Here is a 42,531-nt window from a genome sequence, read left to right as displayed (position 1 = left end):
CCGGAGACGGTGGCGGACAAGCTCATCGAGTGGTGGGAGGCGCGTGCGTGCGACGGTTTCAACATCGCCGTCGACCACCCCGCCAACTTCCGCCGGATCGTCGACGAGGTCGTGCCGATCCTGCAGGAGCGCGGTGTATTCCGCACCGAGTACACCGCGCAGACCCTGCGCGGCCACCTCGGCCTGCCGATCCCGCCGAACCGGTACAGCGCGGCCTGACCGGCCCGGACACCTGCCGCCAGCAAGAACCAGCCCGACCATGTCTCTCAGCGTTCAGCGGAGCAACCGCTCCGCCCCCACGATCGTCAGCCGCCGCGCCCTGTTGCGCCTCGGCCTCGGCGCCGGCGCCCTCTTCGCACTCGCGGCCTGCAGCGACGCCGGTGCCGGGTCCGTCGGCGGCGGTGGGCCGGGCACCGTCTCCTGGGCCTGGCAGCTGCCGACCACCTGGGATCCGGTGACCTCCTCGGCCGGTTCCGACGTTACGATGCTCGCCCTCGCCTACGACGCCCTGACCGCGCTGGACGGCGACGGCAACGCGGTCGGCTGGCTCGCCGAGAAGTGGGCCTACAACCACGACGGCACCCAGGTCACCTTCACGCTGCGCCCCGGGCTGAAATTCTCCGACGGGTCGCCGCTGGACGCCGCGGCGGTGGCCAAGTCCATCGAACGCGGGCGGTCTGCGCCCGGTTCGCTGATCGCTCCGCAGCTCGTCGATCTGAAAAAGGTTGCGGCGCAAGGTGACCGGGACGTGGTCATCGACCTGGCCGGGACCAACTACCAGTATCCGCTATTGCTGGCCGGCAAGACGGGCATGGTGGTCAACCCCGCGGTATTCGAGAAGGACGCACACGCGCTGGCGACCCGGCCCGCCGGATCCGGGCCGTTCACCCTGACCTCCTACGTCGCCAACGACCACGCGGAACTGCGCAAGAACGAGTTCTTCCACCTCGCGGACCAGATCGCGATCACCCGGTTCCTGCTCTACCCGGCCGCCGATCCGGCGACCGTCGTCGCGTCGGTGGCATCCGGGCAGTACGACGTGGCCAGGGTTCCGGCCTCGGGTATCAAGGCGGCCCAGGCGAGCGGCCTCGAGGTGCAGGTGCTCGATTCGATGTATGTCGCTGTGCTGGACGTCAATACGTCGAAGCCGCCGTTCGACAACCCCGCGGTGGTGGAGGCGATGAAGTACGGCATCGACCGTGAGTCGATCAAGAAGATCGCCAACTTCGGCATCGGCGATGTCGGCTACCAGCCCTTTCCCAAGGGGTACGTCGGCTACAACGCGCAGCTGGCGCAGGCGTTTCGCTACGACCCCGCCAAGGCGCGCAAGATCCTCGCCGATGCCGGGTTGTCCGGGAAGGTGCGCTCCACATTGTCCGCAGCGGCGCCGGTTCCGGCCGCGGTGGAGCAGATTCAGGCCCAGCTCGCCGACATCGGTATCGAACTCGAGATCGACCTCGTACCGCCGTCGCAGTGGACCCAGATCGTGTATCTCAACCGCGGCAAACCGCTCGGCTACGACGGATTCGCGGGCCGCGAGTCGCCGCTGCAGGCGTTCCAGGTTCTGTTCAGCTCCACGGGGCTGATGAACCCGTCGCGCTCCGGCGATCCGGAACTGGCCGCGCAGCTGGCGAAGGTCGCAGCTATTCCGACCGACGCACCGGAGTATCCGGCGGCATTGCAGGAGGCGACCCGCATCGCTGTCACCCGGTTCCCCAACACATTTCTGTACGAGGTGCCGAGCATCCTGGTCCGGCGTCCGTCGCTCGCACCGCTGAAACAACACCCGAGTCTGCTCCGCTGGGAAGGCGTGACGGCATGACGGAAGCCATTGCGGCGCCGCTGGTTTCGGGCGCGCCTAAGCAAGCCTCGCTCGGTCTGCCGGTGTTTCGCGCCGGCGCGCGGCTGCTGCTCACCTCGGTCACGGTGCTCTTTCTCGCCTCGCTGATCACCTTCACGCTGGGAGCTCTGAGCAAGAACAATCCGGCCGCCGTGGTGCTCGGGGACACCGCGACGCCGGAGGACATCGCGCGGCTCAACCACGAGTTCGGCCTCGACCGGCCACTCGTGGTGCGCTACCTCGCCTGGGTCTGGGACGCGCTGCACGGTGATCTCGGGCGCTCATGGTTCACCACGGTCCCCGTATCCCGGTCGATCCAGCTCGCATTTCCGGTGGACCTGTCGATCGCGCTGTACGCACTGTTGCTGGCGCTGGTCATCGGCTTCGGCGCCGGGATCCTCGCCGCCGCACGGCCGGGCGGAGTGATCGACCGGATCATCACCGTGTTCTGCTCGGTGCTGGCGACGCTGCCGCCGTTCGTCATCGGCATCGCGTTGATCGTGCTGCTGGCGGTGAAGGCCCGCCTATTCCCGGCCGGAGGCTACTCGCCGTATGCGATCGATCCGGTGCACTGGCTGCGCTATGCCACGCTGCCCGCGCTGGCCTTGGCCCTCGAGGTGGCGGCGAATATCGCGCGGCAACTGCGCACCACCCTGGTGAGCGCGCAGGCCGAGAACTACGCGATCGGCGCCCGCATGCGCGGATATGGCCGGGGCCGAGTGCTTTTCGGTCATGTCCTGCGCAATGCGGTCGCGCCGACGCTCGCCGTCGTGACCAACGCGCTCCCGCTGATCATCGGTGGCGCCGTGATGACGGAGAAGCTGTTCAACCTGCCCGGCGTCGCCCAACTGGCACTGCAATCCGCCCAGCGCGGTGACGTGCCGGTCGTCCTCGGCACGCTGCTGGTGACCTCCGCGGTCGTCCTGCTCGGCACTCTCGCGCTCGGTGCGCTGCAGATCCTGCTCGATCCCGCCGCACGCCGCGGCACCATTCCAGGAGGGCGGCGATGACTACGCTGCGCGCACTTCTCGCCAATCCCAGCGCCCGCGTCTGCCTGCTGATCCTCGCCGCGGTGGCGTTCCTCGCCGTCTTCGGCAGCGCGCTGGCACCGTATGACGCGCTGCGGCAATCCCCGCAGATCCTGCAGGGCCCCAGCGCCGATCATCTGCTCGGCACCGACTATGTCGGTCGCGACGTACTGAGCCGGCTGATGGCCGGCACGCGGCTGTCGGTGGTCGGCGCGATCGAGGCGGTCCTGGTCGGGCTGTGCCTGGGCGTGCCTTCCGGTCTGGCGTCGGTGTGGGCGGGGCGGGCCGGTGAGTGGATCGGGTTGCGGATATCCGAGACGCTGACCGTACTTCCCTTCACCGTCTTCACCATCGCGGTGGCCGCGACCCTCGGAAACGGTATGAACCAGGCCATGGTCGCGGTCGGGATCCTGTCCGCGCCAATCTTTTTCCGCATCAGCCGGGCGGTCGCACTCGGACTGCGCAGCACCCAGTACGTCGAGTCCGCCGAGCTGATGGGCGCGTCCACCTGGTGGATCTTGCGCACCCACATGTGGAGCAAGGTGGCGCCGAATGTCGCGGTGGCCGCCGCACAGGCCACCGGTGCCGCCTTGCTGGTGATCGCCTCCCTCGCCTTCCTCGGCGTCGGTATCACACCGCCGGCTCCGACCTGGGGCGGCATGCTGGCCTCCGATCTCGGCTATCTGGAACTGCAGCCGTGGGCGCCGCTGCTGCCGGGCATACCGATGTTGCTCACTGTCGGCGCCCTCAACATCCTGGCCGACTGCCTGCGCGAGGCGAGCTCGGATGCCCCCCGTGCCCGGCGCGGACTGTTCGCGCGGCTGCTCGGCCGCGGTCTGTCGTTCCCGGCCACCGTGACGAAACCCGCGTTCCCCACCGAGGAGTTCGACCGTGTCACTGTCCGATGATCCGACCGGCACCCCGGTGCTACGTGTCGAGGGCCTGAATGTCGACGTCGCCGGTGGCCGTCGGGCGCTGCGCGATGTCTCCTTCGAAATCCGGCGGGGTGAGACCGTCGCCCTGGTCGGTGAATCGGGGTCCGGTAAGACACTGACCTGCCGCGCCGTCCTCGGACTGCTCCCGCCGGCGGTCGAAATCACCAGCGGCACGGTTACTTTGGGGTCAGGCGAGTCTGCCGTAGATCTCACCGCCGCCCGGCCCGCCACCTGGCGGCGGCTGCGCGGCATCCGGCTGTCCGCGGTGTTCCAGGATCCCGGTTCCTACCTCAACCCCTCACTCACCATCGGCTACCAGGTCGCCGAACAACTGCGGGTGCGCGGCAGTCTCGGCCGCCGGGCCGCGCGCGATCGCGGCCGAGAACTCCTGCGCGAGGTGGGGATTCACGATGCGGAACGAGTCGAACGGCTGTATCCGTTCCAGCTGTCGGGCGGGATGCTGCAGCGGGTACTCATCGCCGTCGCGATCTCGCTCGATCCGGAACTGCTGATCGCCGACGAAGCCACGACCGCACTCGACACCGTGGTGCAGGCCGAGATCTTGGAACTGCTCGAACGGTTACAGCACCACCACCGGCTCAGTCTGCTGCTGGTGACGCACGATCTGGCGGTGGTCGCCCGGACCAGCCATCGCGTGATGGTCATGTACGCGGGTGAACTCGTCGAGTCCGGGCCGACCGAGGAGGTACTGCGCAACGCACGCCACCCCTACACCCAGGCCCTGCTCCGTGTCGCGTCGCTCGGTGACTGGTCGCGGCGCACCCTGGAGACGATCGACGGGCAACCACCCGCCGCGGGAGAAGAGATCAGCGGCTGCCGCTTCGCGGCGCGCTGCCCGCACGCCGGGCCCGGCTGCGCGGACGGTGCGATCCCGCTTCGTGAGGTCGGCTCGGACCATCTCGCCCGCTGCGTCCGGGACCGGGTGGCCGCATGAGTACCGCACCGCTGCTGCGGATCACCGATCTGTCGGTCACCTACACGGTGCCGCGCCGCGGCGTCGGGCTGGGCACCGGCGCGGCCCTACGGGGCGCGAGTCTGGAGGTGTATCCGGGCGAGATCGTCGGAATCATCGGCGAAACCGGTTCCGGCAAAACGACATTGGCTCGCACCACGGTCGGGCTCACGGCTCCCGCAGGCGGCACCATCGAGTTCGACGGGCGGGAGCTCACCGGGCTGCGCGGTCGTGAACTACGAAAATTCCGGCGACAGGGCCGGATTCAGCTGGTGTTCCAGGATCCGCTGCGATCCCTCGACCCCGATCTCACCGTCGCCCGTCTCGTCGGCGAACCGCTGGAGGTGGCGGGCGGCATCGACAGTGCCACCCGCCGGGAACGGACCGACCGCGCGCTGCGCGAGGTCGGCCTGGATCCCGACACGGTACGCGAGCGCCGCCCGCGCGAGCTGTCGGGAGGCCAGCGGCAGCGGGTGTCGCTCGCGCGCGCCATCGTGACCGAACCACAGCTGCTCATCTGCGACGAACCGGTCAGCGCGCTCGACGTCTCCAACCGCAATCTGGTGCTGAATCTGCTCGACCGGCTGCGGCGCGACCTCGGAGTCGCGGTCGTGATCATCGCGCACGATCTGTCCTCACTGGCAGGCATCGGCGATCGGGTGGCGGTGTTCTACCGCAGCCGTCTGGTCGAACAGGGTCCGCTGCGTGACGTGCTGACCCGCCCGGCCCATCCGTACACGGCCCTGCTGGTGGCGTCCGCGCCGAGCCTCGGCACTCAGTCGGCCATCCGGCCCGACGACATCAGGGGCGAACGCGAGCCCGCCCCCACCGGCGGCTGCGTATTCGCCGACCGCTGCCGGTTCGCATACACCGAATGTGCCACGCAGCCAGAACTTTTCGAGGTGGAGCAGCGCTGGTCGGCCGCCTGCCACCTGGCCGGCCGGTGGTCCGGCACGGCATCGGAAAACAGTCACACCACACTCACGAAGGGCGAGCGATGAGCTATGACGACGTCGAGATCCTGGGCATGATCGGCACTGCCGACGCCTCCGAGACACGGCCCGGGAACGGAGCGGTGATCGACCCGGACTATACGATCCGCTTCGCCCGCGCGCACGAGGACGGCGGATTCGACCGGGTGCTGATCGGTTACGGCTCCGGCTGGCCCGAGGGCTCCCAAGTGGCGGCGGCCGTCGCCGCGCACACCGAACGACTCGGCCTGCTCGTGGCACACCGGCCCGGTGTCGTCCATCCCACGCTGGCCTCGCGCACCTTCACGACGCTGGATCAGTTCTCCGGCGGGCGGGTGGCGCTCAACATCGTCACCGGCAGTACCGACGTCGAGCAGCGCCGCGAGGGCGACTACCTTCCGCACGACGAGCGGTACGCACGCACCGACGAATATCTCCGAATCCTGCGCGCCGCATGGGATACCACCGGACCTCGCGACTTCGACGGCGACTACTACCGGTTCGAGGGTTTCCACCCGCACGTCCCGCCGCACGGCAACCGCCACCTCGAACTCTTCTTCGGCGGCAGTTCCCCCGCGGCCTACACGGTCGGTGCCCGGCACGCCGACACCTACATGCTGTGGGGCGAGCCGCTGCGCGAGACCGCCGAGCAGATCGCCACCGTCACCGAACGCGCGGCGGCCGCGGGCCGGGACCGCAGGCCCCGGATCTCGGTGTCGTTCCGGCCTATCCTCGGCGCCACCGACGAGGCCGCATGGGAACGGGCGCATCGCATCCTGGACACCATCACCGGCGGCGCGGACAACCTGCGCGCCAACCAACTTCACCCGCGCGGCGCCGAACCGCAGAACGCGGGTTCGCGGCGACTGCTGGCCGTCGCCGAGCGGGGCGAGCTGCACGATCGGTGCTTGTGGACCCCGACCGCGAAGGCGGTGGGCGGCGGCGGCAACTCCACCGCGCTGGTGGGTTCGCCGGAGACGGTGGCGGCCGCGCTGCTCGACTACATCGAGATCGGTGTGAATACGGTGCTGATCCGCGGTTACGACCCCCTGCAGGACGCGATCGACTACGGCCGCGATCTGCTGCCGCTGGTGCGCCAGGAATTGGCCCACCGCCGGGCGACCCGTTCCGACCGGGCCGTGGTCTAGCGGATGCGGCCGTTACACGGTGTGCGTGTCGTGGAGTTCGCCCACGTCGCGGCCGGTCCGTTCACCGGGATGCTACTGGCGGATCTCGGCGCCGACGTGGTCAAGGTCGAGCCGCCGACGGGCGATCAGATGCGCGCGTGGCCGCCCTTCGCCGACGACGGTGACGAGCGGTTCAGCCACAACTTCGCCTCGGTCAACCGCAACAAGCGTTCGGTGGTCGCCGATCTGCGCGATCCCGGAGATCTGGCCCGGGTCCGCGATCTGGTGGCGGCCGCCGATGTGCTGGTGGAGAACTACCGGCCGGGGGTCCTGGACCGGCTCGGCGTCGGCTACGAGCAGGTGCGCCATCCCGGATTCGTGTACTGCTCGATATCCGGTTACGGCCTGACGAGTCCGTACGTCGACCACGGCGCGTACGACGTTGTCATCCAAGGGATGTCGGGACTGATGAGTGTCACCGGCGAGCCCGGCGGCGGGCCGGTGAAAGCGGGCGTTCCGGTCGGCGATTTCACCGCCGGGTTGTATGCCGCCTACAGCATCGCCGCCGTGCTGCCCCAGGTCCGCGCCGAGAGCCGGTCCGTGCGGCTGGATTGTCCGATGCTCGACTGCCTCATCGGCGTATCGGCGCTGCAGACCAGTGAATTCTGGGGCTCCGGTGTGGAACCGGCCCGGCTCGGCACCGCCCACCCACGCAACGCGCCGTATCAGGGATTCGCCGCCGCCGACGGCGATTTCACCGTCGCCGCGGGTAACGATCGGCTCTGGGCGGCGGTCGCCGATGTGGTCGGGGCACCCGAACTGGCCGACGATCCGCGATTCCTGACCCAGCTGGACCGAGTCGCGCACCACGCCGAACTGGCGGCAATCCTGCAGGAGCGCTTCGCCAGCGCGAAACGCGACCATTGGATCGCCGAACTGCGTGCGCGGGGCGTGCCGTGCGGCCCGGTCAACTCGTTCGGCGACATCCTCTCCGATGAGCACGTGCCCGCGACCGGATTGGTCGGTTCCCTCGACGTCCCCGTCGCCGGGCCCACCCCGACGGTCGTCTTCCCGGTACGCATCGAGGGCCAGGACCCCCGCCTGGACCGAGCCGCACCGCGGCTGGGCGGTGACGACGAGATCTTCGACGAGTGGTGTGGCACATGACCCTCGCCATTCATCGCGGCCGAGTCTGGCGGGTTCGTCTCGACCGTCCGCAAGCCGCCAACGCACTGTCGTCCGAACTCGTCGAGGCCCTGCACGATGCACTCGAGGAAGCGGCTGCCGTTCGACCGGAAGCGCTTGTACTGGAAGGTAATTCACGGCACTTCGCGGCCGGGTTCGATCTGACCGGGCTGTCCCGCGAATCGGACGCCTCCCTCGCCCATCGATTCCTGTCGATCGGGTCATTGCTCGAACGGCTGGCCACCGCGCCCTACCTCACGGTGGCCGTCGTCGAGGGCGCCGCGATCGGTGCCGGAGCGGATCTGGTCGCCGCGTGCGATCACCGGCTCGCCGGACCGGACGCCCGATTCGCTTTTCCCGGAGCACGTTTCGGCGTCGTCCTCGGCACCGCTCGCCTGCGCGCGATCACAGATCCCGCGATCTTCCTGGGCGGCGACCCGGTCACCGCCGCGGCCGCCGGGCGACTGGTGACCGGCACACCCGGTGACCTCTCCGGGATCCTCGACGCCTGGGCCCGCATCGACCCCGCAACTCGGCCCGCACTGCTGGCCGAGACCCGGCCCGTGCACGACCCCGACGCCGCACTCGCCGCACTGACCCGATCCGTGATCGCACCAGGCCTGCACGACCGCCTGACCACCTATCGCCGGCGCGTCCTGTCCGCTCGAATCCCCCAGTGAGGAGCTGGAATGACCCGACCCCCGATCGTCCCGATCCAGACCGACATACCGGAGTTGGCGACGTTCGCCGACACCGTCGCGCGCCTGATCGACGACATCCCCGACGAGCGCTCGCTGACCGCCGCCATCCGCGACGAACTCACCGCCGTCCTGACCGGCGGACTCGAACTGCCGCCGGGCAAGACGCGACTCGATCCCGACCACTACGTCATGTATCCGCTGCACGTCGACCCCGACGGCGCCTTCTCCATCGCCGCCGCGGTGTGGAACGTCGGCCAGGGAACACCGGTTCACGGCCACGAGACCTGGGGTGTGGTGGGAATTCACAGCGGCATCGAGGTCGAGACCCGCTACCGCAAGCCGTCGACCGAGGACGTGCCGCTCGTCGAGGAGGGCACTGCGGAGTGGTCCGCCGGTCAGGTGACGGTGTGCTGCACCACCGACGACGACGTCCACCAGGTGCGCTGCGGCGGCGACGAGCCGGTGATCGGAATCCATGTGTACGGCGCGGATATCGGCACTCTGCCGCGCCGGTCCTACAACCCGGAAACCGGTGCGGTGCGCTGGTTCACATCCGCCTGGGCGGAAGGAGCGACCGAATGACAACGACGCAGGCACATCCGGCAACCGGCGTGTGGGACGAACCCGCGGGCGCCACACCGCGCGGCACCGTCATACTGCTACCCGGGCGCGGGGAGACCGCCGGATCGTACGGTCGTCTAGGCCGGCGGCTCTCGGCCGACGGGTATCGGGTGCGGTACGTGCCGGTGGCACTCGACGATTTCGCAGGAACCCGAGCGGCCGTCGAAAAGGTACTGGCCGACGAATCACTGCCGGCGCCGCGGATCCTGCTCGGTTCGGACAGCGGGGCTACGCTGGCGGCGCGGCTCGTCTCGGACCTACCGGTGGAAGGTGCTGTGCTGGCGGCAATCGCGCTTCCCTCCCCCGCGCCACGAAGCCCCACGACCGATGCGGTGGGCACCGAATGGGCGGACGAGGTCGATGCCCGCACCGCGTGCCCGGTGCACCGCGCCACGATATCAGCGGACGGCGAATTCACCCGCGGCGCAATAGCATTGCCGGTGCCGTGGCAGACGGTCGCGATCGGAGCGCACGACCGCCCGACACTAGCGCTGCACGGCACCGACGACCGCATCACCCCTGTGGCCGCGGCGATCGACGCGTACACGCGGGCACCGCGCACCGACCTCCGCCTCGTACAGGGCGGCCGACACGACGTGCTCAACGATGTCGCGCACCGCTCCGTGGCCGCGACAATCGTGCTGTTCCTCGAGTCGCTGCGGCTGGGCGCTGAGGTCCCGCCGATCGTGACTCCGAAACTCTGACCTGCACCCGCAGCCGTTACGTTCGGATCGGCTGTGCCCGCCGAATGCTGCACCGACAGCCCATCCAATGCGGGGGCTGTTGCACGATGAGTATTGCGCGTCATCTTCGTAACATCGGCCGGATCGGACCAACCACAAGGGAGACGCAAGAACCGACAGTGGTAACTCCCATCCGCATAGAGTGGCTACATGAAATGCTTGCGTCGCATATCCGCATTCCGGATATGGCGCAAAAATGGTTGAGTATTTCACTCCATGACGATCAAGGGCCAGACGGGCAGGCTCGCAATAGGCAGTGATCGGATACTTCGATCGTCGCCAGCGGCGCAAAGCTCCGGCAAGCGGAGAAAATGAACCAGCGCCCCGTTGCCACGCCGGCGCACGCGGACCCGAAGGAGTACCTCGATGACCATTCCCGCCACCGGGCCGAAATCGATCACGGGGACGGTGCTCATCGGCTCCGCGATCCCCGAGCACGTGAAGTCGGATCGATCGGCTCATCGAGCCGAGGGGCAACCCGAGGTGCTGGTGTGCGCGGCGACCGTGGACGACGTGCGGCGGGCAGTGGAATTCGCGGCGGAGGCCGGGCTGACGGTGGTCGTGCGAGGGGCCGGCAGCGGGCTGGCGGGTGGCGCGAGTGCCGGTGCGGGTTCGCTGATCCTCGATGTCAGTGGGCTCGACCGAATTCTACGGATCGCCGAGGCCGACGAGTACGCGGTGGTGGAACCCGGTGTCAGCGGCGCGGTGCTCGACGCCGCGGCCGCCCGGGCCGGCCTGCGGTATGCGCCGGATCCGGCCAGTGTCGCGATCTCGACGATCGGGGGCAATATCGCCACCAACGCGGGTGGGCTGCGATGTGTGAAGTACGGGGTGACCGGCGATTCGGTGTTGGGCCTGAGCGTGGTCCTCGCCGATGGCAGGCTGCTGCATACCGGACGACGCACCGTGAAAGGCGTCGCGGGACTGGATCTGACGAGCTTGTTCACCGGCTCGGAGGGCACTCTCGGCGTGATCGTGTCGGCGACGGTGCGGTTGCAACCGATTCCGGTGCGCACGGTGACGGTCGCCGCCTATTTCGATGACGTCGAGCAGGCGGCCGCGGCCACAGCGGCCGTACTAGCCGCGCGGGTACGGCCCGCGATGCTGGAATTGCTCGACGGGGCATCGCTTCGGGAGGCCCAGGAGTGGTCGGGGGTGCGCGGTGCGGCGGCGGGCGCGTTCGTCGTCGCCCAGACCGATGGTTTCGGTGCCGACGCAGAGGCCGCGATCGTCGAATCGACGTTCGCGCGCTTCGCGTCCCGCGTGTCCGTCGGCACGGATTCCGCCGCCGCGGACGAATTGCTCACGGTGCGCCGCGCAGCTCTCCCCGCACTGGAGCGGCACGGCCGGGTACTCATCGAGGACATCGCGGTGCCGCGATCACGGATCGGCGAGGCCGTGCGCCGGATCACCGAGATCGCCGGCCGGCACGACAGCAGGATCTACACCTTCGGCCATGCCGGAGACGGAAATCTGCATCCCATCATCGTCGTTCCCGAGCACGACCCCGCAGCCCTCGGGCGTGCCGAGAACGCGGCGGACGAGATATTCGCCACCGCATTGCAACTGGGCGGCACCATCACCGGTGAGCACGGCGTGGGGCTGCTCAAGCGGCGCTGGCTGGAGCGCGAACTGGGACCCGACGCGCTGCGGGTTCAGCGCGCGGTCCGGCGTGCGCTGGACCCCTCCGGGCTGTTCAATCCGGGAAAGATGTTCTGATCGGGTCAGTCCGGCGGCGCCGCCACGGCGACCGGACGCCCGGCCTCCGCGCTCCACTGCGACCACGACCCCGGAAACAACGCCGCGTCGATGCCGGTGATCCGCAAGGCCGCGATGACCACGGCGGCGGTGACCCCGGAACCGCAGTAGGCGCCCACGGCCCTCCCGTCACCCACCTGCGCGGACGCGAAGATCGCGTCGAGTTCCGTTGCGGGACGGAAGAATCCGTGCTCGTCGAGCAGGCCGGCGTACGGGACGTTGACGGCGCCGGGAATATGCCCGGCCACCGGATCGACCGGCTCACTGTCCCCACGGAACCGCTCGGGTGCCCGTGCGTCGATCAGGACTCCCGCGGTGGTGAGCCCGGCCGCCTCGTCCGCGGTCACCGTGTTCGCCGCGCCCGCGTACAGGTTGTCGTGCGCAACCGTGAGATCGCCGAGCGTCGGCTGTTCGTTGCCCTGTGCCAGGTCGCGACCGATCCCGGTCCAGGCAGCGAGCCCGCCGTCGAGGATGCGTACATCGGTGACGCCGGCGGCGCGCAGTACCCACCACGCGCGCGCCGAGCCCGCACGATTCCAGTTGTCGTACACCACGATCGGCACTCCGGTCCGCGCGCCCCAGCGCCGCGCTGCCGCTTGCAGCCGGGCGCCCGCCGGTAGCGGATGGCGCCCGCGCCCGGTGATCGAATGGTCGGACAGTTCGGATTCGAGGTCCACATAGGCGGCACCCGGAATGTGGCCGGCGCCGTAGGCTTTCCGGCCGTCGGGCTGGTCCAGTTGCCAGCGCACGTCGAGAACCGTCACGGGCACCCCGGCGTCGAGCCGCTCGGCCAGTTCCTCGGCGGTGATCACACTGTCTGTCCGCGAAGTCATTACGCGACTCCCCTCAGCCGGCGGCCGGTGATCGAGCGATAGTGCGCGGTGATCGCGTCGACGGCGGTGTTCTCGATATCGTGACCGAGTCCGCGCCGGGCTACCAATCGCACATCGATCGAGCCCATCGCGGGCAGCTCCCGGATCTCGGCGAGGCCACCGGGCGGAGCCGTGAGAAACGGCAGCAGCGCGATCCCGAGACCGGCCTTCGCGGCCGCCACCACGCCGTCCAAATTGCCGGATTCCGCGGTCACGGCCACCTGATAGCCCAGCTCGCCGAGCTTCTGCACGGCCCGCCGCCGCAATCCACAGGGCTCCTCGAACGCCACCAGCGAGATGGGCCCCGGTGCGGGCGGCAGCTGCCAGGTGGTTCCCGCGACCCAGCGCAGATCGAGCAGGCCCACCTCGGCGCCGACCGGCTCGGTGGTGTTGCCGCCCAGCACCACCGCGAGATCCACCACGCCCTTACTCACCGATTCCGTGAGCGCGGTGGAGCGATCGATCCGGAAATGCAGATGAGCGTCCGGATAGGCGGTACGCAGGACAGCGAGCAATTCGGTCAGCAGCCCGTCGCCCGCATGCTCGGTCGAGCCGATGGTGATCTGCACCGGCGCCGATCCGGCGAAGCGAGCGAGCACTTCGTCCTGGGCGTCGAGCAGTTTGCGTGCCTCGGCCACCAGGCGTTCGCCGTCCGGGGTGAAATACGAACCGCGGCCGTGCCTTTCGACGAGCGACAGCTTCAGGCGCCGTTCCAGCATGCGGATGTGCTGGCTGACCGTGGGCTGGCTCAGATGCAACGCGTCCGCCGCACGCCGGAACCCGCCGGTCTCGGCGATGGTCACCAGCGTGCGCAGGTGCGTCAAATCCAGGGGATCCGCCATAAACTTCAGCCACCTTCTGAACGGCACAGTAAGTTCGACCAGCTAACGCTGTCCCGAAGGACTTGCATACCTTTGAAATCGGCCCGATCAGAATTCCACGGATATTTCTTTCACCCTATCGGTCGTTATCGGGTAATCGAATCGAATTTCACGATTCGAACTCTGGTTTTCGCGCTCAGCGGCTCATTAGCATGACGTTCCGTGTCCGGCCGTGATTCGGTGCGCGCACATCCGAGACCATTGCCGGAAGGACTGTCATGACCGTGGAAACCAGTGCCGAACCGGTGCCGGCCACCGCCGCACCGACTGTGGAATTCATCAGCCTGACGCATACGAATCCCTCGACCGAACTCGAGCCGATTCCCACCCGCGGCATCGATCTGCCCTTCGTGAAGCGCTACGTCCGCACCCTCGAGGACGCCGGATTCGACGCGACGCTACTGCCGTACGGATCGTCCAGTGCCGATTCGTTCGTGCTCGCCTCGGCGGTCGGTCAGCTCAGCGACACCTTGAAGCCGATCGTCGCGGTACGCCCCAACACGGTATTCCCGACGGTCGCCGCCCAGCAGCTGGCCACCCTGGACCAGCTCACCGAGGGCCGGGCGGTACTGCATCTGATTTCCGGCGGAAACGATGCCGAACAGGCACGACAGGGCGACTATCTGCCCAAGGACCAGCGTTATGCGCGCACCGGCGAATTCATCGATGTGCTGCGCCGTGCGTGGACCGAGAAAGAGTCGTTCTCGTATGCCGGCGAGCACTATCGCTTCGATGATTTCGGCCCCGGATTCCCGCCCTACGGCGACTCGATTCCGATCTCGTTCGGCGGGCAGTCCGATGCCGCGTTCGCGATCGGCGCGGCCAAGGCGGACATCTTCGCTTTCTGGGGCGAACCGCTGGCCGACGTCAAGGGCCAGATCGAACGCGTGCACAGCATCGCCGCGGCGGCCGGGCGCACCGACCGCCCGCGCATCTGGGTGACCTTCCGCCCGATCATCGACCGCACCGACGACCTGGCCTGGGCCAAGGCGCGTGACTACGTCGAACGGATCGCACGCAATCTCGACAACAGTCCGCCGCGCAAGCGATTCACCGGCTCACCGCAGAATGTCGGCTCGCAACGAGCGCTGGAATTCGCTCAGCGCCAGGAGATCTACGATCGCGCGCTGTGGACGCGTACCACCGCGGTGACCAATGCCGCCGGTGCGTCGAGCGCGCTGGTGGGCAGCCCGGAGACGGTCGCGGCGGCGATTCTGGACTACATCGATCTGGGTGCGAGCCTGGTATCGATTCGCGGCTACGACACCCTCAACGACGTCATCGACTACGGACGCTACGTGCTGCCGCTGGTTCGCCAGGAGTTGGCGCATCGGAAGGCGACCGGCCGGCGCGGCACCCTGCAGTCCGAACACCTCGGCGCGCTCGCAGCGGCGGCCCGCCCGTGACCACCGCACCGAGCGGATATCCGGTGTTGACAGTTCCGGATACCTCGCCCGCCGCCCTGGCGGCGCTGACGACCGAAATCGCCGCAACCGCAGCCGAATACGACCGATCCGGCGATGTTCCGCTCGCCGGCTTGCGCGCCGCGCATCGCGGCGGGTACCTCACCGCCACGATCGCCGCCCGCTACGGCGGACCCGAACTCGATCATCACCGGGTGGCGCGAATTCTGGTGGCTCTCGGCGAGGGCGACCCGTCGGTCGCGCTCATCGCGGCGAACAATCTCGGTGTGCACCGGACTCAGGCCGACACCGGCGGCTGGCCCGATACGGTCTACGCCGAACTGGTGCGGCGCTCACTCGACGGCCCGGCGCTGGTCAACGCCGTCCGTGCCGAACCGGAGCTGGGCGCGCCGGCCCGCGGCGGACTGCCCGCCACGATCGCCCGCCGCACCGAATCCGGCTGGATCCTCGACGGGCGCAAGTCTTTCGCCACCGGCGGACGGGCGTTGACCTACCACGTGGTGTGGGCGGCCACCGACGAATCCCCGCAGCGGGTCGGACATTTCCTGGTTCCCGCCGACGCGGCGGGCATCACCTGGCACGACACCTGGGACCATCTCGGATTGCGGGCCTCCAACACCCACGACGTGACCTACACGGGGGTCGCGGTGCCCGCGGAGAATTTCCGCGAGATCCCGTTCGTCGACGGGGTGTATCGCGATCCGGCGGCGACATCGGGCCCCGCCTCGTTCGGGCATTCGGCCCTCTACGTCGGCGTGGCACGCGCCGCCCGCACCGCATTCACCGCGTACGCCCGCGCGCGCGTGCCCTCCGCGCTGGGTAAGCCGATCGCCGAGACCGAGCGCATCCAGGCGGTGGCCGGCGAGATCGAGAGCCAGATCGTGCAGGCCGAAACCCTGCTGTACGGCACCCTGCACCGGCTCGCCGCCGGGGAACCCGGTGTGCCGCAACAGCTCTCAGCGGTCAAGGTGCTGATCGCACGCTCCGCCATCGCGGCGGTCGAGACGGCCGTCGCGGCGCTCGGCAACGCGGCGCTGACTCGGCACAACCCGCTCGAACGGCATCTGCGCGACGTGCTGTGCGTGCGGGTCCATCCGCCGCAGGAAGACGCCGCACTGCTGGCCGCCGGCCGCGCGATCCTCCGGCCGGGCGCGTAGTCCCGGTTTCCCTGTCCATCCATACTTTTCGTTTCGTCGCGAGGACCATCCCGATGCCGACCTTCCTGAAGCCCACCCCGCACCGCCGCAAGCGCCGATGGCGCACGGGGGCATTCGCGCTCGCCGCTGCCACCGCGCTGCTCGCGAGTGCCTGCGGCGGTGGGGGCAACGACAGCGGACCCTCCGGAGAGGAACGCGACCCGGTACGCGGCGGCACCTTGCGGCTGGCGTTCTGGCCCGACAACGCGGCCTTCCCGTGCATCGATCCATTCCAGGTGTATTGGATCGAGAGTCGTTCACTGATCCGCAATTTCGCCGATTCCCTGACCGATCAGAACCCCGACACCGGGGCGATCGTGCCCTGGCTGGCCACCGGATGGCAGATCAGTCCCGACGGCCGCGACTACACCTTCACCCTGCGCGATGGAGTGACCTTCGCCGACGGCGCTCCCTTGGACGCCGCGGCGGTCAAAACCAACTTCGACGCCTTCCTCGATGAGACCCGTCGGACCAACGGCACGGTCTTCGGCGCGAGCTACATCGTCGGCCTGGAATCGACCGAAGTGGTCGACGCAAAGACGGTGAAGTTCCACTTCTCCCAGCCGAATTCGTCGTTCCTGCAGGCGACCTCGACCACGAACCTCGCCCTGCTGTCCCCGGCGTCGTTCCGCAAGACTCCGCAGCAGCGCTGCCAGGGCGACATCGCCGGATCGGGATTGTTCGTCCTCGACAAATACGTCCCGGGTGAGAGCGTCTCGCTGAGCCGGCGCACCGGCTACCACTGGGGTTCGGCGCTGAGCAAGAACACCGGCGAGGCGTATCTGGACGGAGTGAAGGTCAGCTACGTCGCGGAGGACAGCGTCCGCACCGGCAACCTGGTCTCCGGCCAGATCGACATCGCCTGGCCACGCAATCCGTTCACCGTCGAAGACCGGCAGCTGATTGCGCGCTCCGGCGCCTATGTGCGGTCGCGGCCGCTGCCCGGCGTCTCGTACACGCTGTATCCGAACGTGTCGGACGGGCATCCGCTGGCCGATGACCAGGTCCGCGCCGCGCTGTACAAGGCGATCGACGTGAAGACTTATGCCACAACGGTTTTCGGATCCGACTATCCGGCCGTAGGTGGACCTTTCGACAGCACCACACCCTACTTCGTCTCGCAGGCCGCCAAACTGAACTACGACCCACAGGAGGCCGGGCGGCTCCTCGACGCCGACGGATGGCGCCTCGCACCAGGCGACCAGTACCGGTCGAAGGACGGCAAGCGGCTCACTCTCACCCAGTTGATCACCGCGTCCAGCCCCGGTGCCGAGCTGTTCCAGGACCAGCTGCGCAAGGTCGGCATCGACCTGCAGTTGAAGGTGGTCACCAACGCGGAACGCCCCGGCGCCATCGCGGGCGGTCAGTACGATCTCATCGAGAACTATTTCACCCGTGCCGATCCCGGTGCCCTGCAGTACATTCTCGTCGAGCAACTGGCGAATTCGAAGGCTCTGGCCCGGAATGCCCAGCATCCCGCGACCGCGGCCCGGGTGCGTGATCTGTTCACGCAGGCGGTACAGGCGACCGACGAGGCGCAGCGGCAGCGGGTCTACACCGAGCTGCAGAACGTCCTGATCGACAACGGTGTCACCTTCCCGCTCTTCGAGCGACTGCAGTACGCGGGAATCAGGAACCAGGTCAACGGATTCCGGTTCACCTCGGAGAGCTTCTTGTCTCTCGCCGACACCTGGATTCAACCCTAGCGCCGTCCCCGCGAGAGAAGGAAGATACCGTGACCAGCTACGCTGCCCGCCGCATCGCACAGGCCGTCGTGGTGCTGTGGGCGGCGTTCACACTCACCTTCGTCGTGCTGTATCTGCTGCCCAGTGACCCGGTCTCGATCCAGCTCGGCGCGGCCGGCATCGAGACCGATTCGCTGACACCGCAACAGCTCACCGCCGCCAAGGCGGAGTACGGACTCGACCGCCCGATACTCGATCAGTACATCTCCGCACTGACCGGCGCATTGCACGGCAACTTCGGCACCTCGATCGCCAAACATATGCCGGTCACCCAGCTGATCGGCGACCGGCTCGGCGGGACACTGCTGCTGAGTATCCTCGCCGGAACTCTTGCGGTGGTGGTCGGCACCGTCGTCGCCTACCTCGCCGCGTTCGTCCGATTCCGGCCGCTGCGCACGGTGCTCGACCGGATACCCGCGCTCGGTGTCGCGATCCCCTCGTTCCTGGTGGCGCTGTTACTTATTCAGGTCTTCGCCTTCGACCTGGGCTGGGTGCCGTCGTCGGGTAGCGCCGGATGGCGATCGCAGGTGCTGCCGGTCGTCACCATGGCGCTACCGTCGTCGGCCCAGCTGGCCCAGGTACTCACCCACAGTTTCGACGAGACATTGGGTGAGCAGTACATCGTCACCGCCAGGGCCAAGGGGCTGTCGCGGTCCGCGGTGCAACTGCGGCACGCGTTTCGCAATGCGCTGCTCCCGGCGCTGACCATCCTCGGACTTCTGGTGGGCACGACGGTAACCAGCGCGATCGTCGTCGAAACGGTGTTCAGCCGCAACGGGATCGGCCGGCTCGCACAGGAAGCCGTACTGGCCAAGGACATTCCGGTGGTGCTGGGCATCGTCGTCATCGCCGCGACCGGATTCGTCCTGGTCAATCTGGTCGTCGACCTGCTGTACCCACTCCTGGATCCTCGCATCACACATGCCACGAAAGCGGAGGTGAGCTGACATGGTCCAGGTCCTGGCCGAGGCTCCGGAGGACATCGTCACCGCAGCGGAGCCCGCGATACCGCGACGCCGCGCACTGCTGCACCGGAATGCGGTGCGGCTGGCCCGCCGGCCCGGATTCGTCGCAGCGCTGGCGATCGTCGCGGGTGTGATCGCCTCGGCCTTCGTGCCGTCGGTGTTCACCTCCCACGACCCGTACGCCACCGCACCGGCCCAGCGACTGCGACCACCCAGTGCGACTCACCTTTTCGGTACCGACGATGTCGGGCGGGACCTGTGGGCGCGCACGCTCTACGGTTCGGGCCTGACGGTGCAGGCAGCCCTCATCGCCGTCGGCATCGCCCTGATCGCCGGGCTGGCCCTCGGACTGGTATCCGGCTTCTTCGGCGGGGCCACCGATTCGGTCGTCATGCGCGGAGTCGATGTCCTGCTCGCGATTCCGGGGCTGCTGTCCGCCTTGGCGATCGTGACCGCGCTGGGATTCGGAACCATCCCGGTGGCCATCGCCGTCGGGGTCGGAATCCTGCCCGGCTTCGCGCGAACCACGCGGTCGGAGGTATTGCGCGTCAAGACACTCCCGTACGTCGAGGCCGCCCGCGCCGGCGGCGCCTCGTGGCCGAGAGTGTTGCTGCGCCATGTACTGCCCAACTCGTGGGGGCCGGTGCTGGCGTTGTCGGTGCTGGACTTCGGGACCGCGATCATCGCCGTCGCGGCACTGAGCTTCCTAGGCTTCGGCGCGGCGCCACCGCAAGCCGAATGGGGGTCGCTGGTCGCCGGTGGCCGCAACTTTCTGGTGACCGCGCCGTGGGTGTCGCTGTTGCCCGGCGCGGTGATCGTGTTCACCGTGCTGTCGCTCAATCACATCGCCAAGACGCTGCAGGAGTGGAAGCGATGACGAACGCCGCCGCAATCGCGGAAACCGTGGCCACGCAGGACTCGGCGATCGTCGAGATCGAGGGGCTCGAAGTGGGCTACCGGCGCGAGGGCATCGTCGAACCGGCTGTGCGCGATGTCGGACTGCGCGTTCGCCGCGGCGAAATCGTCGCGCTGGTCGGCGAATCCGGGTCCGGCAAGACCACCACCGCACTCGCCGTCATCGGCCTGCTGCCCGATCGGGCACAGATCACCGGCGGCTCGGTTCGCGTCGCCGGAACCGAGCTCGTGGGAGCCGGTGAGAAGGCCCTGCGAGCGCTGCGCGGCGCGACGGTGGGGTTGATTCCGCAGGACCCGATGGTCGGGCTGAATCCGACCCAGCGGATCGGCAAGCAGGTGGCCGAGGCGGTGAAGCTGCGCGGCCTTCGCGGCCCCGAACTGCATGCGGAGGTGCTCGACACCTTGCGCCGAGCGGGGCTTGACGAACCCGAACGCCATCTGCACCGGTACCCGCACGAATTGTCGGGCGGCCAGCGCCAGCGCGTGCTGATCGCCATCGCTCTGGCGGGTAAGCCCGACCTCATCATCGCCGACGAGCCCACCAGTGCGCTCGACGTGACCGTCCAGGCGCGCATCCTCGACCATCTCGAGTCGTTGGTGCGTGGCAGTGGTACCGCACTGCTGATCATCACCCACGACCTCGCCGTGGCCGCCGACCGTGCCGACCGGGTGGTGGTGATGCGGCGCGGGCGGATCGTCGAGGAGGGCACGCCCGCGGCGATCCTGATCGACCCCGAGCACCCCTACACGCGCGGCCTCATCGCCGCCGCGCCGGCTCTCGCCCACGGCGGAGTGGTCGAACCCCGGTTCACGCTGCGGCCCGACGAGGTGGAGGTGGCCGAACCGATCCTCGAACTCGTCGCGGTGTCCAAGGAATTCCGTTCCGCGCGTGGCACTCCCGGGCGGCCCACCACTCTCGCCCTCGACGACGTCTCGATTCGCGTGGCAGCCGGGCGCACCCATGCGCTGGTCGGCGAATCGGGGTCCGGGAAGACCACGACCCTGCGCATCGCCATGGCGCTGACCAAACCCACGACCGGCACCGTCCGTTTCGACGGCACGGATCTCACCGGGCTCAGCTGGCGGCGGCTGCGACCGTTGCGGCGCCGCTTCCAGCTGGTGCACCAGAATCCGTTCGCGTCCTTGGATCCCCGATTCACCGTCGGCGACAGCATCGTCGAGCCACTGGTGTCCTTCGGCATCGGCGACCGGCGTAGCCGCCGGGCACGAGCCCTGGAACTGCTCGACCAGGTAGCGCTACCACGCACCTTCCTCGATCGACGCCCCGCCGAACTGTCCGGCGGGCAACGTCAGCGGGTCGCGATCGGCCGCGCGCTGGCGCTGGAGCCGGAGGTGGTGCTGCTCGACGAACCCGTTTCGGCCCTGGACGTTTCGGTGCAGCAGCAGATTCTCACGCTGCTCGCGGACCTGCAGCAACGGCTGGGCCTGACCTATGTGTTCGTCTCTCACGACCTCGCCGTGGTCGGGCAGCTGGCGCACACCGTTTCGGTATTCGAACGCGGAAGGGTGATCGAATCCGGCCCGGCCGCAGAGGTGTTCCGCAACCCTGCGCACGAGTACACCCAGCGACTGCTCGCGGCGATACCCGGCCGGCGAGCCACGGCCCCGTCCTGAGCGCGTATTGCTCTGCCCCGCAACCACATTCAATCCAAAACATTGGAAAGGCATAACCGTGACCGCATCCACGACACCGGACATCGACCTGTGGTCGGCCGACTGGCACGCATGGCGGGCCGAACGTATCGCCCTCGCCACCGCCGCGCACGGACTGGCCGCGGCGATCGGAACCCACTGGCTCGGCGACGAGCCGATCCATATCGACGGCCTACCCGGTGCCTGGGTTGCGGTCGACGGCCGCGCCGTCGGCGCGGACGCGGACGGGTTCCGGGTGGAACTCGAGCCCGGCCGTGGGCATGTACTCGGCGCCCTTCTGCTGCAGCCGTTGATTCGGGCCGGCGAACTCGCGCTGCGGGTGTTCGACCCGCAGGCCGCGACCCGGACCGGACTGGCGGGTATCGACGCATTCGCCCCCGACCGCGCATGGGTGATCGAGGGCGTCGCCGAAAAGATCTCGGCCACACTGCGACTCGACCACATCGACGGATTCGTCAGTGAGAACGCGGCATCGCGCATCCATCTCACCGTCGGCGGCCGTGACATCGCCTTCGAGGGCGTGCGCACACCCGAGGGAGACACGCAGATCACCTTCGCCGACGCCACCAACGGCACCGAAACCCAGCGGTTCCGCTTCCTGACTGTGCCACCGCCGGACCACAGCGGCCGGGTCACCGTCGATTTCAACCGCGCCTATCTGCCCCCCTGCACCTTCTCCGACCACTACCTGTGCCCCCTCCCACCGGCCCCGAACCGGCTCGACATCCCGATCCGGGCGGGCGAAACCCGCCTGCGCTACAGCGATTCGGCACCGCGGTGACTCGCTATGTGATCGTCGGTGCCGGAGCGGTCGGGACGACGCTGGCCGTGGAACTGGCCGACAGCGGACAGGACGTCCTACTGATTGCCCGCGGCGACGCGCTACGGTACTTCCGGCAGCACCCCGTGAAGTATCACACCCCGACGGGCATCCGGAACGTGCGCCTGCCCGTCGCGGCGACAACCGACGACTTGGCGTTGCACACCGGCGATATCCTTGTACTCACCGCCAAAACCCAGGATGTGGGTGCCGCCGCCGAGGACATGGCCTGGCGCGACGTTCGAAATCCCGACGGCGCCGTGACAGGCCTGTCCGCCGACCACATCCCGGTGGTGACCGTGCAGAACGGGTTGGCCGCCGAAGGCATGGTGGCTCGCTGGTTCGCCTCCGTGATCGGCGCCGTCCTGCTGGTTTCCGCCCGCTACGAGCGCCTCGGGGAAATTCACGTCGGCGCGAGCCCGACTGTCGGCGCGATGATCGCCGGACTCGCCACCGGTGACTCCGCCCGCGGCGGAAGTGCCGTGGCAACCCTGGTCGACGACCTCGGGAAAGCGAACTTCCATGCCGAGGCCGTACCGGATATCCGCGCCCACAAAGCCGCGAAAATCCTGCACAGTGTGAAGAACGGTCTCGAGGTTCTCAGCGGCGACCCATCCGCCAAGGCCGCGGTCGGTGCCGCATTGGTCACCGAAGCCCGGCTGGTTCTCGCCGCAGCCGGAATCACGTTTCACGAGCCGGTCGCGCTCGCCTCCGTCTTCAGTCGACAACGCGCCACCCGAAACACCGCACCCCCCGGGCGCCAATCCACCTGGCAGAGCTTCGCACGCGGCGCGGCCGGCAACGAAATCGATTACCTCAACGGCGAAATCGCACTGCTCGCCCGCCTGCACGGCGTCGCCGCGCCGCTCAACACCACGCTGCAACAACTGCTGGGCCGAGCCACCCGCGACGGCGGCGGACTGGACCTCCCCGGACTGAAGACCTTGACGAATCTTCTGCCGGTGAGCGACAGCGCCCCCCGCGCAGGCGAACTGCTCCGCCCCTGACAAACACTGCTGTCAACAACTCGTGAAGGCTGGATCTGCGGAGTGGCTGATCGAGCAACTGAACTTCGAGCCGCTGGGCGAACAACTGAGGCGTGGATTCCCCACCCGATCAGGCATCCGAAACCGGCTGCTGCGACTGCGGGGACGAAAGGACGTCGTTGATCGACAGTCCCTGGCGATGCGCACGTTCCCCGAACGGCCGGCCCTGCTGCCGGGGATGAGGCCCCTGGAACGCTGTATCTTCGAGGTCCGGCAGGCAGCTGACCAGCGGCTGTGGACGCAGCTGGTCTCCCAGCTCAGTGGCCCGGGAGGCCTGTTGGGCCGCCTGCTGACATCTCCGGACAGCGCTGCCGGAGACGATCAGTTCTTGACAGCCGCCACGCAGCGCTCGACCGGCGAGACCGGTCCGATGCGACCCACCGGTTCGAGGTAGCGCTCGCGGTATTCGTCCCGGCCGACCTGCTCGTGTTCGTGCCAGCCGAAGCAGGAGAGCAATTCCGCAACCTCGGCAGGGCGCAGGCCGAACCGCCAGACACCCGTGTCGACGAAGCGGCGACGTAGGCCGGGCGCGTCGTAGAGTTCGGTGCCGTCCAGAAACTCCTGACGGACATAGGTGAAGGCGAGCCGGGTGCCGGATGCCGCACTGTCGAAGGCATGCAGGGTGTCGTGCACGGCATCGGCCGTCAGGTACTGGGTGACGCCCTCCCAGACGATGATCGCCGGGTGGGCCGGATCGTAGCCGTGGTCCGTCAGAACGGTGGCCAGGTCGTCGTGCTCGAAGTCGATGGGCGCCAGGACGACCCGACTGTCGCCGAGCCGGCGACGCTTACGCGCGACGGTACGGGGCAGGTCCACTTCCACCGCGGTGACCTCGGATGCGGCGGTGAAACGTGCGGCGCGGGTGTCGAATCCGGCACCCAGCACCACGATCTGGGCGATGCCATCGGCGATCGCCTGCGCGACGGCATCGTCGAGATACCGCTTGCGGCAGGCGATGCTGTTCCAGATCCCGGGCGCGTCGCGGTCCATCAGCACAGCCAACCGGGTGCGGACCACGCGAAGCCCGAGCAGGGCGCGCAGCGGCGCGGGCAGCATCGTGGCGGCCAGTCCGTCGGTGAGAAGGCGCTGCTGCGGCGACTCACGCTGTTCGCAGGCCGCGATCACCATCGGCATGAACGACGTGTCCGCCTTATCGGTGGCCATAGGCAGGTATCCTTCACTGCGCCGGAGAAGAATTTCAAAGCAGAGTATCTGAATTGCCGCACGGCGCGGGTTGGGCCGGCACACCGCCGACGGGAGACCGATCTCGGTGCTGCTGAACACCCCCGGAATGGACGACACGACCGGATGGAGCACCGCCCGAGCGGAAGACCTCGCCAGCCACTGCTGCATCGTGGTCGCGATCAGCACACCCACGAAGCGTTCGCGGTGCAGTTCCCGAGGACACACCGAATGCAGTCGGGTGCCATAGGATTCGCCACAACACATCCTTCCTGGCCTGCTGCCGACAAGGCAGTTCGTCGTCAGCGGCGGTGTGCGCCTGACGGATTCGCTGGATGCGCGGACGGATCTCGAATTCGAGAGTTCGCGCCCGTTGGCCGGTGGCGGCGTAGAGATCGTCTATCGGGTGGTGCCGACCTCATAGCTATCGGGCGGTCGCCCCCTCTGCCTGCTGCCGGTCGAGGGCGCGTTGCAGGGTCAGGGTGTCCTCCAGGACCAGATCGTCCACCAGCTTGCCCCAGCGCAGGGTGAGCCACTGCATCGCGGTGTTGCGGTAACCGCTGCCGTCGGCCAGGGTTCCACTCACCCGCAGCTGGACCGCGACCTTCGTTCTCCAGGGCGGGCCGCTGGAGACCACATCCACCAATTCCAGGCGCAGTCCCGGCAGCAGTTGATCGAAGCGCGCGAACCAATCGCGAAACGCCTCCGGTCCGCGCAGATCGGCACCGAGCGGGGTATCGCCGAGGAAGCGGAATCGCAGGTCCGGCGCCGCCATCGCCACGGCGGCGTCGTGATCACCCGAGCCGGTCCGGCGCCACGTTCTCCGGACCAGGAACCGTACGATGGTGTGATACATAAAACGACTGTAAGCAGCTAGCTTGCTTAAAGCAAGGGACTGGAAGATGGGGCGAACGAACTTTAACGAGATCGCGTGCTCGATCGCGCGTTCGGCGTCGATCGTCGGAGACTCGTGGACCCTGCTGATCCTTCGCGATGCGGCGCTGGGCCTGCGGCGGTTCGAGGAGTTGCAGCGCGACCTCGGTATCGCCACCAACGTGCTGAGCCAGCGATTGCAGCGGCTGTTGGACCAGGGCGTACTGCGCCGTCACCGATACGACCAGCGGCCCGACCGATACGAATACCACCTGACCGACAAGGGTCAGGAGTTGATTCCGGTGCTGTTCGCCCTCATGGCGTGGGGTGACAAATGGGAATCCGGGGCCGAGGGGCCACCGCTGGTTCTGCACCATCGCCCGTGCGGTCATCGAGTCGAGGCGAAGGTGACATGCGATGGCTGCGGCGGCGAGCTGACGCCGGAATCGGTTGTCTATCAGCCGGGTCCGGGCGGCCGCACCGGCGAAGGTACCGCGCTGATCGCGACCGTGCTGAATTCCGTGGGCGACCGCACAACACCGTGAGCGAGATCGGGTCGCCGGCGGTTCGTCTGGCACACAAGGGTCCCAGCTGGCGCCCCGCTACGAACCGGGGTCAACGGCCCGTGCTTGCTTCGCCGCCTAGAGTGAGCGCCGCGGTCCGGAGCTTGTTCGCACCAGCCGGCCGCGCACCGGATACCGGCCGTTGTCCAGCGGTGCCGGCGCCAGAGCCGAACGTCACCACAAACGTCAATTCCCGCCCGCGCTGGTCCTTGTCACCTTGGCAAGGTCGTCCCCACGAGCCAACCAACCGGATTTCGGCGCGACAAGATCACGACGCGACGGTCCGAAGCTCACCGGCGATGTCCCGGCCACCCGCACGTATAGGTGCGCGTGGCCGACGGCAGTCGGCTCGGGCTCGTCGAGATGGTCCCGTGGACCGGAAGTGGGCGCGGCCGCCCGCCGGTCACCCAGTGGTGCCGAGTCAATTCTCCGAAAGCGTGTCCGGGGACTCTCGACAGGCGTCCGTCCGTGTTGCCGGACGCACGTTCACAGCGTGGTCAGCCAGTGGGTCAGGCGACGGGCCGTGATTGTGAGGATGGTGGGGTCGCGGAGCGTGTTGGACAGCAGGGCGCTGCCTTGATAGGCGGCCATGAGCTCGAGGGCTAGGTCGTGGGCGTCGGCCCGGCCGAGGGCGCGGAACTGGGTTTCGGCCCAGGCGATGGGGAGATGTATCAGGTCGGCGACGGGGAACGCCTCGTGCGCCGGCCGTTTGTCGAGTTCAGAGCAGAGAGTGCCGACGGGGCAACCGTATTGGGCGACGGTCTCGCTGTCGGCGGTGAACAGATCCACGAGGGCTTTCAGGCGGCTTCTCGGCGAATCGAAGCGAGCGTCGATATCGGCCAGGTCTCGCCTGATCTGCTGGAGGTGGGCGCCGATGGCGGCGGTGACCACCTCGTCCTTGGTTTTGAAGTAGTAGTAGACATTGCCGGGCGGCACTTCGGCCGCTTGCGCGATGTCGGCGAGCGTGGTCCTCTGCACTCCCTGTCGGTGCAGGAGTTGAACGGCAGCGGCTACGAGCCGCTGCCGTTTGCCTGGCCGCGGTGCGACGGCCGTGGTCTGGGTTGAGTCGGTCATCTCACTTAGCAGGATACGACGCTTCCGCGTCGACCATGACCAGCGGTGCTCGCATTCGCGTATTGCCGGTGCGCAGGGCGATCAGGGCCGCGACCCCCATCAGGATGGCCCCGACAAGCAGCGCACGCTGGTAGCCGGAATCGGCGGCCACGGCGGCGGAAGCGCCCGCGGCGATCAGATTGTCGGTGCGGGTGATGGCGACGGCGGACAGGATCGCGAGGCCGGCCGCGCTGCCGACCTGCTGGGACGAGTTCCGCCGATCCGGGCCGGATTCGCCTACCTTCCGATCACCGCCGGGTTCGCCGTCGCCGGAGGCGTTGCGTCGCAACTGATCACGCGCGTCGGCACCCGCTCGGTGATGGTCGTGGGCTGCCTGCTCGCCGGGGCAGGCATCTATTACGTGTCCAAGGTGCCGATGCACGGTTCCTACCTCGAAGATCTCCTGCCGGGATTCCTCGTGATGTCGTTGGGGGCGGGGCCGGTGTTCGTCGCAGTCACCGCCGCGGCCAACGCGGGCGTCCCGCCGGAGACGGCCGGGCTGGCGGCGGCATGGCGAGTAGTGCAGGATCTCCTGCATGTAGAGGGTGGCATAGAAAAGCAGCGAGAAGAACCCGGCGAACGCGATCAATTGGGTCAGATCCGCTGCGACCAGCCCTTTCACCCGCAGAACCGGCGCGGGCACCAGCGGATCACGGGTGCGTGCTTCGTTGAGGGCGAACGCGGCGAGCAAAGCGGCCGATCCGCCCAAGCACAGGACGGTGGAAAGCGAGCCCCAGCCCACGATCGGCGCGCGCACCAGTCCGTACACCAGCAGCAGCATGCCGCCGGTCAGCAGCACCGCGCCGTGCGAATCGAAGGCGGCCCGCCCGGTCCGGCTGGGCCGGTCGTCCGCCAGAAGCATTACGGCACAAGCGATTACCGCGACACAGATGGGCGGATTCACGAAGAAGACCCACCGCCAGCCCGGTCCCTGGGCGATGATTCCCCCGAGGAACACACCCGCCGCCGCGGCCACGCCGCTGATGCCGCCCCACACCCCGAGCGCCGTGTCCCGATCCTTGCCCTCGCGGAAACTCGTCGTGAGTTCGGACAGCGCCGCGGGAGCCATGAACGCCGCCCCGATGCCCTGCACAAGCCGCGCCGCGATCAGCAGCCCGGCATCGTCGGTCAGTCCGGCCGTCAATGACGATGAAGCGAACACAACCAGACCCGCGAACAGCATGCGGCGGCGGCCGAGCAGATCGCCCAGACGGCCGCCGGCCAGCAGAAATCCCCCATAAGTCAAGATGTAGCCACTGGCCACCCACTGCAGATTCTGTTGTGTGAAATGCAAACTGTGCTGGATGGACGGCAGGGCGACGTTCACGATCGCCGAGTCCACGATGTCCAGAAACTGGACAGCGCACAGCAGTACCAATACAGCCACTCCCAGCCTGGACCTCAGCACCAATCGCCGCCGCCCGGGCTCTTGCCTCAAAGCCTCCTGCATTTCCGCACCCTCTCGACTGAGTGAGTTAACTCACTCAGTCTTGACGGGCGTACTCACAATGTCAAGTAAGTTCACTCACTAAGTAGCCTGTGAGATCTCAGGCGGTTGGCCCGGAACTCCCTGCTCGGATCCCGACCGTGCCGCTGTTCGCGCCGGTAGCGTGGCGCGGGTCTGCGCCGAAGCCAACCTGTCCACCCGCCAGTTCTACGAAGAATTCGCATCCCGCGACGAACTGCTGTTCGCTCAGGGATACACACGCGATCTCATCCACCGCAACATCGAGGCCTACGTCGACAGCTTCGCCGAGGATCCGCGGTGGGCCACCCTGCTGTTCGTCACCGTCATCGGAGTCAGCCCGCAACTGGAAGCACACCGCAGACAGATCCGGGAGAACTGGATCGGGGTGCAATGCGCCATCGCCGAGGAACTCGTCCGCCAAGGCCGTATCCCGCACCGGGACTTCCGCCCGATCTTCGTGGCATTCGTGGGCGCGATCGACGGACTGGTCTACGACTGGTGCCACACCGACCCGCGGCCGGCCAAGGAAACGATCACAGACACCCTCACCCACATGCTCTTCCACGCCCTCAACGCACCGTGAGCAACCGCCGCCCGCGGCACTGAAATCACTTGCGCGGCTGCCGAATGCACCTCCAGCGATGCCGTGTCCTCTCGCTCCTTCCATATCCCGTTGTCTTCGCGGCGCACACGCGCCGTCGATCAGCGCTGCCCTGGGCAGCGTTCAATTCTTGGAGTCACCGATGCCTCATCGCACGACCCGCACACTCGCTCTGCTCGCCCTCGCAGGCCAAGTGAGTTCGGCGTCCGGCGGGAAGATCGTTGGGCCGACTCATGATCCAGGAGGTCAGCCGCCGTGGGGAGGGAGTGATGCGGTCGCTTTCGGCGCGGCCCTGGTTGAGGTATTTGTGCAGCAGGTTCAGGCTTGCCGGTGTAGCCGAGCGCTGTGATCTCGTGGAACAGGTGCAGGACCGGAACACCGGGCTGCTCGATGCGGCGGCGGCGCAGATGGTCGCGATAGGGGTCGACCAGGCAGGCCGTAGTACGGTGGGCGGCGCAATTGATCTGGTTCGGGTGCGCGGGCATAGCGTTTCACCATGTTCAACGCCAGGCCGAGGCGGCGGGCGCAGTCCAGCAATCCGACGCCCTGATTCAGCAGGTCGTGCACCGCATGCCAGCGTTCCAGGGTGGTGGTCTCGCGGGTGAGGGTCTGTCGTTTCGGGCCGGCCGCGGCCCAGCATCGGCCATGGGCAGCGACGACCTCGACGCCAGGATGGCCGCGAAGCCATTTTTCGAGGGTTTCAGATTTGCGGTCGGCCAGAACGTCAATTCGTTCATGAGTCACAGCATCGATAACCGCTGTGCAGTAACGGTTTCGGCGTCGCAGGGCGAAGTCGTCCACGCTGATCACCCGGGGAACCGGGCGGCGTGGCAACGGGATCGCCAGCAGCACCCGCACCGCGGTGTGCCGGGAGAGTCGAACCGGCAACGCAGCCAACACGCGGACCGCAGCCCGACCGGCCAGTTCCTTCACGATCGCCCGCACCTGACCAGTCAGCCGGGTCGTTCACCGTTGGTAGCGTTCGAGCAGCCCGGGAATCTGCTCACGAAAGGTCCTGCAGCACTGCGGCGTCGGGCAGACCAGCCGCCGCACCCGCACCCGCACGACCACCAAGCGGCCGTCGACCGGCGGATCCGCCACGGTCCGGTGATGGTAGCTGTGGACCTTCGACGACTCGGCCCCGCACCGCGAGCACACCGCCGGGACCGGCGCCGCCTTGGCCCGCACCACGACCCGTGGGCCCTCATCGACAACATCGTCCACGATCAGCATCGACAAACCCGAGAACACCATCCCCACAGCAACATTCGCCACAGACACCAAGGCATCGTGCCGTCACCGTGTATCAACTACCACCGAAAGTGAGCCAGAGCCGGATCACCGGTGAATCTGACCCGGTAGGGTTGGTTTCCGGTCGGGGTGATCCGGCCTTCGAATGCGATGGCCAACGCGTTGAGCTCGCCGATCACCCCAAGGTCCTGGACGCCGCCGTGATCGGCGTCGATGACCCCGACTTCGGAAAACGGCTGCGCGCCTTCATCGTTCCCGCCGTTGACAGCGCCCGCCCCATCCCCCACTTCGGCCCCGCGTCGGCAGTATCGCCGCCGACACGTCGAAATCCCGGCTGCGCAGCAATGCATTTCGCAGGAACTGCCACGTCGGCACCCGGCGGGGTGGAGAAGGTCGGTCCGAGGCCGACGGACGGGATGGGGCTGGTCATCGGCCGGACTATGGCAACTCGACCTTGCTTGCCAGCCAGCGCCCGTCGACACGATCCATGGTCATCAGAAGGCGGTTGCGGTCGAGACGGGGCTGGGGGTTCGTCACGTTGGTGATCTCGGCGTCGACGAACAGCATGATCACCGCATGGTTCTCGGACTCGGACTGTACGCTCGCGGCGACCACACGGCCTTTGCTTACCGCTTTCGCCTGCAACAGAACAGGTTTCAGCTGTTCGGCAGACTGGCGGTACATGGCCTCGAACTCGCCGGTGGCGCCGTTCAGGACGGTCGCGGTGTCGGCGTCGAGGTGGGCGAAGTCGATATTGGTCAGCGCGACCGCGTAGTCCTGCGCCGCGGCCGATGCCGCGCGGCCGGCATCCTCGCGATTATGTAGCGTGCGGAACTTCGATCCGAAGACGACGCACCCTGCGGTCGCAGCTACCAGCAGCACGATCAGCACCGCGGTCCCCGGTCGCGGCAGCCACCTGCGCCACTTCGGCACCGCGTTGCCCTCGGCGGGCTCCGCTTCCCGCGGCGCGCCCGGTCCTGTCGCCTCGGTCGTCGAGGCATCGGGCTCGACCGACACCACTGCATCGTCCTCGTCGGCCTTCGACACCTCAGTCGTGTCCATCGTCCCGTCCCATCGTCGTATGCTCAACCGTTGTCGCCCAGGCTGTTTCAGCCGGCTGTTCGCCTCGTACCGGGGATCAGAGGGTGGTTCTCGGAAACAGGATGGTGTAAAGCTCGGTGAAGCCGGCGTTCACCAGCATCAACAGAATGATGGTGGCCACGACCGCGGCATTGACCGAATTGGCGACGCCGCCCGGACCGCCCTTGGTGGTCAGCCCCTTGTGGCAGGAGACGACGGTGACGATGACGCCGAAGACCACGGCCTTCACCATCGCCAACCACAGGTCACCGACTCGTGCGAACGAGGAGAAGGTGGCCAGATAGCTTCCCGGCGTGCCGTTCTGGATGTAGACATTGAACAGATATCCGGCGAGGAACCCGACGAAGGCGCTCAGTCCCGTCAGCCCGATGGCCACCACGACACAGGCCGCCAGCCGTGGCACGACGAGCGCCCGGAGCGCGGATACTCCCATGACCTCCATGGCATCGATCTCTTCACGGATTTTCCGGGCGCCGAGATCCGAGCAGATCGCCGACCCCACGGCGGCTGCCAGCAAGATCGCGGTGACCAACGGTGCGGCCTGCCGTATCACGGCCAGGCCTCCCGCGGCACCGGCCAGTGACGTCGCCCCGACCTGACCGGCCAGCAGCCCGAACTGGATCGACATCGTCGCACTGATGGGCAGCGCCACCGCGACGGTCGGGACGTAGGCGGTCTTGGCCATGAACACTGCCTGCTGGACGAATTCCCGAAACGGGAAGCGCCCCCTCACCATGTCGGCAGTCAGATACTGAATCGCTCGGACACTCAGGACGAACTGCCCCCCAACAGTTTCCAGCGACGCGCCAGGATGGCGGCGTAAGTACCCGGCGCCCCACTCCCGGATCTCACCGACAGCGGACCGACCGGCGGCCCGATCCGTCGGAACAGACGGCGCGGCCATCACAGGCCCGCTTTCGCGGCAACGGAATCCTCGACATCGACCATCGCTTCCTCCCGAGTATTTCCGGACACGAACGACCCGGCGACGGTGACTCACTGGCTCGTTCGCGGCATGCCCCTCAGTTCGAGAATATAACTCTTCAACAATGAGAATCATAATTTCAGAGAATTTGCGACGGCAATGTCCGCCTCACACACAAGACGCACCACGGTGGTGGCGATATTTCCGGACAAACGGATACCGTCCCTCAATAGAGGTAGATACCGAGCAGGACCGCCCACACGATGACAAGCCAGGTATCGGTGACTATCCCGAGCCAGCGCGGAGCGCGCCGGACCTCCATGAAGGAGTGGGTGATTACGCGACATTTGATCATCCCGAGGACGACGATCGCAGCGACGAGCGCTTTGCCGCCCGTGCCCTCGTGAGCTTCCGCGTGGCCCGGCGCGAGACGCCAGGTGAGCACGGTGATCGCCGTGAGAGCCGCCCAGGAGTAGATGATGAACCGCTTGTCACGACGGTGGCGCGCCGCGTCACTGGTATCGGTGGGTGCTACCACGAGGTCACCTCATGAGGTAGACGATGGCGAAGATGACGATCCAGAGCAGGTCGATCATGTGCCAGAACACGGCACCCTGCTCGACCAGGCCGACCCGAGGGCGGCGGGAATTGCGTAGTTCGCGGCCCACGACGCCGAGGATCAGCATGCCCAGCAGCAGATGGGCCAGGTGAATTCCGGTGAGCGCGTAGTAGAAACTGAAGAACTCGGTACCGACGGTATGCCCTCGGGAGATCTCCAGGTACCACTCGCACGCTTTCAGCATCGCGAACACCACGCCACACCCGCCGGCCGCCGCCAGCAGCCGGCGCGCGGACGCGACGACGCCTTGCCTGGCGGAGATCACGGCGAGGGCGACGAACATGGAACTGGTGAGCAGAACGATGGTGTTGACGACACCGATGCTCAGATTCAGATGCTGCTGCGCGGCGGCGAAATCGCCGGCCGACCTGGTACGGAAGACCATGTAGACGACGAAGTAGCAGCCGAAGAAGAACAGGTCACCCAGCACCATCACCCACATGTCCGCATCGCCGGGCAGCCGGGGTGAGCGCGAGACATCATCCGGCGCAACCGGTTTGCCCACGGAAGCCGGTTCATCCGAGACTGTCATCAGGCCACCCCCTTGCCGGTGTAGAGCGGCCGGGCGTTACTACCCTCGGCACGGGTGGCGTTGTGCAGAATCGGCAACAGACATCCCACCCACAATGCGAACACAATGATCGCCACGTAGAAGGTGATCATTCCGTTCCAGGCGAAAGCACCCGAATGAAACACCCACATCTGGGTCGCTAAAACCTCGGTGACGACCTGCCATACCGAAATATAGGCAAACCACTTCGGAAATACTCGGTTGCGGTCGTAGAGAATGGCAATGGCCAGCACGGTATAAGCGGCGGTGAAGCAGCCCAGCGAGCCGTTGTAGGACAACATCCCCAAGTCGTAGAGCGTGTGCTGGATCGCCGGATCGCGGCCCGGCCGGAACGTTGCCGTCAGCCAGCACACCAGCAGCAGCTGGAAACCGGGGACCGCACCGACTCCCATCCCGGCGATGTAGGCATATGCCAGCATCGGGCCCGATGACATCCGCTTCATGAAGTAGCCGATGATGCCGTTGGACACCGCGGCTCCGCCCGCGAGCACCAACAGCGCGCAGAAACCGATCTGGATCCCCAGCTGGTGCTTGTCGAACCACTCCTGCACCTGCAGATCTGTCACATCCGGCCGAGGCGGCGGAGTTGCCCGCCCGAAGAAGACGACGCCGATCGAGAGCACCGCATAGAAGACGGCGAACGTCCAGAAGGTGATCCACACGTCGAGTCCGCTTCTCCGCGCGCGAATCCCGGCGTCGACATCCACCGGGCGGCCCGAGGTCGTGGTCACGGCACACCCGCTTCGTCCCGAGCCTGGCGTCCCAGAGCGGCGCGCACCAGGAAGAACATCACCACGACGAACACGGCGAAGGCGCTGTTGCGCAACCAGAACGAGATGAACCCGTCCCATGCCAGCGGGCCGTCGCGGAACACCGCCGCACCCGCCGACGGCGCCATCGCCACCGCGGTGACCAGCGAATAGGGTGCGACCCATTTCGGGAACACCGGCCGTTCCCCGTCGTCGAAATGGACTGCCAGAGCCAGTAATACGAACTGCGCCAGGAGCATTCCGATCGGCGCGATGAACAGAATCCAGGCCAGATCGTTGAGTGTCTGCACCAGTTCCGGTCCCCGGTCGGGGCGGAAGGCCGCGACACCGAAGACGATGTTCGACAACGCGAACAAGGTGACTCCGGCGACGATCGCTCCCAGATACGAGAACGCGAAGATGTGGCTCTGGCCGCCCATGCGTGTCATCCGGCCCATGATCAATACGAAGAACGGCACGATCAGCACACCGAACAGGTTGAACCCGACCTGACTGAAGCGAATCAACGCGGTGTTGTCCGCGTAGAACTGCGCCACTTGCGCCGCGGTCATATTCGGCGACATCGGCGGAACGAATCCGGGAAATGCGGCGAAGAGCACCAGCAGAACCAGTGCGATCACCGGCGTGGACCACAGAATGGCCTGCTGCGCACGAAGATTCGTGCTCAGCACGGGATCCTCGTTCGCGATCGAATCTTGCAACGGTTCTCTCCCCTCAGGGGGTGCGCCCGATCGTCGAATAGACGGCCGCCGCGCCTCGACTACATCGCAAGCATCGCAGTCAATCTGACGGTAGTCAATGTTTGAAGTGGAGTAGAGTCACTGATATGGCGCATGTTTCGTCGAGTTCCGATAGTGACGGTAGTCAGAAGCGTGCCGTTCCCGTGCGTGCACGCTCGCAGGCCAGCCGGGAGGCGATCATTCAGGCGGCGATGGCGCTGTGGCGCACCAAAGGATTCGCCGACACCACGGTCACCGACATCGCCAAGGCGGCGGGTGTGTCGAAGGCACTCTTCTACGTGTACTTCGCGCGCCGAGAGGATGTGCTGCTCGAGGCAGAGACACTGACGATGGATGACGCCCACCGCGCCGCCGAGGTCGTGGTATCCGGCCCTTACGAGCTGATCGATGTTGTCACCGCCGTCGTCGAAACCCTCGAACGAGGAGCCCGTATCTATCCGCCGGAACTGGTTTTCGAGACGGTACTCGAGGCATATCGGCTCGAGCGGCGCGCGCTCGCCGGCGGCGCCACCGAGGCCGATCTCGCCTACCTGTTCCTGGAGCCGTTCCGGCAAGCACAACGCGATGGCAAACTTCCTGCCGGACTCGACGTGGTGCGAGCAGCGCGCATCGCACAAGTATTCGTCGGCGACGGCGTACGCTGCTGGGCCGCTTCGGGATTCGGCGAACAGCCACTGACACCGATACTGGCGCCTCAGGTCACCGCCATCGTCGAGGCACTCGCAGAGAAGGATTGATCGACTGTGACGTCCAGGGATTGGTTGATCGGGCGCGATCGCGGCAGCGAGGCGTCGGAGCGTATCTACGCCGCCGCGGCCGAACTCATCGCGCGCGACGGTTTCGACAAGTTCAGTATCGACGCACTCGCCAGGAAGATCCATTGCTCGCCGGCCACCATCTATCGTCACGCGGGCGGTAAAGCGGCGATTCGCGAGGTCGTGCTCACGCTGTTCTCCGCGCGGATCGTCGAGCTGGTCAGAAGTAGCATCGATGATCTCGACGGCACGGATCGCATCGTCACCGCCATCGTCGTTTCCCTGGACCGCATCCGATCCGACCCCTTGGGCCCGATGATGATGCACGCGATGATGAACAAGCACGAGGGTGAGTGGCTCATCGAATCGACGATCGTCGAAGGTCTCGCCCAACAGATGCTCGGCCGCCCCATGCGTGAGCCCGCGGCGGCGCAATGGCTCGTCCGGGTGGTATTCGCACTGTGGCGCTGGCCGATCAAGGACCCCGACACCGAATACGACATGATTCGGCAGTTCATCGCACCAGGTTTTTCAAAGAGCATCTGAGGACCGCCGCGGCGACACACGCTGCGGGACCGGTGGTCTCATTTCGGCGGCGGTATATTGCCTCGGCTCGCCGGCCCGCCGTCGTAGGTGAGCAGGCCCCTCGGTGTGGGATCGGCGCGCTGCCGGGGATCCGCACCGGGTGGCGCGGCGGAGGTGTTGTCACCGGGCGGGCGGGGTGCGTTCGCGGCGCCACGTGGCAGGACGGCCGGATCCGGGTCGGTACACCGTGCGTTCAGATACGGTTCCGGATAGTTCGGAACGGAGCCCGGTAACCGAGGCAGATCGTAATCACAGGAATACTTCGGGTACGCGCTCACCAGTGCCCAGGCGGCGCCGTCGTGCAGGCCGGTACCGATGGCATCGAGGGTCGAGCCGGTGCGTTGCTGTGGGAAGAAGAACTCCTGGAGTGCGGGAGTGTGCACGTAGGCCATCTGCGCGGTGGTGGTGAGGTTGCCGAGCAACTGCACCATGGTGGATGAGTTGTCGGCGATGAGCGAATCCACTGCGGTGAGAGCGCCGGGGGTGTTACCGAGAAGATCCTGGTAGCCACCGGTCATCGCGGAAACTCCCGCCATCGTCGTGGACAGATTCTGGGCGGTCGACTGCAGCCCGGGCGCCGTCTCGCCCACTGCGGTGAGGACAGCCTTGCTGTTGTGCAGCAGCGAAACTGTTTGCGGCAGTATCGAATCCAGAGTCGACAGCATGAACATGCCGCCGTCGACGACTGCCGCCAGTTTGTCCGGCCCGGCCGAGCTCATGCCGAGCTCGCGCACGATCGCTTCGATCTTCGCCGGGTCGACCTGCGTCAAGGTGCCGTTGAGGCTGTCCAGCAGTTCTGCCAATGTGGTCGGCGTCGAGGTGTCGCGCTGGTCGATCACAGCGTCGTCGGACAGATAGGGACCGGCATCGGACTCGGGGCGGAAATCGAGGTACTGCTCACCGGCGGCCGACAGGGATGCCACCCGCACGTGAGTGTGAACGGGAATCCGGGTACGGGAGTCGATGGCGGCGACCGCGACGACCCCACTGCTGTCCGCGTCGACCGAGCGCACGCGCCCGATCCGCACGCCGCGCAGGGTGACGTCCTGCCCGGGAAGCAGACCGCCGGATTGCGCCAACGCGATCCGCACCCGGTAATTCGATCGCATCGGATCGACCTGGAGCGAGCCGAGCAGCAGATATCCGACGGCGAGGACCAACACCACCAGCAGGGAGACACACGATGTCAGGATTCGATGCCTGGACATCTGCCGTGCCGTGAACACCACCGCTCGCGCCGGTGGTTCCAGCGCGGCACTCATCGAGATCGTCCTCATCGCGGCGGCTCGACTTTGCTCTTCAACCGGTTGAGTGTGTAGCTCAGCGAGCCGATGAAATTGGTCCAATCCGACCCGTCGGGTGGTCGGGCACCGGAATCGGCGGGAGTGTTCGGATCGGCGACCGCACCCGCCGCCAGACGGACGACATCGACTGTCACGTGCGCCGATGAGGCGTCGGTGACCTTCAAGATGATCGGAATGATGGTGTTCAGGTTGTCGAGATCGGCACCGGGGTCGGTAGCGGCGGCATTCAACCCGGCGGCGAGCATGTTCACGGACTCGACGATGCTGCGGTCGCTGGTCCCGTTGATCGACGGGTATTTGCCGAGTTCCTGCGCGATTCGGTTCACCTGTCCGGTCAGATCGACCAACTGCTGGGTGTTGTCGCCCACGACCTGCAATGCCGGTCCGGCCGCCGACATCGCGTCGTCGATGTCGGCGCGCTGTGCGGCCGCGGCCGCACTCAGATCGCCGGCGGTCGCCAGGATCTCGCGAATACGGTCCGAGCGAGCCGCCAGATTGTTCACCAGGTCGCGGGTCTGGCGGATCATGGCGGCGAGCCGATCGCCCCGTCCGCCGACCGACTGCCCGAGGCTGTTGGCCAGACTTGTCACGTTCTCGATCGCACCGCCATTGACCAGTAGCGATGCCTTCGTCAGTACCTCTTCGATGGTCGCGGCCGCCGATGTCGCCCGCAAGGGAATACTCGCACCGTCACCGAGTGCCGGAGCGCCCGGCTCGGGGTGTGCCGGGGGTGTCAGTGCCACGAAGACATCACCCATCGGCGTGGCGGAGCGCAGTTCGGCGGTGGTACCGGCGGGTAGTAGCACCCCGGATCGGATACGCATCGCCACCACGGCCGTGTAATTTTCGGCCCGCATCGATTCGACCTGGCCGATATCGGCGCCGTTGAGCCGGACCTTCGCCTTGGTGGGCAGGTTGAGTGCATTGGCGAAGGTAGCGGTCACTCGGTAGCCCGCAACGGTCGGCGCCGGCAGTGGGAGGCGGTCCAGGCTCGCCGCACATCCAGAGGCCGACCAGGTGGCCGCCGATACCGCCAGGACGACAGCGACGGCGGCCGGCCGGTGCCGTGGTGTGCGTTGCCTCGAATCGAACATCGTTCTCCTACTTCGCCTTCGCCTGCTACTTCGGCGGTACGCCCGCGATGGCCGACAGCATCTGGCCGAGTCCGAAATCCGGACCCATGTCCCGCGGGGTTCCGGTCGCGCAGCCGAGCTCTCTCAGGCCGAGCAGATTGCAGGCCTCCTTCAGCATCTGCCCGTCGAGGAAGAACTTGTCGAGGCCTACGGTGCCACGCAGAGCACCGATGTTCTGGTCGATCGCGTTGTAGGCGTTGTCGGTCACCAGCGGGAAGACGTCGAGGAATTCGGCGAGGTTGTCGTTGTAGTCGGCCAGTGATTTCGTCGTGGTGCCCGCGTTCGACGCCAGATTGTGCAGCGCGCCTCGATTGCGCTCCAGCAGACCGGAAATCGCGACGACGATCTGATTCAGTTTCGTCCCGGTATCGCCGGATCCGAGATTCTGATCGGCCAGTATTTCGCTGAGAGTGTGCAGGCCCGAACCGAATTCGCGCAAAGCCTTGTCGTTGCGCGACGCCGCCGCGGTGAGCGTATCGAGGTTCTGAACGATCCGAGTCACCGCGGAACGGGTCGCCTGTCCGTTGTCCGGGCCCAGCCGCAATGCACGCGACAGCTCGCTCATCGCGTCCCGCAGGTCGTTTCCGTTGCCCACCGCGATCTGTGAGCCGACATCCAGCAGTCCCGCGACCGGCCCCTGCCCCTTCCCGTCCCCGCCGAGTGAGGTGGCGAGTTTGTCGCCCATCGCCAGCAGACTGTCGAATTCGACGGGGACCTTGGTGTGGTCGAGTCCGAGCACCGCGCCGTCGTGCAGTACCGGACCTTGCCGGTAGACCGGTGTGAGTTCGATGTGGCGATCGGTGAGCAGGGAGTCCGAGACGGTCACCGCCTGGGCGCCGGCCGGGATCTTGATCCATTTGTCGACCTTCATGGTGACATCCACGCGAGTGGCGTGATCGGTGAGGGCGACCACCTTGCCTACCCGCATCCCCAGCACATCGACCGAATTTCCCACGTAGAGCCCGCTCGTGCTCGGGAACTGCGCGGTCAGGGTGATTGTCGGGTCGGTGACGCCGGCGATCGGGCCGCTCGCACATCCGGCCAGTGCGGCACCGACGATCACCAGCACCGAAAGCCGCACTGCTCGACAGATTTTCGTCATTTGCAGTCCTGCAGATATGTGGGTTTGCCGACCTTCTGCGCGTATCCGCTCAGCGCGCACATGAAGGAGTCGATGAAGGCGCCGTCGGGACCGTTGCCTACCAGTTCCGGACCGGTGCCGGTGGCATTCGCGAACAGCCGCCACGGCACCGGGAGAATCTGCAGAATATTGCGAAGCAGATCGTCGTGCCCGGCGAACATTCCAATCATCTGCGACAGATTGTCGAGCAGTTGCTGGATCTCGGGCTGATCGTCCACCGCGATGGGCTTCAGTTCCTGTACCAAGCCGGTGGCGGCATTGAGCAGTCCCACGAAGGCCTGTTGCCGGGAAATGATCTGTTGCAGCACGTTTCGCCCTTGATCGATCATCCCCGCCAGCTCCCGCTGCTGGTCACGCAGCACCGTGGTGACCTGGTCGGTACTGGTGAGAAGCTGCCCGAGCTGGGCACGCCGGTTGCCGATGACCGAGGCGAGAGTGTTGATGTTGTGCAGCGTCTCCGGCACCACGACCGGAGTGCCGCGCAGTTGATCGGTCAATGCACTCATCGCCTGGGCGATCCGATCGGCGTCGATTCCGCTGAACGTAGTGGTGGCGTTCTGCAAGGCGGTCTCGAGGTCGTAGGGAACTTCGGTGTGCGCCAGCGCGATTGCGTTCCCCGCCACATGTCCCGGGCCGGCGGGGCGGAGCTCGACGTAGCGAGAACCCAGCAGCGTCGTCAGTTTGATGGCCGCTCCGGTGTCGGCGCCCAGCGGCAGCCCGCGCCGCAGCTTCATCGTCACGACCACGTGGTCCCCGGCCAGTCGGGTGCCGGTGACGGTGCCGACCTCGATACCGGCCAGGGTCACACCGTCACCGGCACCGACCCCGGCGGCCTGAGCGAAATCCGCCCGGTAGGTCTCTCGGCCGAGATGTCGCGAGTTCACGAAGACGGTGCCGCCGACGACCGCCGCGAGGACCACGACGGCGGCGAGTCCGATCCGAAGTGCGCTGTACTCCTCGAGTGGCCGGGTCGGCCGACGTGCCCAGATCCGGGCTACTGCGTGTCTCATGAACTGCCTCACCTGCAGATTCCCGAATGCTCGACCTTGCCGCTGGGTGTGCCCTGTCCGAGAATCGTCGCGATCAGCGGGTCGATCCCGGGGATCATGCCGACCCTCACGTCACAGACATAGGCGTCCAGATAGGCGCCGTTGTCGGTGATGCGCGCCAGACCCTTGAGCAGCAGCGGCAGGTTGAAGCCCAGGTATGCGAACTTGTCCTTGTTGTCGATGAAGTGCTGGGCGAATCCCGGGTCGCGGTCGACGATGTGATTCAGTGCCGGACTCGCGCCCCGCACCACGGCCGCCGCCCGGCTCAAGGTGCCGGAGATGGCGTCGATCTGGCCGAACAACTGGTCGCGCTGCTGTGCCAGACCGTCGAATATCCGGTGGGTCTGTTGCAGTATCGTGCGCAGATTCCCGCTCTGTCGCGACAGGTCACCGACCACCCCGCTGAGGTTGTCTATGACCTGCCCCAGAATCTGATCCGGCCCGGCGAAAGCCTGTGCGAGCGAGGCGGTCTCGGCGATGAGCGTGGTGATCGCGCCGTCGTCGCCCTGCAGCGCCCGGACCACCGCCGCGCTGATGTTGTCGATCTGCTGTGGATCCAGCATGCTGAACAGCGGCTCGAAACCGTTGAGCAGCTTGGAAATATCGAACGACGGTTCGGTGTGCTCGACCGGGATACGGCTGCCGGGCGGCAGCACACCGGGTTCGCCGAAGTCCCGCAACGACAATCCGAGATATCGCTGGCCGATCAGGTTCTGGTAGGTGACCGACGCCGCGGTGTTGCCGTACAGCCGCTGTCCCTGCTGGACCTCGAAGGTGACCTCGGCCCGGATGCCGTCGAGGTCGACTGCCTGCACCCGGCCCACCCGTACCCCGGCCATCCGAACATCGTCACCCGCGTGCAGGCCGGACACGTCGGTGAAGATCGCGGAGTAGGGCTCGGTCCGCCCGCTCACGCTGCGTGCCAGGGTCACATACATCGTCCAGGTCAGGCCGATGGAGACAACCAGGAAGACGATCAGAACGATCAGCGGTTTGCGGTAGCTCATCGCGGACCTCCCGCGGCGTCCGGTGCGGGCCGTACCTCGGCGTTGTTGCCGCGCAGCAGCGGGCCGAACAGAATATCGGCCGCCGCGTTCGGCAGACCGCCGAGGATCGAGGCTATTCGTTCCTGTTCCTGCCGGCTGCCCGATTCGCCGACGTTCCCGCCGATCAACGTGGGGCTGCTGGCGGGTGCTGCGTTCGGCCCGATGATGGTGGGACCTCCTGGCGGGCCGGTGGTGCAGCTCGGCCCCGCGAGGTCGCCGTAACGCGGGCAGTCCGCCCGGGTGTACTGCCGGTGCGGCGTCAGCTCGAGAATGATCTTCGCGGTCGCGGTCTGGGTCTGCGGATCCCACATCCCGGAGAAC

41 protein-coding genes and 3 pseudogenes are annotated in these 42,531 nt (G+C 67.1%); 25 read left to right on the top strand and 19 right to left on the bottom strand.

Translation table 11 applies throughout. The features are described from left to right. The 12 genes and pseudogenes from ON23_RS33620 to ON23_RS33565 form a co-directional block, all read left to right on the top strand. Positions 1-219, top strand: a pseudogene (locus tag ON23_RS33620) (LLM class flavin-dependent oxidoreductase); the annotation flags it as partial. 40 nt (positions 220-259) lie between these two features. Then, complete coding sequence (locus tag ON23_RS33615) at positions 260-1,822, top strand: ABC transporter substrate-binding protein (RefSeq protein WP_051043715.1); 1,563 nt, start codon at positions 260-262, stop codon at positions 1,820-1,822. Then, positions 1,819-2,850 (top strand): ABC transporter permease, encoded by a 1,032-nt coding sequence (locus ON23_RS33610; RefSeq protein WP_039783557.1) that lies wholly within the window; start codon positions 1,819-1,821, stop codon positions 2,848-2,850. Before ON23_RS33615 ends, ON23_RS33610 begins: the two co-directional genes overlap by 4 nt. After that, positions 2,847-3,776, top strand: a complete 930-nt coding sequence (locus ON23_RS33605) for an ABC transporter permease (protein WP_063821396.1) — start codon at positions 2,847-2,849, stop codon at positions 3,774-3,776. Before ON23_RS33610 ends, ON23_RS33605 begins: the two co-directional genes overlap by 4 nt. Then, on the top strand, positions 3,760-4,758 hold the full coding sequence (locus ON23_RS33600) for an ABC transporter ATP-binding protein (protein ID WP_051043714.1): 999 nt from the start codon (positions 3,760-3,762) through the stop codon (positions 4,756-4,758). Before ON23_RS33605 ends, ON23_RS33600 begins: the two co-directional genes overlap by 17 nt. Then, positions 4,755-5,777: an ABC transporter ATP-binding protein gene (locus ON23_RS33595; protein WP_063821395.1), complete on the top strand. Its 1,023-nt coding sequence runs from the start codon at positions 4,755-4,757 to the stop codon at positions 5,775-5,777. The genes ON23_RS33600 and ON23_RS33595 overlap by 4 nt, the downstream gene beginning before the upstream one ends. Further along, on the top strand, positions 5,774-6,895 hold the full coding sequence (locus ON23_RS33590; RefSeq protein WP_039783555.1) for an LLM class flavin-dependent oxidoreductase: 1,122 nt from the start codon (positions 5,774-5,776) through the stop codon (positions 6,893-6,895). Before ON23_RS33595 ends, ON23_RS33590 begins: the two co-directional genes overlap by 4 nt. A gap of 3 nt (positions 6,896-6,898) precedes the next feature. Beyond that, the gene (locus tag ON23_RS33585; RefSeq protein WP_039783553.1) at positions 6,899-8,041 is read left to right on the top strand and encodes a CaiB/BaiF CoA transferase family protein; all 1,143 of its coding nucleotides are present in this window, start codon (positions 6,899-6,901) and stop codon (positions 8,039-8,041) included. Further along, complete coding sequence (locus tag ON23_RS33580) at positions 8,038-8,739, top strand: enoyl-CoA hydratase/isomerase family protein (protein ID WP_039783551.1); 702 nt, start codon at positions 8,038-8,040, stop codon at positions 8,737-8,739. Before ON23_RS33585 ends, ON23_RS33580 begins: the two co-directional genes overlap by 4 nt. 9 nt (positions 8,740-8,748) lie before the next feature. Beyond that, complete coding sequence (locus tag ON23_RS33575; RefSeq protein ID WP_157170367.1) at positions 8,749-9,342, top strand: cysteine dioxygenase family protein; 594 nt, start codon at positions 8,749-8,751, stop codon at positions 9,340-9,342. Then, the gene (locus ON23_RS33570; RefSeq protein WP_039783549.1) at positions 9,339-10,085 is read left to right on the top strand and encodes an alpha/beta hydrolase; all 747 of its coding nucleotides are present in this window, start codon (positions 9,339-9,341) and stop codon (positions 10,083-10,085) included. Before ON23_RS33575 ends, ON23_RS33570 begins: the two co-directional genes overlap by 4 nt. 405 nt (positions 10,086-10,490) lie before the next feature. Continuing rightward, positions 10,491-11,843, top strand: coding sequence for an FAD-binding oxidoreductase (locus ON23_RS33565; protein WP_039783547.1), 1,353 nt, complete (start codon positions 10,491-10,493; stop codon positions 11,841-11,843). A 5-nt stretch (positions 11,844-11,848) separates the two neighbouring features. On the opposite strand, the gene ON23_RS33560 is transcribed toward ON23_RS33565, so the two are convergent. Together ON23_RS33560 and ON23_RS33555 are read right to left on the bottom strand one after the other, a co-directional pair. Continuing rightward, positions 11,849-12,715 (bottom strand): sulfurtransferase, encoded by an 867-nt coding sequence (locus tag ON23_RS33560; RefSeq protein WP_039783545.1) that lies wholly within the window; start codon positions 12,713-12,715, stop codon positions 11,849-11,851. Continuing rightward, entirely contained in the window at positions 12,715-13,596 is an 882-nt protein-coding gene (locus ON23_RS33555; protein ID WP_039783543.1) for a LysR family transcriptional regulator, read from the bottom strand. The genes ON23_RS33560 and ON23_RS33555 overlap by 1 nt, the downstream gene beginning before the upstream one ends. A 257-nt stretch (positions 13,597-13,853) precedes the next feature. Between ON23_RS33555 and ON23_RS33550 the strand changes: the two genes are divergently transcribed. From ON23_RS33550 to ON23_RS33515, 8 genes are read left to right on the top strand one after another with little or no spacing between them, the layout of a single operon-like run. After that, a complete protein-coding gene (locus ON23_RS33550) occupies positions 13,854-15,041 on the top strand; it encodes an LLM class flavin-dependent oxidoreductase (RefSeq protein WP_039783540.1) in 1,188 nt (395 codons plus the stop codon). Between the two features lie 23 nt (positions 15,042-15,064). Further along, positions 15,065-16,216: an acyl-CoA dehydrogenase family protein gene (locus ON23_RS33545; RefSeq protein ID WP_245556270.1), complete on the top strand. Its 1,152-nt coding sequence runs from the start codon at positions 15,065-15,067 to the stop codon at positions 16,214-16,216. 53 nt (positions 16,217-16,269) lie between these two features. Beyond that, on the top strand, positions 16,270-17,961 hold the full coding sequence (locus ON23_RS33540) for an ABC transporter substrate-binding protein (protein ID WP_039783535.1): 1,692 nt from the start codon (positions 16,270-16,272) through the stop codon (positions 17,959-17,961). Between the two features lie 29 nt (positions 17,962-17,990). Further along, positions 17,991-18,947: an ABC transporter permease gene (locus ON23_RS33535; RefSeq protein WP_039783532.1), complete on the top strand. Its 957-nt coding sequence runs from the start codon at positions 17,991-17,993 to the stop codon at positions 18,945-18,947. Between the two features lies 1 nt (position 18,948). After that, entirely contained in the window at positions 18,949-19,842 is an 894-nt protein-coding gene (locus ON23_RS33530; RefSeq protein WP_039783530.1) for an ABC transporter permease, read from the top strand. Continuing rightward, positions 19,839-21,515, top strand: a complete 1,677-nt coding sequence (locus ON23_RS33525) for a dipeptide ABC transporter ATP-binding protein (protein ID WP_039783528.1) — start codon at positions 19,839-19,841, stop codon at positions 21,513-21,515. Before ON23_RS33530 ends, ON23_RS33525 begins: the two co-directional genes overlap by 4 nt. Before the next feature lie 58 nt (positions 21,516-21,573). After that, positions 21,574-22,335, top strand: a complete 762-nt coding sequence (locus ON23_RS33520; RefSeq protein WP_039783526.1) for a DUF1684 domain-containing protein — start codon at positions 21,574-21,576, stop codon at positions 22,333-22,335. Continuing rightward, positions 22,332-23,381 carry a ketopantoate reductase family protein gene (locus ON23_RS33515; RefSeq protein ID WP_063821394.1) on the top strand — a complete coding sequence of 350 codons (1,050 nt, stop codon included), beginning with the start codon at positions 22,332-22,334 and terminating at the stop codon, positions 23,379-23,381. Before ON23_RS33520 ends, ON23_RS33515 begins: the two co-directional genes overlap by 4 nt. 360 nt (positions 23,382-23,741) lie before the next feature. Here the strand turns inward: ON23_RS33515 and ON23_RS33510 are convergent, their stop codons facing one another. Beyond that, entirely contained in the window at positions 23,742-24,791 is a 1,050-nt protein-coding gene (locus ON23_RS33510; RefSeq protein ID WP_210743187.1) for a class I SAM-dependent methyltransferase, read from the bottom strand. Between the two features lie 235 nt (positions 24,792-25,026). Next, entirely contained in the window at positions 25,027-25,458 is a 432-nt protein-coding gene (locus ON23_RS33505) for a nuclear transport factor 2 family protein (RefSeq protein WP_051043712.1), read from the bottom strand. A gap of 46 nt (positions 25,459-25,504) precedes the next feature. Here ON23_RS33505 and ON23_RS33500 point away from each other — a divergent pair, with 46 nt between their 5' ends. Then, on the top strand, positions 25,505-26,020 hold the full coding sequence (locus ON23_RS33500; RefSeq protein WP_039783523.1) for a winged helix-turn-helix transcriptional regulator: 516 nt from the start codon (positions 25,505-25,507) through the stop codon (positions 26,018-26,020). Positions 26,021-26,524: 504 nt separating this feature from the next. Here ON23_RS33500 and ON23_RS33495 read toward each other — a convergent pair. Both ON23_RS33495 and ON23_RS33490 read right to left on the bottom strand, forming a co-directional pair. Then, the gene (locus tag ON23_RS33495) at positions 26,525-27,112 is read right to left on the bottom strand and encodes a TetR/AcrR family transcriptional regulator (protein WP_039783521.1); all 588 of its coding nucleotides are present in this window, start codon (positions 27,110-27,112) and stop codon (positions 26,525-26,527) included. Between the two features lies 1 nt (position 27,113). Then, entirely contained in the window at positions 27,114-28,538 is a 1,425-nt protein-coding gene (locus ON23_RS33490) for an MFS transporter (RefSeq protein ID WP_210743186.1), read from the bottom strand. Positions 28,539-28,761: 223 nt separating this feature from the next. Between ON23_RS33490 and ON23_RS33485 the strand changes: the two genes are divergently transcribed. Next, the gene (locus ON23_RS33485) at positions 28,762-29,202 is read left to right on the top strand and encodes a TetR/AcrR family transcriptional regulator (protein WP_039783520.1); all 441 of its coding nucleotides are present in this window, start codon (positions 28,762-28,764) and stop codon (positions 29,200-29,202) included. A gap of 217 nt (positions 29,203-29,419) precedes the next feature. Here the strand turns inward: ON23_RS33485 and ON23_RS39540 are convergent. Further along, a pseudogene (locus ON23_RS39540) lies at positions 29,420-30,474 on the bottom strand (transposase family protein); the annotation flags it as partial. Here ON23_RS39540 and ON23_RS39650 point away from each other — a divergent pair. After that, entirely contained in the window at positions 30,417-31,016 is a 600-nt protein-coding gene (locus ON23_RS39650; RefSeq protein ID WP_218001143.1) for an AMP-binding enzyme, read from the top strand. The pseudogene ON23_RS39540 and the gene ON23_RS39650 sit on opposite strands and share 58 nt — an antisense overlap. Here ON23_RS39650 and ON23_RS33470 read toward each other — a convergent pair. The 6 genes from ON23_RS33470 to ON23_RS33445 form a co-directional block, all read right to left on the bottom strand. Continuing rightward, positions 30,910-31,518: an Rv1363c family protein gene (locus ON23_RS33470; protein ID WP_039783565.1), complete on the bottom strand. Its 609-nt coding sequence runs from the start codon at positions 31,516-31,518 to the stop codon at positions 30,910-30,912. The genes ON23_RS39650 and ON23_RS33470 overlap by 107 nt on opposite strands. A 91-nt stretch (positions 31,519-31,609) precedes the next feature. Next, on the bottom strand, positions 31,610-32,476 hold the full coding sequence (locus tag ON23_RS33465) for an MlaE family ABC transporter permease (RefSeq protein WP_039783518.1): 867 nt from the start codon (positions 32,474-32,476) through the stop codon (positions 31,610-31,612). 247 nt (positions 32,477-32,723) lie between these two features. Continuing rightward, the gene (locus tag ON23_RS33460; RefSeq protein ID WP_051043708.1) at positions 32,724-33,035 is read right to left on the bottom strand and encodes a cytochrome C oxidase subunit IV family protein; all 312 of its coding nucleotides are present in this window, start codon (positions 33,033-33,035) and stop codon (positions 32,724-32,726) included. A 4-nt stretch (positions 33,036-33,039) separates the two neighbouring features. After that, the gene (locus ON23_RS33455; RefSeq protein WP_039783517.1) at positions 33,040-33,648 is read right to left on the bottom strand and encodes a cytochrome c oxidase subunit 3; all 609 of its coding nucleotides are present in this window, start codon (positions 33,646-33,648) and stop codon (positions 33,040-33,042) included. Continuing rightward, positions 33,648-34,394, bottom strand: coding sequence for a hypothetical protein (locus ON23_RS33450; RefSeq protein WP_039783561.1), 747 nt, complete (start codon positions 34,392-34,394; stop codon positions 33,648-33,650). The genes ON23_RS33455 and ON23_RS33450 overlap by 1 nt, the downstream gene beginning before the upstream one ends. Positions 34,395-34,414: 20 nt before the next feature. Beyond that, positions 34,415-35,158 carry a hypothetical protein gene (locus tag ON23_RS33445; protein ID WP_039783515.1) on the bottom strand — a complete coding sequence of 248 codons (744 nt, stop codon included), beginning with the start codon at positions 35,156-35,158 and terminating at the stop codon, positions 34,415-34,417. Between the two features lie 182 nt (positions 35,159-35,340). Between ON23_RS33445 and ON23_RS33440 the strand changes: the two genes are divergently transcribed. Together ON23_RS33440 and ON23_RS33435 are read left to right on the top strand one after the other, a co-directional pair. After that, on the top strand, positions 35,341-35,934 hold the full coding sequence (locus ON23_RS33440) for a TetR/AcrR family transcriptional regulator (protein WP_051043707.1): 594 nt from the start codon (positions 35,341-35,343) through the stop codon (positions 35,932-35,934). A gap of 6 nt (positions 35,935-35,940) precedes the next feature. Continuing rightward, entirely contained in the window at positions 35,941-36,498 is a 558-nt protein-coding gene (locus ON23_RS33435; RefSeq protein ID WP_039783511.1) for a TetR/AcrR family transcriptional regulator, read from the top strand. A 38-nt stretch (positions 36,499-36,536) separates the two neighbouring features. On the opposite strand, the gene ON23_RS33430 is transcribed toward ON23_RS33435, so the two are convergent. The 6 genes and pseudogenes from ON23_RS33430 to ON23_RS33405 all read right to left on the bottom strand — a co-directional run. Beyond that, a complete protein-coding gene (locus ON23_RS33430; RefSeq protein WP_039783508.1) occupies positions 36,537-37,799 on the bottom strand; it encodes an MlaD family protein in 1,263 nt (420 codons plus the stop codon). 11 nt (positions 37,800-37,810) lie between these two features. Next, complete coding sequence (locus ON23_RS33425) at positions 37,811-38,935, bottom strand: MlaD family protein (RefSeq protein WP_039783506.1); 1,125 nt, start codon at positions 38,933-38,935, stop codon at positions 37,811-37,813. 25 nt (positions 38,936-38,960) lie between these two features. Beyond that, positions 38,961-40,076 carry an MCE family protein gene (locus tag ON23_RS33420; RefSeq protein ID WP_039783504.1) on the bottom strand — a complete coding sequence of 372 codons (1,116 nt, stop codon included), beginning with the start codon at positions 40,074-40,076 and terminating at the stop codon, positions 38,961-38,963. Continuing rightward, complete coding sequence (locus tag ON23_RS33415) at positions 40,073-41,125, bottom strand: MCE family protein (protein ID WP_039783502.1); 1,053 nt, start codon at positions 41,123-41,125, stop codon at positions 40,073-40,075. The genes ON23_RS33420 and ON23_RS33415 overlap by 4 nt, the downstream gene beginning before the upstream one ends. A gap of 8 nt (positions 41,126-41,133) precedes the next feature. Beyond that, on the bottom strand, positions 41,134-42,171 hold the full coding sequence (locus ON23_RS33410) for an MCE family protein (RefSeq protein WP_039783499.1): 1,038 nt from the start codon (positions 42,169-42,171) through the stop codon (positions 41,134-41,136). Beyond that, positions 42,168-42,531: pseudogene (locus tag ON23_RS33405) on the bottom strand (MCE family protein); the annotation flags it as partial. The gene ON23_RS33410 and the pseudogene ON23_RS33405, both read right to left, overlap by 4 nt.

It is taken from the genome of Nocardia cerradoensis NBRC 101014, from assembly GCF_000308535.1.
GTDB classification, from domain to species: domain Bacteria; phylum Actinomycetota; class Actinomycetes; order Mycobacteriales; family Mycobacteriaceae; genus Nocardia; species Nocardia cerradoensis.
This window is presented reverse-complemented; position numbering and strand designations above follow the sequence as displayed.

Excerpts from the sequence above, each read along its gene's own strand:
- ON23_RS33615 (WP_051043715.1), top strand. The coding sequence starts at position 260 with ATGTCTCTCAGCGTTCAGCGGAGCAACCGCTCCGCCCCCACGATCGTC.
- ON23_RS33610 (WP_039783557.1), top strand. The coding sequence starts at position 1,819 with ATGACGGAAGCCATTGCGGCGCCGCTGGTTTCGGGCGCGCCTAAGCAA.
- ON23_RS33605 (WP_063821396.1), top strand. The coding sequence starts at position 2,847 with ATGACTACGCTGCGCGCACTTCTCGCCAATCCCAGCGCCCGCGTCTGC.
- ON23_RS33595 (WP_063821395.1), top strand. The coding sequence starts at position 4,755 with ATGAGTACCGCACCGCTGCTGCGGATCACCGATCTGTCGGTCACCTAC.
- ON23_RS33590 (WP_039783555.1), top strand. The coding sequence starts at position 5,774 with ATGAGCTATGACGACGTCGAGATCCTGGGCATGATCGGCACTGCCGAC.
- ON23_RS33585 (WP_039783553.1), top strand. The coding sequence starts at position 6,899 with ATGCGGCCGTTACACGGTGTGCGTGTCGTGGAGTTCGCCCACGTCGCG.
- ON23_RS33580 (WP_039783551.1), top strand. The coding sequence starts at position 8,038 with ATGACCCTCGCCATTCATCGCGGCCGAGTCTGGCGGGTTCGTCTCGAC.
- ON23_RS33575 (WP_157170367.1), top strand. The coding sequence starts at position 8,749 with ATGACCCGACCCCCGATCGTCCCGATCCAGACCGACATACCGGAGTTG.
- ON23_RS33570 (WP_039783549.1), top strand. The coding sequence starts at position 9,339 with ATGACAACGACGCAGGCACATCCGGCAACCGGCGTGTGGGACGAACCC.
- ON23_RS33565 (WP_039783547.1), top strand. The coding sequence starts at position 10,491 with ATGACCATTCCCGCCACCGGGCCGAAATCGATCACGGGGACGGTGCTC.
- ON23_RS33560 (WP_039783545.1), bottom strand. The coding sequence starts at position 12,715 with ATGACTTCGCGGACAGACAGTGTGATCACCGCCGAGGAACTGGCCGAG.
- ON23_RS33555 (WP_039783543.1), bottom strand. The coding sequence starts at position 13,596 with ATGGCGGATCCCCTGGATTTGACGCACCTGCGCACGCTGGTGACCATC.
- ON23_RS33550 (WP_039783540.1), top strand. The coding sequence starts at position 13,854 with ATGACCGTGGAAACCAGTGCCGAACCGGTGCCGGCCACCGCCGCACCG.
- ON23_RS33540 (WP_039783535.1), top strand. The coding sequence starts at position 16,270 with ATGCCGACCTTCCTGAAGCCCACCCCGCACCGCCGCAAGCGCCGATGG.
- ON23_RS33530 (WP_039783530.1), top strand. The coding sequence starts at position 18,949 with ATGGTCCAGGTCCTGGCCGAGGCTCCGGAGGACATCGTCACCGCAGCG.
- ON23_RS33525 (WP_039783528.1), top strand. The coding sequence starts at position 19,839 with ATGACGAACGCCGCCGCAATCGCGGAAACCGTGGCCACGCAGGACTCG.
- ON23_RS33505 (WP_051043712.1), bottom strand. The coding sequence starts at position 25,458 with ATGTATCACACCATCGTACGGTTCCTGGTCCGGAGAACGTGGCGCCGG.
- ON23_RS33500 (WP_039783523.1), top strand. The coding sequence starts at position 25,505 with ATGGGGCGAACGAACTTTAACGAGATCGCGTGCTCGATCGCGCGTTCG.
- ON23_RS33495 (WP_039783521.1), bottom strand. The coding sequence starts at position 27,112 with ATGACCGACTCAACCCAGACCACGGCCGTCGCACCGCGGCCAGGCAAA.
- ON23_RS33465 (WP_039783518.1), bottom strand. The coding sequence starts at position 32,476 with ATGGCCGCGCCGTCTGTTCCGACGGATCGGGCCGCCGGTCGGTCCGCT.
- ON23_RS33455 (WP_039783517.1), bottom strand. The coding sequence starts at position 33,648 with ATGACAGTCTCGGATGAACCGGCTTCCGTGGGCAAACCGGTTGCGCCG.
- ON23_RS33430 (WP_039783508.1), bottom strand. The coding sequence starts at position 37,799 with ATGAGTGCCGCGCTGGAACCACCGGCGCGAGCGGTGGTGTTCACGGCA.
- ON23_RS33425 (WP_039783506.1), bottom strand. The coding sequence starts at position 38,935 with ATGTTCGATTCGAGGCAACGCACACCACGGCACCGGCCGGCCGCCGTC.
- ON23_RS33420 (WP_039783504.1), bottom strand. The coding sequence starts at position 40,076 with ATGACGAAAATCTGTCGAGCAGTGCGGCTTTCGGTGCTGGTGATCGTC.
- ON23_RS33415 (WP_039783502.1), bottom strand. The coding sequence starts at position 41,125 with ATGAGACACGCAGTAGCCCGGATCTGGGCACGTCGGCCGACCCGGCCA.
- ON23_RS33410 (WP_039783499.1), bottom strand. The coding sequence starts at position 42,171 with ATGAGCTACCGCAAACCGCTGATCGTTCTGATCGTCTTCCTGGTTGTC.